Below are 56345 nucleotides of genomic sequence, written 5' to 3'. Positions count from 1 at the left end.
TGTGCAAGCCTGTGATGAGCTGATTGCAGGCAAATTACACGACGAATTTATTGTCGATATGTTCCAAGGTGGGGCAGGTACATCGACCAATATGAATGCCAATGAGGTGATTACCAATCGTGGCTTAGAGCTGATGGGTCACCAAAAAGGCGAATACCAATACCTTCACCCCAACAACCACACCAACTGTTCACAATCTACCAATGACGCTTATCCTACCGCTTTGCATGTGGCGTTGGATGGTTATTGCGAGCGGTTACTTGCCAAAATGCAAGTATTGAAAGACAGCTTTAGCAATAAAGCCAATCAATTGGGTGATAATCTCAAAATGGGACGTACCCATTTGCAAGATGCTGTACCGATGACTGCTTGGCAAGAGTTTAATTCGTTTGCCACCATGATTGAAAAAGAAATGCAACGCATTAACCGTACTCGTGAATCCTTGTATGAAATCAACATGGGAGCGACAGCGATTGGGACAGGATTAAACGCCCCTGTCGGCTATCCAGAAGCCTGTGCCAAAGCATTGGCAGAACTAACTAGCAAACCTTACCACACTGCTGAAGATTTGGTGCAAGCCACCCAAGATACCAGTGCGTATGTGGCATTGTCAGGCAATTTACGTCTATTGGCGGCTCGTTTATCAAAAATCGCCAATGATATCCGCCTTGAAGCGTCTGGCCCTCGTGCAGGGTTGGCTCAATATCGCTTACCAGAGATGCAACCTGGTAGCTCGATTATGCCCGGTAAAGTCAATCCTGTGATTCCAGAAGTAGTCAACCAAGCCTGTTTTCATGTCATGGGCATTGACCATGCCATCACCATGGCATCAGAAGCAGGACAGCTACAGCTCAATGTTTTTGAGCCTGTGATTGCGTTTAACTTATTTACAGGTTTGACCATGCTTGCTCATATCTGTGAAACCTTTGCCACACGTTGTATTGATGGCATCGAGATGAATGTTGAACACTGCCGTGAGCAAGTATTAAGCAATATTGGTTTGGTCACTGCCCTTAATCCACATATCGGCTATGAAGCCTCAAGCCATGTCGCACGCAAAGCCCTACAAACCAAAGGCAGTGTGTATGATATCGTCCTAGAAGAAGGCTTGCTAGATAAAGCCGAACTTGAGCGTATCATCTCGCCTGAAAATATGGTCTATCCATTGGGTAAACCCAAAAATCATCCATAAATCGTCTATCTTAGGATTGGTGAAAACATAGGATTTGTAGGTTGGTGGAGATAGTCTAAATTCCAACCAACCTACGATACCTTATAATTTGTCAGCCCTAAAAATAAAAATAGTGTGACTTACGCAAATTATAATTTTATTTCTCTGAATAAAGACGCTAGACCCCTGTATTCACAGGGGTGACGAGTAGTTACAATGCTTCCGTCATTCCTGCGAAGGCAGGAATCTAGTGTCTTATGCGTAAGCCTTAAAATAGGATAGGAGGAAAATATGTGGATTATTCAATTATTTGTCGTGCTACTTGCCATCTATATTGGCTCAAGACTGGGTTCAATCGCCATCGGTTATGCAGGTGGCTTGGGGGTGTTGGTACTTTGTTTATTATTGGGTATGAAACCCGGTAACATTCCCATTGACGTGATTATGATTATCATGTCGGTGATTTCTGCCATCGCTGCCATGCAAATGGCAGGCGGATTGGATTATATGGTGAAAGTTGCCGAAAAATTCTTACGCAAACACCCCAAACAAATCACCTTTCTTGCACCAATGGTCACTTACTTGATGACAATTTTGGCAGGGACAGGGCATACCGCTTATTCGACTTTGCCAGTCATCGCTGAAGTTGCCAAAGAGCAGGGTATTCGCCCCTCACGCCCATTATCGATTGCGGTGGTAGCTTCCCAAATTGCCATTACCGCTTCGCCGATTTCGGCAGCCGTGGTGTTTGTCAGTGGGGCATTAGAAAAACAAGGCGTGGGCTACCTTGAGTTATTAGCCATTGCCATTCCCACCACCTTTGTGGCGTGTATGTTGACGGCAGTATTATGTAATTTTATGGGTAAAGAACTCAAAGATGACCCCGTGTATCAACAACGTTTAAAAGATGGGCTAGTCACATTGCGTGGTGAGCAGGAAGTTGAAATCAAGCCTTTTGCCAAACAATCGGTATGGATTTTTCTTGTTACCATCGTGGCAGTGGTGATTTATGCTACCTTAATCAGTGATAAAGTGGGCATTATCAAAAACCCGACTTTGCCTCGTAATGAAGCGATTATGACCTTTATGCTGGCAGCCGCCACGCTGATTGCATGGTTTGGCAAACTTAACACCAACAATATTTTAAACGCCCCTACCTTTAAATCAGGGATGAGTGCGTGTATTTGTGTGTTGGGCGTAGCATGGTTGGGCGACACCTTTGTCAGTGGGCATTTGGATGCCATCAAAGCCTTTGCTAGCTCTTTGCTTGACCAGTACCCTTGGATGTTGGCAGTGACGTTCTTTTTTGCCAGTATGCTGTTGTATTCGCAAGCCGCCACCGCCAAAGCCTTGTTACCTGCAGCCTTGGCATTGGGCGTTAGTCCATTGACAGCGATTGCGTCATTTCCTGCGGTGAGTGCGTTGTTTGTGTTGCCGACTTATCCGACTTTGCTCGCAGCGGTCGAGATGGATGATACAGGCTCAACACGGATTGGTAATTTTGTGTTTAACCACCCATTTTTAATTCCCGGTACAGTCGCCATTGTGTTAAGTGTTATCTTTGGTTTTGTGGTGGGTAGTGTGGTGTTGTAATTCGTTAACATAGTACATTGCTATTTTTTAAATCTCCCCCAACCCCCTCTTTACAAAAGAGGGGGCTATTTTTTGCATAAACTTGTTCAGTTGCTTATGACCAAAAAAAATCCCTAATTTACATTAAGGATTTTTTATGTCTTGTAGGTTGGGTTGAGTTTGTTAAACCCAACATTATCAATATCAATCATTGGTGCTGGGTGTCATACTTCCACCCAACCTACGCAAATACAATCTGTATGATAGGTTGTATTATTTGATTTTTGCCCATTCTTTACGAACAGCAGCTTTGGTTGATTCTGGTAGTGGTACGTAGTCAAGGGCAGCGGCTTGACCGTTACCGTTGGTGTATGCCCAGTCAAAGAATTTAACAGCATCTTTGGCTTTTGCACCGCCAGTACGTGGAATCAATACAAAGGTAGCGGCTGAGATTGGCCATGCGTTAGCGGCTGGCATGTTGGTGATGGTCACTGCAAAGCCTGGGTAGCTTGCCCAGTTGATGTTACCAGCAGCAGCAAAGGTAGAATCGTCTGGTTGTACGAATTTGCCAGCACGGTTTTGTAGTTGAACGTGAGCCAATTTGTTTTGTTTGGCATACGCATATTCAACATAACCGATTGAGTTGGCAACACGTTGGACGTTGCTTGATACGCCTTCGTTACCTTTACCACCCACGCTTGATGCTGAGTTTGGCCATTTAACGGTTTTATCTGCACCAACACGACCTTTCCACTCGCCAGATACTTGGCTTAGGTAAGTGGTGAAAACGTGGGTCGTACCTGAACCGTCTGAACGGTTAACGGTGGTGATTTTACCAGCAGGTAGGTTGATGGTTGGGTTTAATGCTTTGATTTTGGCATCGTTCCACTGAGTGATTTTGCCCATGTAGATGTCAGCTAGCAATGCACCAGATAATTTTAATTGACCTGCACCAACACCAGCGATGTTTACGACTGGTACAACACCACCAATCACGGTTGGGAACTGTACTAGACCGCTTGAGTTTAGCTCGGCTGGGCTAAGTGGGGCATCCGTTGCACCGAAATCTACGGTTTTGGCTTGGATTTGTTTGATACCGCCAGAAGAACCGATACCTTGGTAGTTAACTTGGTTACCAGTGGCTTTTTGGTATTCGCTAGCCCATTTTGAGTAGATAGGCTGTGGGAAAGTTGCACCTGCCCCTGTGACATTGACGGCTAAGGCTTGTGAACCAACAATGGCGAATGCAACGCTTGCAATAAGTTGAGTAACTTTCATAACATTTCCTTGGAGTAGAAATTACGCTAGAATGGCAAAATAGCAAGCCAGCGGTGGGCGTTGTTTTTTAACTGCCCCAAATGCCAACACGCTATCTGATTGATGACGAGATAAACCCAAAAACTGTCGTATGACAAAATTTTTCCTATAATAATGTAACAAAATGTCAATATTGTGACATTTGTGTTAAATAAATATGACAAATAAAAGTTTGGTTTTGCTGATTTGCTAGCATTTCATCATTTTGTCGCAATTCAGTGATATAGTAAGATAACCAAAATTTTGGCAATTTATTTATCTCAATTGTTAGCAAATTATGAATGGAGTAGAACATGAATCTAATTGGTGAGCATTTATCAAAAAGTTATGACCAAGATTTACAAAGCTTGATGAATCATTTTTTACATATGGGTGGCATGGCGGAAGCTAATTTGGTGGGGGCGAATCAAGCCTTACAAAATAGCGATTTACAGTTGGCAGAGCGTATTATTGAAGCCGACCGTGACATCAATCTAAAAGAGCAAGAGTTGGATGATATGGTGGTCAAAGTCTTGGCACGCCGTCAGCCTGCCGCCACGGATTTGCGTCTGATTATGGCGATTAGTAAATGTGGTGTGGATATCGAGCGTATTGGGGACGAAGCCAAAAAAATTGCCAAAATGGTACGCCGTATTAGCCGTGATGGTCAGTTACCGATTGGTTATCATGAAGCCCATCAAATGGGGTTATTCGTTCAGCAGATGCTCAAAAATGCCCTTGAAGCTTTTGCAAAATTTGATACTCAGCAGGCTTATCAAGCCATCAAACAAGATGATGAAATTGATGCCATGTATAAATCATCTAGCCGTGCGGTTTTGACTTATGTGATGGAAGATGGGCGTTATGTTGCCAAAGTCATTGATGTGATGTGGGTGCTACGGTCATTGGAGCGTATTGGGGCTCATGCACGCAATATCGCTGAACAGCTAATTTTCTGTATCACTGGCGAAGACGTGCGTTATCAAAAATCGCTAAAAGCCAAAGAAGTGGTCAGTGAGTTTGAAAGCACACACCCTCAGCTTCTCGTGAATCACCCATATCACCATGAAGGTGAGCTATCTACGGACAGTCAAATTGACGATAATGTGAATCCTTAATGCTACTATAGGGCTATTGGCAAGTGTGCCAAGCTCTGCTACACTCAAAGTTTTATGACTTTGGGTGTTTTTTTATGCAAAAAATGCAAAAATCCCTGCTGATTTTTGACCTTGATGGCACATTGATTGATAGTGTGCCAGACCTTGCTCATGCGGTGAATCTGACCTTGCAAGACCTTGAGCGTCCGACCTTTGAGCTAGCCACGATTCGGCATTGGGTTGGCAACGGGGCAACGGTGCTGATTCAGAGAGCCTTGTCTGGCTCAAGTACGATACGGGCTGATTTAGCCCCAAATCTAGTCGAACAGGCATTGGCACGGTTTTTGGAGCATTATCGTGAGCATACCTGTGAGCAAACCCAAGCCTATCAAGGGGTTAGCGAGGGGCTTAGTCAGCTTAAAAATGCAGGCTATACCCTTGCTATCGTCACCAATAAACCCTATGAATTTGTTCCTACCATTGTCGCTAATATGGGCTGGCAGTCGCTATTTAGCTTGATTTTGGGTGGGGATAGTTTGGCGGTAAAAAAACCCGACCCTGCACCGTTATTGACCGTGTGTGAAAAATTGGGGTTTGCCCCCATACAGAGCTATATGATTGGTGATTCCAAAAACGATATCTTAGCAGGGCAAAACGCCCAAATGGACACCCTTGGGCTGTCGTATGGCTATAATTATGGGCAAGATATCCGAGATTTTCAGCCAACCCATACCTTTGACACCTTTACTCAATTAACCGATTTTTTGCTTGATAAATAAACCCCCAATAAGGTCAATATATGTCCGATAATCCTTTACCCAATAACCGTATGAAAATCAAAGTCATTACCCTTGATGAATTGGCAAATTTGACCAAACGTCTGCATAAAGTCACCAATTTTTATTTTATGGGAGCGGTGATGTGTATGCTGGCAGGGGTGCATTATGCCAGTTTGGGCAGTGAGCTGTTACCCAAAATTTTTGTGGGATTGGTCGTGATGACATTATGTATGACGATTTTAAGCTACCGTGCCAATAGCCGTCTGAATCAAGTGCTTGAATTGGTAAATAAAAATAAAGGCAAATCGCCGAAGCGTTGATGCAGGATTAAGCATTCAGCAACTGACTTCGATAGCTTAACGCTTCGGTCAAATGGGGTGTTTGAATGTCTTCATTACCTGCCAAATCCGCAATGGTACGAGCCACTCGAAGCACTCGATGATAGCCACGAGCCGATAGATTTAGCCGACTTTGAGCCATTGCCAAAATGCGACTTTCCGCCTCACCCAACTTGGCAAATCTATCTAACTCACTGGGCGATAGCTCATTATTGGCTTTGCCTTGGCGTGTGTGCTGACGCTCAAAGGCTTGCACCACACGCTCACGCACCACGCTTGAGGACTCGCCAAGCTGTGCCGACTGCAAATCACTGGCAGGCAACGCAGGCACAGTCACATGTAAGTCAATACGGTCAAGTAGAGGCCCTGACAGCTTTTCTTGATAGCGTTTGATTTGTTCTGGGCGACATTGGCATTTTCGTGATTTATCGACCCTACTGATATCGCCATAATACCCACACGGACACGGATTCATTGCTCCAATGAGTTGAAAATTGGCAGGAAACTCAGTTTGGGCATTGGCTCGGCTAATGACGATTTTTTTGTTTTCGATGGGCTGTCGTAATACTTCCAACACCTTTCTATCAAACTCTGGAATTTCATCGAGAAATAATACACCATGATTAGCAAGGGTAATTTCTCCGGGTTTGGGCGATGAGCCACCACCCACCAAAGCCACTGCTGATGTGGTGTGATGCACTTGACGAAAGGGGCGTGTACCGTAGTCATAGTCAGTATTGGCAATCGAATAAATACTGGCGACTTCCAATGCCTCATTGTCAGTCAATGGCGGTAAAATCGTGGGTAGGCGTGATGCCATCAAGGTTTTGCCTGTGCCGGGTGAGCCACAAAATAGCAATGAATGTCCGCCTGCTGCCGCAATTTCTAACGCACGTCTGGCTTGGTGTTGTCCTTTGACATCCGCCAAATCCACGGTATAGCCTTGCGTGCGGTATTGGGCTTTGGTAATCGCAAAATCCAACGCTTGTTCACCTTGTAAATGTTGGCAAACCGCCTTGAGGTTGTCAGCTTGTAGCACGTTGACCCCCTCGACTTTGACCGCTTCACTGGCATTATCTTTGGGGACAATCAGCGTGCGTTGGTCGGATTTTAGCGCCCTTGACACCGCCAACGCTCCTGCGATGGGTCGTAAATCGCCATTTAACGCCAATTCACCGATAAATTCATACTCACTTAACTGGCTGTCATCGACTTGACCGCTCGCCACCAAAATGCCAATGGCTATGGGCAAATCTAGTCTTGCACCGTCTTTGGGCAAGTCAGCAGGGGCGAGGTTGATGGTCAATCTGCGATTGGGAAATTGAAAGCCACTGTTGATAATCGCCGAGCGAACTCGGTCTTTGCTTTCACGCACGGCAGTTTCGGGCAATCCCACGATGGTGACGGCAGGCAAGCCTTGCGAAAGATGAACTTCGACAATCACACTGGGGGCGTTTAACCCCACCACTGAGCGAGTGTAAACTTGGGCAAATGACACGGTTAAATCCTTTTAAGGGTGTTTGTAGTTCGGTTAAATTTGGATAAATTGATGGTTGATTTTACGCATTTTTACCCATTAACCATCACTCGCTCGTTGCATTAAAATCAAGGTCAGCAATGACAATGCAATCAACTCGCTATCTCGTTGATTGACCTTTTGCGAGGCACGGATTTCATACTTACCTTCCCACAACGCAGGCAATTTTTTCATCGTGGCGACCTCATCACCGCCGATGGTCGTCACCTCATAGGTTGGGTTTAAAAAATATCCGCTGAGCATACTCAAAATATCGCCTATCACAGGAATCATACCCAATAATCCCTCGAGAAACTGAGCCATGGGGTTTTGTAATCGGATAAAAAAGCGAGTGCCAGAATCGTCAAGAATTTCAAATTCGGTTCGCCAAAGTGACTTCATACCGTGCTGTTTGGTGCGTCCAATCAGCCCATCACGTACCGAGCCAAAATGATAATTGGCACTAAAATCAATCACACGGTCAGCACTGATTTTATAGCGTAAATTGGTCTTGGTGCTATCACTATATACTTCGATGGCTTCTTTGAGTTTAAACAATTTTTGTTTGATAAAGCCGACTTCTTTACCTTGCAAATCATACAAATAAAACTGCGGTGCAAGGGCAATCAATTTCATCGTGACATTGAGATTGAGCGGTAATGACTGAAAGCCTGTTTCTTGTAAGGAGGCAGTCGGAGCGGTGTAAGGATTATGATTCATGGGGGCATCCTGTTTTTGTTTTTCTTATATAGTGAATTAAATCAGAGATGACACTTTGAAATTTTGGGCGTATGCAATACGCCCCTACAAAACTGTCTTATTTCTAGTTTAAACAACTATAATAACCCAGCCAACTCAAAAAAAGTACGGTACGCCTCAACTTTTTTATCAAATTTTAGCGGATAGGCTCGTGATGAGGATGGCAAGCGATACACGCCCAACTCACGCCCTGCGACAGTGACGCTGATGGCTTGATTGGTTTTGGGGACTTTGTGGGGTTTTTCACCTTCGTGTAACGTGGCATTGATGACTTCGATTAATACTTCGGTCGCCTTGCCTCCTGTGGTAAACAGCCATTTGACTTGTGGCACTTTGGCTAACGCTTCGGTAAGGTTCACCGTTGACACCACGGTGAGATGTTCGTCTGAGGCGTTGCCATGTTCACGAATGATTTGGGTGACACTGGGCAATTCGCCAAGACCTTTTTGGGTCAAAAATACTTTGATTTTATCAGCGTCAAAGCGTTTTTCATCACCTATTCGGAAGTGGTCAACATCGTCAAAAAATACTTTGCCATAAATCCGCCACATATCGTTATAGAAGTTGGGGTAGTGAAATGCCATGCACCATTTGTCTTGGGTGGGGGGCATTGTTCCCATCATCAGGGCGGTGGCGTTGGGGGGTAAAAATTCACCAAAGGGGTGGGTTTCAATGGGGTGGTTGTTTGACATTTTAATCCCAACTATTACCTTTGGCACTTTTTACTGCAATATGCTGTCCTGCTGGGCGTTTTTTCACCCAATTAATAAACTTTTCCATATCCGTATGACTGGCAAGCCGTTCTACCGTATGGTAATAACTCGACAACTCTTGATTACTAAACACCTCATGCACTTGAGCATGGCACGCCGTACACAACATTGCAATCTCATTTTTCATCTCATCACGGCTAAATTCTTTCTTGGTACGAGCCTTATTATGGCGTGACTGCGGAATCAAATGATGACGAGTCAACTCAACCTCCGTCCGTCCGCACAACTCACATGGTACGGCTGGCTCACCTTCCGCTTCTGCTAAAATAGCGTCCCAAAATGCGTCTTCTTCGGCTTTGTTTTTTTTGGCTTTTGGCATGGTCATATCGCTTGTTAATTGAAAGTCATTATCATACAAGAAATCGCCAATTTTGCCAATTTTGCCCTACCGTGTGGGCGTGGCGAGTATGCTATACTAAGGCGATTCAAATTATGATTTATTTTTAGGACTTACGCAAAAGACACTGGATTCCTGCATTCGCAGGAATGACGAAGAAATTTTTGATTACTCGTCACCCCTGCGTAGGCAGTGGTCTAGCGTCTTTATAAAAAATAGAAGCTTAAAAACTGCGTCAGTCCTAATCTTTAGGAAAAGCAATTGGTAGGGGCGTATTGCATACGCCCAATAACTGATTGATTTCAATGTGAATAATGGTGGGTTACGCCCCAAAAAGACTGGGCTAACCATACCCTACAACGTAAATTTCTCCGATTTTTTGATATAAATTTGTTAAATTAAGAAGGCACACCCATGAGCCAACAACCCCAATCCAATCAAACCCTTACCGATAGCGAACAGCCATTTTTTAGCCGTCCAGTTGAGTTTGTCGAAAATCCGTATGCTCGATTTGACACCACGTTCAAGCCAGAAACCCACCTGTTTAACGAAGATTTAATCAATAAATACAATCGCTCGGGCCCAAGATACACCTCGTATCCAACGGCATTGGAATTTGTGCCGATTGAGGCAGGTGTGGAGCAAACCCTGTTACAAAACCGAGATGAACGCACGCCATTGTCGCTGTATTTACACATTCCGTTTTGCCGTCACCTTTGCTATTACTGCGGTTGCAATAAAATTATTACCAAAAAAAATAGCGATAGTGGCGATTATCTTGAATATCTATTTAAAGAAATTCGCCAAAAACGTGCCTTGCTAAAAGGCAATCCTGTGGTGGAACAACTACATTTGGGCGGTGGTACACCCACGTTTTTGACGGATGATGAATTGGTAAAATTGTGGCAATTTTTGCAAAGCCAGTTTACTTTTAGCGATAAGCCGACTGCCGATTTTAGTATCGAAATCGACCCTCGTGAATTACGCCCCAATACCCTTGAGGTGTTGCGTGGCTTAGGGTTTAATCGTGTCAGTTTTGGCGTGCAAGACCTTGAGGAAAAAGTCCAAATTGCGGTGAACCGTGTACAGTCGGAAGAACTGATTCGCAACGTAATGACCGAGGCGAGAGCGTTGGGCTTTCGTTCGATTAATATTGATTTGATTTATGGCTTGCCTCATCAGACGGTTGCCAGTATGCAGACCACGGTAGAGCGGATTATTGATATCAGCCCAGACCGCCTGTCGGTGTTTAATTACGCCCATTTGCCAGAGCGGTTTAAGGGGCAACGCCAAATCAAAGAAGAGGATTTGCCAAGCCCAAGCAACAAGCTGACCATGCTCGGCAATACCATTAATGCCTTGAGTGAGGCGGGCTATCAGTATATTGGTATTGACCATTTTGCCAAGCCAGATGATGAGCTTGCCATCGCCCAACGTGAGGGCAAATTGCACCGTAATTTTCAGGGCTATACCACGCATGGTAACTGTGATTTGCTCGGTTTTGGCGTGTCTTCGATTAGTCAAATTGGTGATGATTATTTGCAAAATTCGACCGATTTGGCGGATTATCAAGCCAGTATTAACCAAAACCAACTGCCTGCGGTGAAGGTGATACGCTCTCGCCTGCCTGATGTGCTACGCCGTTATGTGATTATGAATTTGCTGTGCCATGATTATGTGGATTTTAGGGATTTGAATGCACGTTTTAGCATTGACCCGATGACATATTTTATCAGTGAAATTCAGCAACTTGGCGAGATGCAGGCGGATAAATTGGTGGATATGGATGCCAAAGGGATTCGGATTTTGTCAAAAGGGCGATTGCTAGGGCGGAATGTGGCAATGGTGTTTGATACTTATCTCAATCAAAAACATCAAAATCGTTTTAGTAAGGTGATTTGATAAATACTTTGGTTAAAAGATGGGTTAATTTTCCCTATTTCCACGAATAGAACGCCCCAGCTGTCTATTCGTGGTTTTTTTTGCTTACAAAGCTAACCCCAAAGCAGTATATCAATTTCGCCCATGAACCTAAATAATAAGTCAAATTGACAAAAAATAGGGATTACCCATGAGCGTTGCTACCTTTAACCCCCAAAACTCAACCAACCAAACCCATTTAGACACCCAACCACCCAAAACAGGCGGATGTGGCAGTGGCACTTGTGGCTGTGCAGGCGGTGATAAACAGGCTCACGAACATCATCACGAACACCAACATCCACATGAACATAACCATAACCACGAGTCTCATCAATCTACGGACGACATCGCCCGCCTAATGCCCACCACCGATGACCTCAAACGCCCCCATAGCGAAAAAGAACTCATTGACGAAGCGATGGCAGAACTGAACCGCCCTAGCAATCTTATCGCCAGTAGTCGCCAACAAATCCCCAATATCAGCGTCAATGGCGTGGTCATCGACCCCACCGCCATCGCCCAAGAAGTGCAATACCACCCTGCCAATAGCCAAGACGAGGCGTTATTTTTATCCGCCCAAGCCCTTGTCATCCGAGAACTGCTCAAACAAGCTGTATATGCCGACCCCACATTGGGCGAATCCGCTTGGCAAGCCGATGAAGAAACTGCCATCAGCGATTTGATTGATAAAAACGTCCACCCAACCACGCCCCATGCGGACACCTGTCGCCAGTTATATGAACAAAACCGTGACAAATTCGTCACGCCACCCTTGATGACGGTGCGTCATATCTTGCTTGCCAGTCCGCCAGACGCAGGGGACGAACGCATTACCCTTAAACAAAAAGCCAGTCAATTAATTGAACAATTACAAAATAGCCCCAACCGTGATGCCGAGTTTATCGAATTGGCACGCCAATATTCAGCCTGTCCGTCCAAAGAAGAGGGCGGTGAATTGGGCGAAATCGTCAAAGGTCAGACCGTGCCAGAGTTTGAACAAGCGGTGTTTGGCTTGCCTGTCGGTTTGTCGGTCAATCCCATCGAAACTCGCTATGGCGTGCATATTGTCGAGGTGTTAAGCCGTGAAGACGGTCAAGCCTTGAGTTTTGAGCAAGCCATGCCGATGATTGCCAATGAATTGACCCAACAATCGTTTCATCATGGTTTGACGGACTTTTTGTTCAAACTTAGCCATAATGCTGATATTCAAGGCATTAATTTGCAAATGAATGAAGAAAATGTGTATAGGGGTTAGTATCGATATCAAGTCAATAACGCTCAAGGGTAAGGCTTTATTTTACCTTTGGGCGAATCATGCTAGAATGCTGATAAATTTGTGACTATAGGCAAAAATACCATGACAAGCCAAATTAAAAGCGTTGAAATCACTAAGCTATTTGGGGATAAAAATGTGCGGTGGCAGTTGAACCATACCAATGTTTTGGTCGGCAAAAATGGTATGGGGAAATCGACTATTTTGCAGTTGATTTTAGGTTGCATCACACATAATCCAAATGATATTGAAATCACACTATGCCAAAAGGTTTTAATAACTCTAAACAGTGGAAATCAAATTACATTATCAAAAGAAATTGGTAAAAACAGTTTTAGAGAAATGCTTGATGCTATTGGTAAAGAAAAAATTAAAAACCAATTAATAAAATCCATTGAAGCAAATGAAGATATTCCTACTGACGTGAAGAATCAATTTTTAAAAGATTTAGATAATGAAGATTTTTTTGCTGAAGTTGAGAAAGAAGCGGTACATTTTTCTGCAACTAAACAAGAAGAAGTCACTAGAGTTGAGTTTATATCGACAATTAATTTAAATGCTAATTCGATTCGTGATATTGATTTTAGCGATGGTAAAACCGCCAATTTATTAGATTTTGAAATCCAAACCCAACTCAATCGGTTGTTAAAAATCAATGACCAAGCAATCAACGCTAACTTGCTGACTTCACTCAATGAAATGTTTGGTGAAAGCAACAAAAAGGTAGGATTAAACAGTAATTTTGAATTAGAGTTTTCTTATAAAGATGAGTTGTTGTATTTCCCACAATTATCATCAGGCGAACGCCAAGTGATTTATATTTTACTCAAAGTCGCTATTGCCAGTCATAACAACGCCCTAATCTTAATGGACGAACCCGAAATCTCACTACACCTATCATGGCAAGAAAAACTACTCAACGAAATCCGCCGTATTAACTCGGGCAGTCAAGTTATCATCGTGACCCATAGCCCTGCTATCGTGATGAATGGCTGGTTAGACAGCTTTGTGGATATTAACGATATTTTGGTTGAGTCTTGATAATGGCAGAGTTTAAGGATTACTTTACCAATCCCAACTATATCGGTGGCTACAACGCCATGCTATCGGGTGATGTCCGTGACCGCACACAAGGTATCGTGTATGTCGAAGATGATAGTGATATTTGGTTTTGGGAAAAATTATTTGACGTACACCATCCCAAACAATATACCTTTAAGCCTGCCAGTCGCACGGTGCGTGGCAAAACAGCATTACGCCAGTTTTATGCTGGGTTAAACGCCAAAGCTATTATAGCTAGAGATGCGGATTATGATTGGATTTTGCCCAATGGTATAGATGATTTAGACAATCCCTTTATCATTCATACCTATGCTTATAGTAAAGAAAGTGTGTTACTCAATAAAGATAATTTACAGCAATTTTTTAGCCAAATTTATCATACCATTCGCTATCATGTTGATTTATTAGGGTTTATCAACAAATATTCTCAAGCGGTGTTTTTATGGTTATGTTTGATAGTGCATAAAAAAGCCATTTTGTTACAACAGATTGATTTTAATACGTTAAATAAATATTTAAATCTGCTTACTTGCCAATTTGTACAAAATGATTTGACCTTTGATACAACGCCCATTGCCAGTATTCATCACAACATTAATCAATTACTGCAACAAGATAATATCACGCAACAAGACCTTGCACGTGCTAAAAGTTACCTTGAAGAATTTGATATTGATGAAGCGAATGCCTATCGTTTTATTTCGGGTCATGCCTTGGAGTCATTGATAAATGAGTTACAATCACAGCTTATCAACAAACTAAAAGAAAAAGAAATTGTTGAAATTAAACAAAACTTCGTTGGGACAGAAATCAGCGATAGAACCAAGCAGTTAAAAGCTATTTTTAGCACCTCATTTGCTCTTAATACCCACACTCGTCATTATTTATGCTGTGAAAACGATGAAATTCATCAAAAAATTCTAGCAAAAATCAGCCAAATTCAACCATTAAAAACCGAGTAAATCCATGATTACCGTATCCGAACTCAAATCCGCCATTACCGAGCGTTGCCAACGCTATTTAGCCGAACATCCGCTCAATCAGCGAGCCACCCAAACGCTACCGCTACTACAAGCCAAAAACCATATTTTGGCACAAGACATCACCGCCAGTTTTGACATTCCACGCCAAAACCTCTCCGCCATGGACGGTTATGCCTTTGCTAAAGGGTGCGAGCTTGCCGAACACACCGCTCTGACTATCGTTGGCGAATCGGTCGCAGGCAAGGCGTTTGACGGTGCATTGCAAGCAGGGCAAGGCGTGCGGATTTTTACAGGAGCGGTCGTGCCAAGCGATTGCGACACCGTGGTGATGCAGGAAAACACCAATTTTAACGATATTAAAGATAGTATTGATAAATCACAGCCCTACGCCATTACCCTAACTAAAACCGCCACAGTCGGCTCAAATATCCGCTACCAAGGCGAAGAAGTGCAAACAGGCGAAACCGTCCTAACTGTCGGCAAACGCCTAAACCCCACCGATATCAGCTTATTGGCAAATCTAGGCGTGGCTCAAGTGTCGGTATTCGCCCCTTTGACCGTGGGTATCATCGCCACAGGGGATGAATTGGTGCAAATCGGCGAGCCACTCACCCATTTGGCACAGATTTATAATTCCAATACCCCAACGCTGAAATCTTTGCTCAACGAACTCCCCATTATTATCAAAGATTATGGCATTGTTGCCGATACGCTTGAGGCGACTCGAAACACGGTACAGCAAGCGATTGGCGAATGTGATGTGATTATCTCAAGTGCAGGGGTATCAGTGGGCGATTATGACTTTTTGACTACCGTGATTGATGATTTGGGGCAAATTAACCATTATAAAGTGGCGATGAAACCCGGAAAGCCGTTTGTATTTGGTGAGTTTATTCAAAATGACAAAACCGTTTTGTATTTTGGTTTACCTGGTAATCCGCTTTCAACCGTGGTGGGTTGTTTGCAGTTTGTCAAACCTGCATTATGGCGACTGTCAGCGGTCAATGAAATGGATGTACCAAAGCCATTACGGTTGCAAGCCAAAACCACCCATAACATCAAAAAAGCGGTCGGCAGACAGGATTATCAACGGGCGATTTTTGCTCAAGACGATGAGGGGAATTTGAGCGTTACGCCGTTATCCGCTCAAGATTCACACCGTATCAAGCAGTTAAGCCAAGCCAACTGTTTGTTGGTATTACCGCAAGATAATGCAGGGGTACAGGCAGGTGAATGGGTGAAGATTGAGCCGTTTAGTTGGAATTTTTGTTAAATTCATGTACCACCAAAGTATTAATTTGGCGGAAAAAAGTTACTTTGGGCTAATACTTTTTTCCGCCAACCTTTGCTAAAGTAATCTGACACCCATTACCGAGGCAACGCCTAAAGTACATCATGAAAACCATCACCACCCACCCAATGCCCGTAGGCTCAAGCCCTACCGCTCATCGTTATGCCCCAAAATCAACGCTGGTGGACGGTTTTCATAGACAACTCAATTACTTACGCCTGTCAGTCACCGATTTTTGCAACTTTCGCTGTGACTATTGTTTGCCAAACGGCTATACCGCCAACGGTGGCAAACGCCCCGATAATGAACTTTCCCTGAATGAAATCAACACCTTAGTACAAGGTTTTGCCGAATTAGGTACAAGCAAAATCCGCTTAACAGGTGGTGAGCCGTCCATTCGCTCTGACCTTACCGATATCATCGCTTTGACCAAAAGCCACGGCATTGACACAGTGGCGGTGAGTTCTAACGGTTATAAACTCGGCAAACACCTATCCGCTTGGCACACCGCAGGGCTAAATCAGCTTAACCTTAGCATTGATAGCTTTGACCCCATGCTGTTTAAACAAATCACAGGCTTTGATATGTTGCCGACTTTATTGGGCGATATTGATACGCTACTCGACAGCACCGATATTCGCCTAAAAATCAATGGGATACTCAAAGCCGACACCGCTTTTGACAATTTATTATCCGCTTTAGATTATGTCAAAAATCGTCCTGTGACTTACCGTTTTATTGAATTTATGCAGACTTCGGACAATGGCAAGCTGTTTTTTGCCGAGCATACCAATGTCAGCCGAATCCGTGATTATCTACTAGAGCGTGGCTGGGTGGCACAGGTGCGAGCCAGTGATGCAGGGCCTGCGACCGAGTATCGCCATGATGATTATGTCGGCAAAATCGGCATTATCGAGCCGTATGCCACGCATTTTTGCGATTCGTGCAATCGCTTGCGAGTGAGCAGTCAAGGCAAGGTGCATTTGTGTTTGTTCGACAAGGCAAGCTATGATGTGCGTGAGTTTTTGGCGAGTGGTGATGTGATTGGGCTAAAAGGGGCGGTGCAGAATTTGATGCCGATTAAGCCAGAACATCATCATTTACATGAGCAAAATAGTGGGTTGATGAATAATCTGTCGATGATTGGTGGTTGATTTTGAAAACGCTACGCACGGATTGGGGGGATTTTCCAGACACCATTATTGATAGAAAACTGGGTGAAGCAACCACGCATCCCCTTTATCAGCAAGCCAAAGCTGGCGATGTGGCAAGTGCTTATCAGTTGGCGAAAGATTTGGTCAGTGAACAAGCGATTGATAAACTTAAACTATTGATTGGTAATAAGTCGGTGGTATTAGCCCCAGTTCATGCTGAAGAACAGACAGGTCGCAATATGATACCTATTGCCGTGGCGACTGTGTTGGCAAAAAAATTACACACCGCCGTTGATATAAATATTGTCCAAGCCACCAAAGTGTCAAGAACAGGCAGTGATGGTTGGCACCGCTTGGCGAACTCACCGAGCTTTAGCGGTCGTATTGAAGGTGACTATGTTATAATGATTGACGATACCCAAACGCAAGGTGGCACATTTGCCTCGTTTAAAGGGCATATTGAAAGTCAAGGAAGCCAAGTCATTGGCAGTTATGCCTTGACAGGTAAGCAGTATTCGGTTCAACTTCGTTTAAACCCCCAAACTTTACAAACATTGAGAAAAAGCTATGGTAATCTCGAAACATGGTGGCAAGAAACTTTCGGCTACGACTTCTCAAAACTCACCGAATGGGAAGCAAAATTCATCATTAATTCAGGTAAAACACCTGAGCAAGTCCGAGATAGAATCCTTACGGCAAAGCAAAGCTGATGCGTATTATCAAATGATGAAAATGTCTTAACCAAGTCTAAACACTGTATGAAAAATCTTACCCTACCCCAACATATCGGCACACTCACCGAAGTCCGAGCAGGCAAAGCCGACTTATTTACTCGTGAAAAATTGAGTGCGATTAACAAATATCCGATTAAAGAACCTGTCGCTGTCAATTACATGGGATTGCTGACGGACGAGCAAGCCGACCGCAAACATCACGGCGGACACCTGAAAGCCGTGCATCAAATGTCCACCGTCACTTATGACAAAATCAATGCCCAATTTGACCTAAACGTCAGCATTGGGGCATTGGGCGAAAACTTGACCGTGACGATAGACGGTGAGCCAATGTCTGAGGCTAATGTTTGTATTGGTGACGTTTATCGCTATGGAGACGATGATGAAAATAGCGTTAAGCTAAAAATCGTACAACCTCGCCGACCTTGCTACAAAATTGATGACCAAGTTCAGCAGTATGGCGTTGCCTCATTTTTGACGGATATCGGTGGTTCTGGCTGGTATTTTAAAGTCGTGCAAGACGGTGAGCTGATACAAGGCTTGCCTGTGTATTTGGTCGAACGCCCCTACCCATTTGCCGACCTTGCTACGCTGTGGCAACTGGCTAACCAAAAAGGCAATCTTGATAGCGACATAGTCGATAAATGGCTTGCGATTGATTGTTTAGAAGACAGTTGGAAAAAAGTGCTTGCCAAAAAACGCTTGTCGAGCGACTAACACCAAATCCAAAACACATACAGGGCATCAGCATTACGCCCCTACAAATGACAACAAGGAAATCAAAATGACCAAACCTGCCAAACCTTTTATCCCCCTAAATATCGCTGTACTCACCGTATCCGACACACGCACGCTAGACGAAGATACCTCTGGCAAATACCTAGCCGATAGCCTTGTCGAGGCAGGTCATACCCTTGCCGAACGTGCCTTGACGACTGACTGTATTTACCAAATCCGTGCCATGGTCAGCAAATGGATAGCCGACCCCAATATCCATGCGGTCATCACCACAGGCGGTACGGGTTTTTATATCCGTGACAGTATGCCAGAGGCGGTGTCGCCTTTGTTTGATAAAGAAGTGCAGGGCTTTGGCGAAATGTTCCGTGCCTTGTCAAAAGACGAAATTGGTATGTCCACACTCCAATCTCGTGCGGTGGCAGGCATGGCGAATAATACGGCGATTTTCTGTTTACCTGGTTCGACTGGGGCGTGTCGTACTGGTTGGGAAGGGATTTTAAAAGAGCAACTGGACAACCGTACTCGTCCTTGTAATTTTGTACCGCATTTGATGCGTGTGAATCCAACGCATGACCACTAAGACCCTCCCCCAACCCCTCCCTATGGGAGGGGAGTTCCTCCCCCTTGGGGGGAGGTTAGGTGGGGGCTTAAGTGGCATTGTCATTCTAGCAGGGGGTGAGTCCAGTCGTATGGGTTCGCCCAAGGCGTTATTAACTTTGCCGAATGGTGAAACCTTGCTAGATTTTCATATTCGCCATGCCAAAAGTCTAAACGTGCCTGTCATGGTGGCGGATAATGGTAAAGGTTTTTGCCAAGATAATCATGTGATGTTGGTGAAAGATTATTTGTCAAATGATAATACGGGCAAAGGGGCTGGGGCGTTATCAGCGATAGTAGGGGCAATGCAAGAGCTTTCACAAGAGCAAGATTATCTATTGGTGATAAGTTGTGATAGTTTGATTAGTACCAATCTGTTATTTGAGAAATTGGTTGCCCTGTTTAATCCAAAATCTTGCAATCAACAAGTCGATGTGATTTATGTCAAAGGTGAAAAAGATTATCCGTTACTTGGGTTGTATGCGATTGATTTAAAAGATAAATTGCAAAGTTATTTGGATAATGGCGGTCGCTCGGTGATGAGGTTCTTGAGTAAGGTAACTGTAAAAACCGTTGAATTGCCAAACGAGTGGAAAAGTTTGGCGAATTTTAATAATAAAAATGAATTTGAATTGGCTAAAAAATATTTAGAGGATGAAAAATGAGTGATTTTATTGTTGGAGAAAAATATAAAAGAGCGAATGTATGGGATAAGATAAATTTACCTGATGAATTAAGAGGTGGCGTTTACTTTAATGGTTATTTCAAATATAACAATGCTTATTATATTTTTACTAATATAGGAAGTTCAGGAAGAACAGGGCATAACTACAATAATGAATTTATTAGCCCAGATGAGTTGTCTTGGTATGCAAAAACTGGTTCAAAAGCCACACATATACAAATTATTGAGTTATTAGATAACAATACTAAAATACATATTTTTTATCGAACAGAAGATAGAGACCCATTTATATATGCTGGATTAGGTGTTGCAACTTCACATAAAGATGAAACACCAGTTCAAATTACTTGGAAAATTATAAATCCCAGTATTTCCTACGAAAATTTAAAACAAACAAGACCAATTCAAACATTATCAGAAGGCAAAACAAAATATATCATCACAAAACAATTTGAAAGAAACCCTCAAGCCAGAAAAGCTTGTGTTAAGCACTATGGTTATAAATGTGTTGTTTGTGGTTTTGACTTTGAAAAAGCTTATGGCGAAATAGGAAAAGAATTTATCCATGTTCATCATATCAATCCTCTAGCAACAATCAAAGATGAGTATATTATTGACCCCATCCAAGATTTACGTCCTGTTTGCCCTAACTGTCATGCAATGATACATCGTTCAAATGAAACACTTAGCATAGAAAACTTGCAAAATATTTTAAAAAATCAAGCTCAAATCAAGTAGATTATTAAATGACCCAAAATCAAACTTTAACCCACCTAGACACCAACGGCGATATTTCAATGGTCGATGTATCCACCAAAACCGCCACCACACGCACCGCCACCGCCACAGGGCAAGTCATCTTCCCTGCCGACATCTACACCGCCATCAAAAATGCAGACGGCATGACCAAAAAAGGCTCAATTACCCAAACCGCCCATATCGCAGGTGTCATGGGAGCAAAACGCACCTCAGACCTGATTCCCTTATGTCACCCACTGCCACTCGATAGCGTGAAAATGAGCTTTGATTATGACGACAGCCAACACGCTATCACAGTGACTGCCACCGCCAAAGTCACCCACAAAACAGGCGTGGAAATGGAGGCTTTAACCGCCGTGTCAGTCGCTTGCCTCACCATTTACGACATGAGCAAAGCCATTTCGCACGACATTATTATCAGCGATATCAAACTATTAACCAAAACTGGGGGGAAATCCGACTATGTCAATCCATGATACGCCAACCAATAAGCAAATTGAGGTTTTATATTTCGCCAGCCTTGCCGAACAAGCAGGTAAGGACGAAGAACGCCTAAGTTTTGACGGTGATAGCTTGGTCGCCTTGTATCAGCAATTAACCGAGCGTTACGGCTTTCGCCTTGCTCAGCACAAAATTGCGGTGGCGATTAACCATGAAATGACCGATTGGGATACCCCCATCCAACAGGGCGATATTGTCGCCTTTATTCCGCCTGTGGCGGGGGGTTAATTTAAATCCCCCTAAATCCCCCTTTTTTAAAGGGGGACTTGTTCCTCATATTAGATTGATGTGCAGGATAAAGCCCCCTCTTTTACAAAGAGGGGGTTGGGGGAGATTTATAGAAAATTAAATAATGCTTAATTTTTACATTATCTAATTTAACAGGCTAAGGATATATTGACACACCCAGCATAACAATAACCTAGAGAACACCATGAATTCATTACATAAAGGCTCATCCATTATCAGTATTAGCGAAAATGAAGCCTACGACCTCGCTATCCAACAAGGCTTTGCCCTACTTGATAAACCCATTGACGACAGAAGGCTAAAACTCGCCCTACTCAACGACCAAAGCGGTGCATTAGCCACTTTTGAGGGTTGGGTGCGTAACCATAACAACGCTCGCCCAGTCACCAAGCTGACCTATTACGGCTATGAAAAGCTGGCAATCAACCAAGGCAAAAAACTCATCGCACAAGCCAAACAGCAGTTTGACATCGTCAATGCGGTGGCGATTCATCGGATTGGCGATTTGGCAATCGGTGATATGGCGGTATGGATTGGCGTGACGGCTCACCACCGCTACCCTGCGTTTGATGCGTGCCGTTGGCTACTCGATGCCATCAAGGCAGATATCCCTGTGTGGAAGCAAGAGTTCTATGCCGATAGCGAAGAAAGCTTGTGGCTGTCGAATAACGGTTAACTATGTTATTTATCAATACACGTCCAACCAAGCGAGCCAAATCGCTAACGGCATATTTGCAACATCAACTCATTGATGTGATTGACTTACCGCTACTCGAACTGGTTGCCAAACCGCTCACTGCCAAAGAACAGCACATGCTACAGCATATTTTTCATGTCAAAGCGATTGTGTTGGTGAGTGAAGAGGCGGTGAATTATGGTTTATCAACCTTATCAACAATGGCTGATTTAGCGGATATCTCCAAACTACCGATTGTTTGGCTGGCAGTGGGTGAAAAGACAGCGGATTGTTTTCGCCAAACGTGGCAGACTTTCAACGATACCCAACCGCCAAACGTAACTTTTCCCCTCGATAAACATCAGCAAAACAACGAGGGGTTGCTAAATTTAGCCGATATTCAAGCCTTGAAGCAAGGCGATATGCTACAGATTTGGCGTGGTGAGGGCGGGCGAGAGCTGTTATCCAATCAGTTATTGGCAAAAGGTATTAAGGTGCAACTGATAAATTTTTATCAGCGAATATTGCCAACTGACACTATCAAGAAGTTTGATGATTTGCAAAACCAATGGCGAGAGCCAACGCCAAAAACTGTGCTGATTTCAAGTTTGACTGCTTGGCAACATTGGCAAACTTTATTAAATCAGCATCACCTTTCTCCACAGGATTTTCATTACCTTGTCTTACAACAACGCATTGCTAATTTGATGCCATTTGATTTAAATGTTAAAGTTATCAATGATTTACATGGTGAAACGATTTTGCAAATTTTAAATGATAATGCTTTGTAATTAGGATTTACGCAAAATGTCATTTGTAGGTTGGGTGTAAGCATGACACCCAACATAAAAAATTGAAAATGTTGGGTTTCGCATACTCAACCCAACCTACAAATCTTAAATTACATATTTAACAATGTCTGCATGGCTTTCGGCTGTGCCAATATTTTACTTTCATCGAATTTTTTCCAACTAAAAACTTGCTCTGCTTTGATTAGTTTTTTCTCAAGATTATCAATTTGGGTTTTGGATAATTGAATATCAAAAGCCGTCAAAAACCAATGAAAATGCGTAAGGCTATGTTTAATGGTCGTATGGTTTTCCAAGGTGATGTTGTCAAAATCTAATAATTTTTCCGCTTGTAAAAATTCAAAAATAATCTGTTCAGCCGTGGTGTATTCGTTGTCAAACACCTCATCTTTTTGCCAATTTTCAATCGTTTTTCCTGCTTTTTCCTTGCGGATAAACGCCAATGGTAAGCACCACAGCCCGCCCCAAATGCCATTGTCAGGGCGTTGTAGCCAAAGATTCGTTTCGCCATTGCTAAGTTTTAATGCCAATGAAAATTTGGATGGATTGGGGGCTTTTTTGGATTTCACAGGATAAAAAGATTGTTTGCCCTCACGATTGGCAATGCAATCCTCCTGTACAGGGCATAGCAAACAGCTAGGTTTTGATTTGGTGCAAAGCGTTGCTCCCATGTCCATCATGGCTTGAGCATATTCACCGCTATTTTGGTTAGGCGTTAGGCGGTCGGCAAGTTGCCAAAGCTGTTTGGTGGTGGCTGTTTTCGCAATATCACCGTCAATCCCTGCCCAACGAGTCAGCACCCGTTTGACATTACCATCACAAATCACGCCTTTTTCTTGGGTGGAACGCACGCCCATCGCCACAATCGCCCCTGCGGTGGACAGCCCAACCCCTGCGATACTTTCCCAGTCAGCAACGGTTTGGGGGAAGTCGCCAGTTTGCTCAATGATTTCAACCAGTTGCTTCGCCCCTTTGTGCAAATTTCTAGCACGAGCGTAGTAGCCCAGTCCTGCCCAATGCTCCGCAACCTTTTCCCAGTCTGCATTTGCCAAATCCTGCACGGTGGGAAAACTTGCCATAAACCGCTCAAAATAGGGGATAACGGTGGCGACTTGGGTTTGTTGAAGCATGACTTCAGATAGCCAAACAGGGTAGGGATTGGGTGTGGTTTGTTTGTGCTGTTGCCACGGTAAATCATGCCGACCGCTATGCTCAAACCATGTCAAAATTCGAGGGGCAAAACTGCCCAGTGACTTAGGGCAGTGAGGGTAATGTTCATCGGAAGCGGTGTTCAAAGTACCTTACTCAACGGTGACGGATTTTGCTAAGTTACGTGGTTTATCCACGTCTGTACCTTTTGCCAAGGCGGCGTGATAAGACAATAATTGCACAGGAATGGTATGCACGATGGGTGATAATACACCGATATGGCGTGGCGTACGAATCAGATGCACGTTGTCGTCTTCTTCAAATTGCGTATCCAAATCGGTAAACACAAATAGCTCACCACCACGAGCAGAGACTTCCTGCATATTGGCTTTGACTTTATCGAGTAGACTGTCGTTTGGTGCAATCACCACCACAGGCATGTTTTCATCAACCAATGCCAATGGACCATGTTTTAGCTCACCTGCTGGATAGCTTTCGGCATGGATATAGGTGATTTCTTTAAGTTTTAATGCACCCTCTAACGCAATCGGATAATGAATGCCACGCCCTAAGAATAACGCACTTGGCTTGTTGGCAAATTTACTTGCCCAAGCAGCAATTTGTGGCTCAAGGTTTAATGCGTGTTGGATGTCGTTTGGTAAGTTGCGTAATTGAGCGGTGTAGTCAGCGATTTGTTTTTCATCAACAAAACCACGGACTTTGCCCAATGTCACGGCTAAACCAAATAACACCACCAATTGAGTGGTAAAGGCTTTGGTTGATGCCACACCAATTTCCGCTCCTGCACGAGTATATAGCACCAATTCGCTATTGCGAGGCAAGGCAGATTCCATCACGTTACAAATGGATAGGCTATGCTTGTGACCCAATGATTGTGCATATTTTAATGCTTCCATGGTGTCTAGCGTTTCACCTGATTGCGAAATGGTGATAATCAACTGTTTTGGATTGGCAATCACATCACGGTAGCGATATTCACTGGCGATTTCGACATCGGTAGAGATTTTGGCAATGCTTTCAAGCCAATATTTTGCCGTTAATGCTGAGTAATATGACGTACCACAAGCCAAGATTTTAATACTGTCAATGTCTTTAAATACTTGTTCGGCATTGTCACCAAAGTTTTTGGGTTCAAATCCACCGTCCAAAAATACTTCAGCGGTATCCGCCACGGCTTTGGGTTGCTCATAAATTTCTTTTTGCATAAAATGGCTATAAGGCCCTAATTCTAATGATGCTAAAGATAATTCAGAGGTTTGGACTGGGCGTTCTGCATTTTGACCTGTTTTGTCAATCAGTTTAACCACGCCTTCGGCATTAAGTAGCGCGATGTCACCATCTTCTAAGTAGCTGATTTTACGTGTAAAGGCAATCACTGCCGATACGTCAGAGGCGATAAATACTTCGTCTTCACCAAAAGCCACAAGCAATGGACAGCCCATACGAGCCACGACCATTTCACTTGGATTGTCTTGGGCAATCACGGCAATCGCATACGCACCATGGAAGTTTTTGGTCGCTGATTGTACGGCATCAAATAAATTGCCACCGTTGTTTTGGTATTCGTGTTTGACACTATGAGCGATGACTTCGGTGTCGGTTTGTGATTCAAATTCATAACCAAGGGCTTGTAAACGGCTACGCTCGCTTTCAAAGTTTTCGATAATGCCGTTATGCACGACTGCAATCAAACCACCCGAAATGTGTGGGTGAGCGTTTGGTTCGGTTACGCCACCGTGGGTTGCCCAGCGAGTGTGACCAATACCGAGATGTCCGTGCAAGCCTTTTTCTTTGGCTGCGTCTTCCATCATCTGTACACGTCCGACACGGCGGACACGTTGAATTTTATTTTGGGTGTGGACAGCGATGCCTGATGAATCATAACCACGATATTCAAGGCGTTTTAAGCCATCTGTCAAAAAATCTACCACATTTGCATTCGTACGAATGCTACCGACGATACCGCACATAATTGTTCCTTAGTATCAAGTTTTGAAAATAATAATATTCTACTAATGTAAGGTTGCTTTGGTATATCTAAAACGATGAATATACCATTCTCATTGCAAAGCGATCCCCCTGTTTAAACAGTCGTTAGATTGCTTTGGAATGATTTATTTATTATAACCATGATATACTCGACAAGTATATAACTGAATTATAGGATATTTGAAATGTCAAAATATGTGTATCTGAATCAAGATTTGGTGAATGATAATAATTTGCATCAATTTGATGTCGGTATTATTCAGTCAGAGCTAGATAATACTGCCATTGTTCATTTTTTGAGGATTAATCAATATATTGAACTTGCTAACTCAGATTTAAGTCACTTTGACATTGCAGAAACGGGTGATAGATTCCAAAATAAAGTCTGTGATAGATGTTATAAATATCTTGATACCGAGACTTGTTTTGAGAATAACCGTCTAAAAAAAGGTGATGTCATCACAAAAAGACCATCGTGTAGGGAATGTCGCAAAATCAAGAATGGAAAAAGTATTTTAACGGCTCATAGAAAAATTTGGGAAGAAGCAAAGCCAAAAATGGGAGAATTATTTACTTGTCCAATTTGTCAAAAAACAACCGTTGTGGGTATTGTTAAAATTGTGTTAGATCATAACCACCACACTGGTGAAGTACGTGGGTGGTTATGTGAAAGTTGCAATACAGGTATTGGACGTTTTGATGATAATCCAGCGTTAGTAGAGCGTGCTAAGTTATGGCTTACTGGTGAGCTTTAATGCTTCATCTAAATGGTTTTGTAAGGCTCTCGCCATAACCCAACCTAATACAGGTGGTACAGCATTGCCGATTACTTTGTAAGCACCAACTAACGTTTTAGTGGGAAACGTAAAATCATCAGGGAATGATTGTATCCTAGCAATCTCTCTAATAGTCATACGGCGATTTTCAAAAGGATGTGTAATACCACAATTTTCAGGTTGTGCAGAAGCTGTAATTGTACCTGCAATTTCACCTAAGGCAAATCTTCTATAAAAATTAGGTGCATGATATTTTTTTGGATCATCATAAATTTTTTTAAATCTAGCAGGAAGTTCATTGGGGTTGATGTTTTTCCATGATTTTCCTTTGGTGATAGTTGCAGGCATTTGTTCGATGGGTACTTGTTGCTGAAACAATGGCAACATTTCCTTTCCATCCTCACACACGCCAATCATATCAACCATTTTTTGACCTTGTGGTGAGTATTTCCAATAGAGATCATATTGTGGTGCATCTTTAGGAATATCGCAAAGGATTGAACCTAATAATAATGGATAGGTATTACTTGAAAGGCTTGGTAGATTATAATCTAAAACAACTTTGTTTAAATCTTTAAAATCAAAGGCTTCTAAGTCATCTCTTATGCCAATAATAATATATCTATAGCGATTTTGAGGTACGCCATAATCGCTTGCTTTTATGAGTTGCATGGAAACTTTATAACCTAGACTTTCCATGCGAAGCCTAATTTCCTCAGGAACAGTAATGCCATTATTTGTTTTTGAAGACATAATACCACGTACGTTTTCAAACAAAAAAGCTTTGGGTTTTTCTGAAAAATTATCTATTGCATAATTAATAATACGCTCACATTCATACCAAAGCGTACCACGACCATTATCATCATTTACCCCTTTCCTATTGCCAGCATTAGAAAAAGGTTGGCATGGAAATCCTGCTAATAAGATATCAAATGGCGGAATATCGTTTGATGCAATATTACGAATATCACTTTCTAAAATTGAGTGACCTTGAAAATATTGGTTATTTGATTGGTAAGTATGTACAGCATCTTTATCAATATCATTTGCAAAGATTATATCGAAGTTATTTCTCTCAAAAAAATTGTCTTTAAATTGAAAACCACCTGTAAAACCTAGATCCAAACCACCACAGCCTGAAAATAATGAAGCAACTTTATATTTTTTCATAAATTAATTTTCCTGTGGCAATAAGATCTTATTTTTAGCTATCGTGGTAATAAAACTTTTTTCTGCTAACCAAGCTAAGACAATATTTCTTACTACCTCAGCATCTGTATCCCCAAACTCACCTTTCAAATATTCTAAAGTAGCTATTTGAGCATCAGAAAATGAAACTTGTATTTTTTTAGACATAGTATTAATTTAATCCCAAAAGATTGTTTTAGGATTATATTTGGAATTTAAAAAGATGTCAATTGCTAAGGCTTTTTAACAGGTCTTATCCACCCATCAATCACCACTTGTTTACCACGAGCGACCACCAATTTATCCGCCTCACAATCCTTGGTAATGGTACTGCCTGCCCCCACCGTCACTTTATCACCAATCGTCACAGGGGCGACTAGCACCGCATTTGAGCCAATTCGCACATCATCGCCAATCACGGTTTTGAATTTATTCACCCCATCATAATTAGCAGTAATCGTGCCAGCCCCAATATTGGTACGCTCACCGATTGTGCTATCGCCTAAATACGTCAAATGATTGGCTTTTGCCCCTTGTGCCATTTGGGTGTTTTTGAGTTCGACAAAGTTGCCGATATGCACGTCATCAGCAGTCACGGCATTGGGTCGCAGACGTGAGAAAGGTCCAATTTGGTTGCTTTCACCCACCACGGCATTGTCAAACAAGCTATACGGCTGAACCACCGTATGACTTGCGATTTTAGTGTTTTTGATGATACAACCTGCCCCAATTTTGACGTTATCGCCAAGTTCACAATCGCCCTCAATAATCACGTTGATATCAATCTCGACATCTTTACCAACGGTGAGCGAGCCACGTAAATCAAAACGGCTAGGGTCAATGAGATGCACGCCTTGTTTCATCAACTCATTGGCTTGGTGGGTTTGCCAAGTGCGTTCCAAATTGGCTAGCTGAATACGGTCGTTTACGCCCTCGATTTCAAACTGAAATTGCGGTGATACGGTGGCGATTTCAATGCCGTCATCGACCGCCATTTTGACGATATCGGTCAGGTAATACTCGCCTTGAGCGTTGTCGTTGGTTAAATTATTAAGATATTTATGCAAAATTTCATTGGCAACGCAGTACACACCGCTGTTGATTTCGCTGATTTGTTTTTGGGTATCGGTGGCATCTTTTTCTTCGACAATCGCTACCACTTTACCATCTGTACGGATAATACGACCCAGCCCAAATGGATTAGCAAGGTTCATGGTCAGCATGGCAAATGGGCTGTCGGCAGTGGTGAGTTTTTCGAGCGTATCCGCTCCAATCAAAGGGACATCGCCTGATAAAATCAAGCTTTTACCTGTTGTAGGTAACACAGGCAATGCCATCTGCACGGCATGACCTGTGCCAAGTTGTTCGGCTTGCTCGACCCAGTCAATGTCTTCTTGCGAAAAGGCATTCTTGACTTGCTCACCCTCAAAGCCATACACGATGATGTTTTTTTGGCTGTTGATTTTTTTGGCGGTGGCTAAAACGTGCTGTAGCAATGGCTTACCTGCCAAAGGTTGTAATACCTTAGGCTTGGTGGATTTCATGCGTGTGCCTTTGCCTGCTGCCATGATGATGGTGGTGAGTGTCATAAGAGTGCCTTTTTTAATTATTTATCCTAGATATTTTAACATAAATTTTGTTTAGGACTTACGCAAATTTTGAATGTATCTTGCTAAATAAAGACGCTAGACCCCTGCATTCGCAGGGGTGACGAAATATAAAAAGAGCCGTCATTCCCACGAATGTGGGAATCCAGTGTCTTTTGCGTAAGTCCTATTGTTGAAAAATTAGTTTGTCATTATTAGCTATCTAATAACGCCTGTGCTTTAGCAATATCCAGCGTTGCCTCATAAATCGCACGCCCTGTAATAATGCCCTCAAGATACTCGCTATAAGGTTTTAAGTTTTCAATATCTCGCAAATCGGTCACGCCACCAGATGCAATCACAGGAATACCGCCCTCTTTGGCAAGATTCACGGTTTGTTCGACATTCACGCCTTGCATCATGCCATCACGAGCGATATCGGTATAAACAATCGAGGACACCCCTGCATCAGCGAAGCGTTTGGCTAAATCCACCGCTTTGACATCGGTGACATTCGCCCAACCGTGGGTCGCTACCATACCGTCTTTGGCATCAATACCAACAATGATATGCCCTGCAAATTTTTGGCAAGCTTCTTCGACAAACTCTGGGTTTTCTACCGCCTTTGTGCCGATGATGATATAGGTCAGCCCTGCGTCCAGATAATGCTCAATGGTGCTAAGGCTACGCACACCGCCACCTAGCTGAATCGGTAGGGTAGGGTGGGCTTTAGCGATAGCGGTGACCACGTCTTTATGCACAGGTACGCCATCAAATGCCCCATTTAAATCCACCAAATGCAAGCGTCTTGCTCCTTCATTGACCCAACGGCTTGCCATAGCGACAGGGTCGTCACTAAAGACGGTGTCATCTTCCATACGTCCTTGTTTTAGGCGGACGCATTTGCCGTCTTTAAGGTCGATGGCAGGCAGAATTAAGGTGGATTTTGCGTTAGGCGTTGTTGAGTTCACATTGGAAGTGGGCTGAGTCATGGGATTTCCTTGGACGTTCCTTGAAGTTGGGCGGTAAAGTGGTTTTTTACAACGAATGGTTAATTTTACCGTATAATAATCGGTTTGGTGAATTTTTTTAACTAGGATTTACGCAAAAGACGCTGGATTCCTGCATTCGCAGGAATGACGAAGTTATTAAGATTAATGTCACCCCTGCGTAGGCAGGGGTCTAGTGCCTTTATTGAGCAAGATAAATTAAAATTTGCGTAAACCCTATTAACATGAATACCAGCAGTTGCGGATTCACAGCAATATCCGTGCGGTTTTGGCGAGTAAGGAAAAGATGATGTCTTGGTATGTGATGATTGCGTTGGTGTTTGTGGTGGGGTATTTGGCGATTGCCTTTGAACACCAAATTCATGTAAATAAGGCTGCCAGTGCGTTGTTGACAGCGATTGTGCTGTGGGTGCTGTTGACGTTTGGTATTGACCAGTTGGGCGTGCATGGTTTGGCGACTGGGCATGGCGAGGGCGTGCATTTTGTGGGTGAGCAGTTGCGTGAGCATTTGGCAGAAATTGCCGAAATCCTGTTCTTTTTGATGGGGGCGATGACGATTGTGGAATTGGTCGATGCCCATGATGGCTTTCGTGTGATTACTGACCGCATTACCACCCAAAATGCCACGAAGTTGCTGTGGATTATCACTTTGTTGACGTTTTTCTTGTCGGCATTATTGGATAATTTGACCACCACCATTGTGATGGTGTCGTTGGTGTCGAAGCTGATTGCGGATCAAAAAATGCGGTGGTATTTCGCAGGGTTGATTGTGATTAGTGCCAATGCAGGTGGGGCATGGTCGCCTGTGGGCGATGTGACCACCACCATGCTGTGGATTGGCGAACAGATTACGGCGACAGGGATTATATTGAATGTATTTTTGCCAAGTATCGTATGTACGCTTGTACCGTTGGTGTTGGTGAGTATGCAGTTAAAAGGGCAAACCGTGACCACCCCCAGTTTGATGCAGTCGATGGCGACCAGTGAGCGTGAGGATTTGGCATTGCCATTGGCGGAACGTATCGACCAGCTTCGAGCCACCGTCAAAGCCACCGCACAGCAAGAAATCAGCTCTCGTAAGCGTATTACGGTGTTGGCGTTGGGGCTTGGGGCGTTGGCATTTGTGCCGATTTTTAAGACGCTGACGCATTTACCGCCGTATATTGGGGTGTTGTTTGGCGTGGCGGTGTTGTGGATGGTGACGGAGCTGATGCACCGTCATCAAGACGATTATATTCGTGAGCGTATTGGTGTTGAAGGGGTGTTAAGTCGTATTGATATGCCGAGCATTTTGTTTTTCTTGGGGATTTTGTTGGCGGTGTCGGCATTGGCGACTGGCGGTGTGTTGAACGATGTGGCTCATTGGTTGGATAGCCGTTTTGGTAATGTGTATGTGATTAATGTGGTGATTGGGCTATTATCCTCTATCGTGGATAACGTGCCGTTGGTGGCAGGGGCGATGAATATGTATCCACTAGCGACCGATGCCAGTATCGCCCAAGCCACAGCAACTGAGGTAACACGCCTTGAGTTTTTCCGTCAAAATGGGCTATTTTGGGAGTTTTTGGCGTACTGTGCAGGGACTGGCGGTAGCTGTTTGATTATCGGCTCGGCGGCAGGCGTGGCGGCGATGGGCATGGAAAAAATCCCCTTTATGTGGTATGTCAAACGCATTACTTGGCTAGCGTTGTCAGGGTATTTGGCAGGGGCTGGGGTGTATGTATTGGTTGAAATATTTGTAGCATCATAATGTTACATTCAGTATCAAGGGCTGAAATAATCTAGTAGATATGTTAATCTATTGTTTAAAATTTATGTAATTCCTAATTTAAAAGATGATGGCAAAATGATACACGGATATTGGCTATGATTGAGATTAAAAAGGGCTTGGATGTGCCAATCGCAGGCAGTCCGACACGAGAGATTGGACAATTCATGCCCAAGCAAGTGGCGTTGCTCGGTGCAGACTATATTGGTATGAAGCCGAGTATGCTCGTACAAGTGGGCGATACGGTGGCAAAAGGTCAGCCGTTGTTTACCGATAAAAAACGAGAAGGCGTGATATTTACCGCCCCTGCTTCAGGTAAAGTCGTGGCAATCAATCGAGGCGAACGCCGTGTGTTTGAAAGCCTTGTCATCGAGATAGATAACGGCATTGAGCCAATCCGCTTTCGCCAGTATGCGTCACAAGATTTGCTCAATTTGCCTCGTGATACTGTGGTCAAGCAGTTGGTAGAATCGGGGGAATGGACGGCATTTCGCACTCGCCCATTTAGCCGTACCCCTGCTGTGGACAGTGAGCCAAAAGCGATTTTTGTCAATATGATGGACACCAATCCGTTGGCGTTTGACCCAATGGCATTGATTGGCGAAGACTGGCAAGGGTTTAATGATGGGTTGGCAGTGTTGTCAAAGCTTGCCCCAACTTTGTTTGTTTGCCATGATGCCAAAGCCAGTCAAGCGGTGCAAACCAACGCCTTGCAGTCCACGAATATTCGTTATCATGCGTTTGCAGGTAAGCACCCAGCAGGGCTAGCAGGTACGCATATTCACTTTTTAAACCCTGTGGGGCGTGGGGTGACGGTGTGGACGATTGGTTATCAAGATGTGATAGCGATTGGCAAATTATTTACCACAGGCGAGCTGTACAATGTGCGTCTGATTGCGTTGGCAGGGCCTCAAGTGACAAATCCTCGCTTGATGGTGACGGAGCGTGGGGCGGATTTGTTGGCATTGACCCAAGGTGAATTAAAGGCAGGCGACAACCGTGTGATCTCTGGCTCGGTGTTGTCGGGTCGTCAAGCCATTGATAATATGGGCTATTTGGGGCGGTTTCATCACCAAGTGTCGGTGCTTGCCGAGGGGCATGAACGCCCTGCAATGCACTTTTTTAGCCTAGGGGCAAATCGCTTTTCACAAATGCCGATTTATATTTCACAATTTTTTAAGGGCAAAAAATTTGCCATGACCACCAGTAATAACGGCTCACCTCGTGCGATGGTGCCGACTGGAAGCTACGAGGCGGTGATGCCGTTGGATATTTTGGCGACCCAGTTGTTACGAGCCTTGATTGTCGAAGATATTTTGGTGGCAGAAGATTTGGGTGCATTGGAGCTGGATGAAGAAGATTTGGCATTATGTACTTTTGTTTGTTCGGGTAAATATGAGTATGGTGATATTTTACGAGACAATTTACACCGCATTGAGATGGAGGGGTAAAGCGTGAAGTTTATCCATGATTTATTTGATAAGGCTGAACCGCATTTTACGCACGGTGGTAAATACCAAAAGTTTTTTGCCGTGTATGAGATGTTTGACACGTTTTTTCGTCAGCCGAATACCACCACTTATCATGCGTCCCACGTTCGTGACGGTATTGACCTCAAGCGAGTGATGATTACCGTTTGGCTGTGTGTGATGCCTGCGATGTTTTGGGGGATGTATAATGTGGGGCATCAAGCCCTGCAAGCGATTGCACTCAAAGGCTTACAGCCGACTGGTTGGCGGACGGTCATTACCGATTTGGTGGGGTATCAAGCCGATAGCTTTTGGTCGGCTTTTGTGTATGGGGCGATGCAGTTTTTGCCGATTTATATTGTGACCTTTGTGGTGGGGATTTTTTGGGAAATTTTATTTGCCATTTATCGCAAACATGAGGTCAATGAAGGCTTTTTTGTCACGTCAATTTTATTTGCCTTAACTTTGCCACCGAATATTCCGTTATGGCAAGTGGCACTCGGTATCACGTTTGGTGTGGTGGTTGCCAAAGAAGTGTTTGGCGGTACAGGTAAAAACTTCCTTAATCCTGCCTTGGCAGGGCGAGCGTTTTTATACTTTGCCTATCCTGCGTATATTTCTGGCGATACGATATGGACAGCGGTTGATGGCTTTTCTGGGGCGACCCCATTGGGGCAAGCCGCCGTTGGAGCGACCGTTGATGGCTTTAAAGACGCTTATGGTCAAGGTCTGAGTTGGTGGGATGCGTTTTTTGGCAATATGCAGGGCAGTGTGGGTGAGGTGTCAAAACTGGCGATTTTGCTAGGGGCAGTTGGTCTGTTGTGGACAAAAATCGCATCTTGGCGAATTATGCTGGGCGTGGCGATTGGGGTAGTCGTTACCAGTTTATTGTTTAATATATTTGGCAATCCTGCGAATGCGTTGCACCAAATGCCGTTTTGGTGGCATTTTGTGCTAGGTGGCTTGATGTTTGGCTTGGTATTTATGGCGACTGACCCTGTGTCTGCCGCCATGACCAATGTCGGACGCTGGTGGTATGGGATATTGATTGGGGTGATGACGGTCATCATTCGTGTGTTTAACCCTGCCTTTCCAGAGGGCATCATGCTAGCGATTTTATTTGCCAATTTATTTGCCCCCTTGTTTGATTATTTTGTCACCCAAGCCAATATCAAGCGGAGAAAACGTTATGTCAGAGGCTAAAACATCCAAGGCGAAAGACAGCAATCTACGCACGCTGACCGTGGCACTGATATTGTGTTTGGTGTGTTCGGTGATGGTGTCGGTGGCTGCCATTAGTATGCAACCCAAACAACAACAAAACATCGAGATTGACCGCAATAAAAACATCTTGATGGCTGCCAATTTGTTTGACCCTGCCAAACAAACCAACGCAGACGCACAGCAATTATTCAAAAATGTCGAAGTGCGACTGGTGGATTTAAAACAAGGCAAGTTTGCCGATGAGCAAAGCCTCAAGGCCGTGGGCATCACCGATGTCAATGCGTATGATGCCATTGAAGCGGTTAAAGACCCAAAATTGAGCGATGATGTGGGTGAGGATGACCCTGCTCGTGTCGGTGCTACCCCAAAATTTGCCAAAGTATATCTTATCAAAGACCCTACAGGAAGCATCAAAAACGTGGTGCTACCCATCAATGGCTATGGGCTATGGGGGCAAATTTATGGTTTTATCACCCTGAAAGCTGACATTAACACCGTTGAAGGGATTAGTTTTTATCAGCATAAAGAAACCCCCGGTTTGGGTGCGTTGATTGAAGAAACCAAGTGGCGAAGCCAGTGGGCAGGCAAGCAAGCCTATGATAACACAGGCAAAATCATCACAGGTGTGGTCAAGTCAGGTTCACCCAAACCCAATCCCAACTATGTGGATGGGGTGACAGGGGCGACCATCACCAGTGCAGGGGTGAATAATATGATTCAGTTTTGGCTGGGTGAGCGAGGCTACAAACCCTTTTTAGACAATCTACGCACAGCGAAGGCGGGCTAAGATGGCAACAGATATCAAAAAAATTCTATTTTCCCCCATTATCGAAAACAACCCCATTGCGGTACAAGTGTTGGGGATTTGTTCGGCATTGGCGGTGACCATTAGCATCAAAAATGCGTTGGTAATGAGCCTTGCACTGACCTTGGTGACGGCATTTTCGAGCTTTTTTATCTCGATGTTACGCAACCATATTCCGTCCAGTATTCGTATCATTGTGCAAATGGTGGTGATTGCTTCGTTGGTGATTGTGGTTGACCAAGTGCTAAAAGCCGTGGTGTATGATGTGAGTAAGTCGCTGTCGGTGTTTATCGGCTTGATTATTACCAACTGTATCGTGATGGGGCGTGCCGAAGCGTTTGCCATGAGCAATCCGCCAGTGCCGAGCTTTTTGGATGGTTTGGGCAATGGTTTGGGCTATTCGTTGATGTTGGTGTTGGTGGCGATTATCCGTGAGTTATTTGGTAATGGTTCGCTGTTTGACATTCAAATTTTGCAAAAAGTCACCGATGGCGGTTGGTATGTGCCAAATGGGTTATTGCTATTGCCACCTTCGGCATTCTTTGTGATTGCGTTGTTCATTGCTTTATTGCGGATGAAACGCCCTGAGCATATTGAGCCTGCTGAATTTGTCATCAAACCCCAATCCAAACGCATGGTGCATACCGCCCACGACCCACATCGTGACAAAACAGGCAAATAGGTAAATAAGGACACAAGCATGGAACATTATATTAACTTATTTATCACCTCTGTCTTTATCCAAAATATGGCATTGGCATACTTTTTTGGTATGTGTACCTTTATTGCGGTTTCCAAAAAAGTATCCACGGCGATGGGTTTGGGTATTGCGGTTGTGGTGGTGATGGCGATTACTGTCCCACTGAATAATTTGCTGTATCAATACTTGCTCAAAGATGGGGCATTGGCTTGGGCAGGTTTTCCCAATACTGACTTGAGCTTTTTGGGATTTTTGAGCTATATCGCTTTGATTGCCGCCGTGGTGCAGATTTTAGAGATGTTTTTGGATAAATTCGTCCCCAGTCTATACAATGCGTTGGGGATTTTCTTGCCCCTTATCACGGTCAACTGTGCCATTATGGGTGCGGTGCTGTTTATGGTCGAGCGAGATTATAATTTTAGTGAATCGTTGGTATATGGCTTTAGCTCAGGCTTGGGTTGGGCATTGGCAATCACAGCGATGGCAGGTATTCGTGAAAAATTAAAATACAGTGACGTGCCTGCACCGCTTCGAGGGTTGGCGATTACTTTTATCACCGCAGGACTGATGGCTTTAGGCTTCATGTCGTTTGGTGGTATGACGCTATAAGGAACACGCTATGCAATTTGGAACAGTATTTGGTGGCGTTGCCATGTTTACCGTCATTATTATGGGCTTGGTGGCGGTAATTTTATTGGCACGAGGACGCTTGGTCAATACAGGCAAAGTCGCCATCACCATCAACGATAACCCAGATAATAAAGTCGAAGTCGAAGCAGGGGGCAAATTATTACAAACCCTTGCCAGTGAAGGTATCTTTTTATCCTCAGCCTGTGGCGGTGGTGGCACGTGTGGTCAATGCCGTTGTAAAGTGCTATCGGGTGGTGGCGACATTCTGCCTACCGAAGAAGGGCATTTTAGCCAAGGCGAAATCCGTGACCATATGCGTCTTGCCTGTCAAGTCGCTGTCAAACAAGACATGGCAATCGAAATCGACCCAGAATTTTTTGATGTCAAAAAATGGGAATGCGAAGTCATCTCAAACGATAATGTCGCCACCTTTATCAAAGAATTGGTACTCAAAATCCCAGAAGGTGAAGAGGTCAACTTCCGTGCAGGTGGTTATGTACAGCTTGAAGCCCCACCGCATGAAGTGCATTACAAAGACTTTATCATTGACAAAGAATACCATGAAGACTGGGATAAATTTAACCTATGGCAACACGTATCCAAAGTCGATGAGCCTGTGGTGCGAGCCTATTCAATGGCAAACTACCCAGACGAAAAAGGGCTGATTAAATTTAATATTCGGATTGCCAGTCCACCACCCAGAGGGGGCGAGGGCATTCCGCCTGGTAAAATGTCGTCTTGGGTGTTTAGCCTCAAAGAGGGCGATAAAGTCACCGTTTCAGGGCCATATGGCGAATTTTTTGCCAAAGATACCCACAATGAAATGATTTTCATTGGTGGTGGTGCAGGGATGGCCCCTATGCGTTCGCATATTTTTGACCAATTAAAACGCCTTAACGCTGACCGTAAAATCAGCTTTTGGTACGGTGCAAGAAGCAAACGTGAAATGTTTTATGTCGAAGATTATGACCGTTTGCAAGAAGAGTTTGACAATTTTGAATGGCACGTTGCCCTCTCTGACCCCATGCCAGAGGACAACTGGGACGGCTATACAGGCTTTATTCATAACGTCTTATACGAAGAATACCTAAAAGACCATCCAGCCCCAGAAGATTGTGAATTTTATATGTGTGGGCCACCTGTTATGAATGATGCCGTCATCAAAATGCTCAAAAGTTTGGGTGTCGAAGATGAAAACATCATGCTCGACAATTTTGGTGGTTAATCTAAAACATGACCGTTTTTACGCATTTTCATAGCTTGTAGGTTGGGTTGAGCGTGCGAAACCCAACGTTATCAATCATGTGTGTTGGGTGTCATGCCTCCACCCAACCTACTTTGACGTAAGCCCTCATAAAGTATAATCACGGTATCTCATGCGACACTATTTCTCATTTCCGCTTCAATCACTGACCTTTGCCACCTTTTGCCTTGCCCTTACAGCGTGTCAGCAACCGCCTAACTATGGCAAAATCGAAGGCAAAACCATGGGGACAAGCTATCACATTAGCTTTGCCCTGCCCAAGGGAGCGGACACCGCCCAAATTCAACAACGCATTGATGCCCGACTGGTCGCCATCAATAAAAGTATGTCAACTTATGATGATACCAGTACCATCATGCAGTTTAACCGTGCCAACGTGGGCGAAGTTATCAACATCGACCCAGATTTTGTTCAAGTCATGGCAGATTCCAAACAAGTTTATCAAGCCTCAAAAGGAGCATTTGACCCAACGGTATTGCCCTTGGTCAAGCTATGGGGCTTTGGTGGTAAAATGACCGTGGAACGTCTTAACGCCCCACCGAGCCAAGCCGAGATTGAGCAAGCCAAAGGGTTGTTGGGCTTTGATAATGTGATTGTCAAAGACCAAACCATCCAAAAAACCAAACAAGGTGTGGCGTTGGACTTTTCGGCAGTCGCCAAAGGCTATGGGGTCGATGTGATTGCCAATGTGCTAAAAAATGACTATAAAATCAATGATTATATGGTGGAAATTGGCGGTGAAGTCGCCACCCAAGGCAAAAATCCACAAGGGCAGGGCTGGCAGTTGGGCATTGATGCCCCAGTGCTGAATAGTACGGTCACTGACCGCCAAAATATCGCCATCATCGCCCAACCCACCAATGCCAAACTGAACATCGCCACCTCAGGCAATTACCGCAATTCATTGGTATATGGCAATGAGCGAATCAGCCACACCATCGACCCTACCACAGGTAAGCCCATTGTGGGAGGAGCTCCCTCTGTCACCGTGGCACATGATACCACCTCATTGGCAGACGCATGGGCAACCGCTCTCACCGCCATGCCGTATGACAAGGCATTGCAACTTGCGACCAGTCAAAATTTGGCAGTGCTATTTGTGGTGCATAAACCCAACACAGCCACCCAAGACAGCCATCGCCTTGAGGATTGGGACGTGGTAGAAACCCCAGCGATGAAGGCATTACGAGCCAACAATGCCAAACCTTAACGCCCTGCAATAGAGAATCACCATGCTTCAGCAATTTTTACCCATCTTTCTTGTGACCTTTACCGTGTTTGTGCTGTTTTTTGTTTTTTTGGGATTGGGTTATATTTTTAAAAAACAACCGCTAAAAGGCTCTTGCGGTGGCGTTGCCAATCTGATGGGCGATGAATATTGCCAATTTTGTGGCAATGACCCCAATAAATGTGCCGAAATCACTGCCGAACAACAAGCCAATGGTATCAGCGAAAAAGCCAAAACCTTGGGGAAAGCGGTGAAATAATCCACCATTTTGACATATACAAATCCAACAGAAAAATCTAGGCTTTTTGCTAAAAATATGTTAAAATGTTGCCCTTTTTGGTGTACCTAATCAATACACAGCGTATGGGTTTAGGTCAATTAGGCTCTAACCACTGATTTTAAAGTCATAGAGAGAATAGTATGGTAGTTATCCGTTTACAACGTGGCGGCGCAAAAAAACGCCCATTTTATCAAATCGTGGTAACCGACTCACGTAATCCACGTGATGGTCGTTACATCGAAAACATCGGGTTCTTTAACCCACTAGCCAAAGGTCAAGAAGTACCTGTACGCATTGACACTGACGCTTACCAAGCATGGATTGGCAAAGGTGCACAACCTTCTGACCGTGTGGCTTTCTTGTTCAAAAACTACACCAAACAACAAGCCTCTGCCTAATTTTTAGGTCAATACTAAACTTGATAGGTCAATAGTCATGGCAAGCATTCCATCAGACAATCTCGTTAAAGTCGCAACGCTGAAAAAGCCTTACGGCATACAGGGTTGGCTGTGGATTTTTAGCGATACTGAAGACCGTGAAGCCATTTTTAGTATGAAACCTTGGGTCATCAACACCGCTATGGGTCAAAAAACCCTCACGGTAAAAAACTGGCGACCCCAAGGCAAAGGTTATGTGGTACAGCTCAATGAAGTCCCTGACCGCACCATGGCTGAAACCATGTACAATGTCAGCATTTGGTCGGACAAAGACGGTCTGCAAGCACTTGCCGAAGACGAATATTATTGGGCAGATTTGGTTGGACTGACGGTCATCAGTGAACCTGATAACGTAAGTCTAGGTCGTGTCAAAGAGTTATTTGAAACTGGCGCACACGCCATCATGGTGGTCGAACCCACCGCTGAGAGTGTGGACGCTGAAGAACGTTTGATTCCTTGGCATAAACAAACCATTGTATCGGTCGATTTAGCCAATAAAACCCTTGTGGTGGATTGGGGACGTGATTACTGATGTTTTTTGCGGTTATCAGCATTTTGCCTGAGATGTTCGCAAGTTTGACGCAGTATGGCATTACCGCTCGTGCGATTCAGCGTGAGCAAGCCGAAGTGTTGCTGATAAATCCTCGTGATTTTACCACAGATAACTATCGGCGAATTGATGAACGTCCGTTTGGGGGCGGTGCAGGCATGGTGATGATGGCAACGCCACTGGCAAGAGCCATTGACCACGCCAAAGCCCAAGCCCAAGAGCGTGGCATTGTGGTCACGCCAAACACTTGCCCTGTGGTGTATTTATCGCCCCAAGGTAAGACGTTGGATGAAGCAGGCGTGCTGAATTTTGGTCAATATGACGGATTGATTCTGTTATGCGGACGTTATGAAGGCATTGATGAGCGATTGATTGAGCAATATGTCGATATCGAGTGTTCGATTGGTGACTATGTGCTGACAGGTGGCGAATTACCTGCGATGGTATTGATGGATAGCGTGATAAGACGCTTGCCCAATGTGATGGGCGATGAGTTATCCGCACAGCAAGACTCATTTGTCGATGGGTTGCTGGATTATCCGCAATACACCAAGCCGTTAGACTTTGGCGGTATGGCAGTGCCTGACGTGTTATTGACAGGACATCATGCCAATATTGCCAAGTGGCGATTTGTCCAACAAGCCAAGCGTACCCAAGCTCGCAGACCCGATATGTGGCAGGCCTTTAGCCCAACTAAACAGCAGTTAAAATGGCTAAAAGAAGCAAATTTTTAATTTATTTTTCTAATTTGTTAAAGATGTTAAAAATTAGCTAGCCAAATAGATTTATCCACTTGACGGATTAACAGATTCGTACCTTTTTGGGTACATTTATTAATGGGAAGTATGCGATTTTGGCATGATTTGACACAACAAACAGCCGATAGCCTCTGTCCCCGATGAGGAGTTATCTCATGAGTAACAAACATCCTTTAATTCAAGATATCGAAAACGCTCAACTTAAACAAGACGTGCCAAACTTTGCCCCTGGTGATACCGTTGTGGTACAAGTAAAAGTACGTGAAGGTGACCGTGAGCGTCTACAGGCATACGAAGGCGTGGTCATTGCCAAACGTAACCGTGGCTTAAACTCAGCTTTCACCGTGCGTAAAATCTCAAGCGGTGTTGGTGTTGAACGTGCATTCCAAACCCACTCACCTTTGATTGCTAGCATCGAAGTGAAACGCCGTGGTGCAGTCCGCCGTGCCAAACTTTACTACCTACGTGACCGTTCTGGTAAATCAGCTCGTATCCGTGAAAAATTATCAGCTCGCAAAGACGAGGCATAAGCCGAAACTTTGTAAGATAGTTTTACGACATCGCCTACAGGGTGGTAATGGATTAAAAAATCGATTATCACCACACCAAAAAAGACAAAAACCCCCAAATCAAAAATTTGGGGTTTTTTGTGTTGCATAATACAACAGATATTGTAGGGGTGTATTGAATACGCCCAATTGAGTGATTGCAAATAAAGGGCGTAAGCATTACGCCCCTACAGTTTGTTTAACTACTCACAGCTTGAATAAGGGCAAATCTTGGCAAGCATTGCCCATCGACCTCAACCATTTCTTCAAACATGGCAAGCGGTCTGACCCACACATCATAGCTACCGTATAAGGTGCGATACACTACCATCGGCTCTTCGGTTTCGCTATGGGTGGCAAGGTGCAACACTTGGTAGAAATTGCCTTTATAATGCTGATAAATGCCCAGTTGTATCATAGCCTGTTACCTATATTAGGCACTCGGTGCTAAAAAATCCGCAAAACTGGCATTACGTTTTTCCAACTCTTTCATTTTCTTTTTACTCACACCGCCCAACACTTCAATGGCATGGCGTAAGCGTTGTAAGGTCATATCCGCCCCAATCAAATACATCGAATTCATCACAGGCGTGCTTGATTTTGACCCAGCAATGGCGATAAAGAACGGCGACATAAAGTCACGCAATTTAATCCCCATTTCCCCTGCCAACCCTGACAACACCGCTTGGATATTTTCCTCTGTCCATGCAGGCATGATTTCAAGTTGCCATTGGGCGAACTGCAAAATCTCCACCGTTTGCTCAGTCGAAAGCACTTTATGCTCAAAATCCGCCTCGCTAATATTTGGCAAGTTTTGGAAATAAAACCCTGACCAATTCACCACATCAGACAAGAGATTGATACGTGGCTGAATCGCCTTGGCAATGGCAGTGAGTTTGTCGCTGTCATTCGCCCAGTCGAGGATTTTGGCTTTGAGGTCTTCGGCAGTCAACGAACGAAGCCATTCACCATTGAGCCATGTGAGTTTTTCCACATCAAAAATCGGGCCGCCCAATGACACACGCTTGATGTCAAAACTGGCAATCATCTCATCTAAGGTGAATTTTTCTGCTTCATTTGGCATGGAATAACCCATACGCCCCAAGTAGTTGAGCAACGCCTCTGGCAACACACCTGCATCACGGTAATAGGTGATTGAAGTGGGGTTTTTGCGTTTTGACAATTTTGATTTGTCTGGGTTACGCAAAAGTGGCATATGGCAAAGAACAGGCATTTGCCAGCCAAAGTATTTATAAAGAAGCTGATGTTTTGGGGCTGAGTTAATCCACTCTTCGCCACGAATGACATGGGTAATTTCCATCAAATGGTCATCGACCACGTTGGCAAGGTGATAGGTCGGCAAGCCATCGGTTTTGAGAAGCACCTGCATATCCACTTGAGCATAAGGGATTTCGATTTGCCCACGGAGCATATCGTCAATCACGCACACGCCCTCATTTGGCACACGCATCCGAATCACGAATGGCTTGCCTTCTTCGGCAAGTTTATCGGATTCTTCACGGCTGACATTCGCCCAACGTCCGTCATAGCGTGGGGTTTCGCCCTTTGCCATTTGCTCGGCACGCATTTGGTCAAGCTCTTCAGGCGTGGCAAAACAGCGAAACGCATGACCTGCGTCCATCAATTGATAGGCGTAATCTTTATAAATCGACATACGTTCGCTTTGGCGGTAAGGGGCGTGTTTGCCACCAACGTCTGGGCCTTCTGACCACTCCAAGCCGACCCAACGCAATGCGTCCAAAATCATCTTTTCGGATTGGGCGGTTGAGCGAGTTTGGTCGGTGTCTTCGATACGCAGGATAAATTCACCGCCGTGGGCTTTGGCAAAGGCGAGGTTAAACAGGGCGATGTAGGCTGTACCAACGTGGGGAAAGCCTGTGGGTGAGGGGGCAATGCGGGTGCGGACTTTTTGGGATGTGGTAGGTGTGGTCATGGTTTTCTCAGTTAGACTAAAAATAAAGGATAAGTCACCAAGCAATATTATTTATCTTAAATCTTGTAGCGTGGGTTAGCGATAGCGTAACCCACGGATTTTCAGATTATTAAAATCGCTCGATTACTTATGTTAAAAATAAGTAGGATAAAATGCAAAAGTTGGGGATATTATAGCGGATTGTTAATGTTTTATGAATTTAATCTGGCGTTAAAATCAATGTTCGATTAATAAGCGATTCATTTTCACAAGTTTATTACGAATAGGATAATCGTGAAAAGTTTTCCATTGCTTTGGCACAGGTTGCACGCCACGATAATGCTCACCCCAAACCGCACTTACTCTGCTTTGTTGAATTTTCCAAAAAGCCCTATTTCGCTGAATAAAGGCTTTGGTTGGCTGAGTATGATTTGTCAAAATATCCAATGCAACTGATTGAATTTCATAGACATAACTACCAACCTCAGCCATGATAAAGGGAATAGCAATGTCAAAACCGTTATCAAAATTATCTAATGCCTTCAAATGCCTTTCACGCACGAAACCATTATAATGCTGACTAAAAATACAATGAGCAATCACTTGTTGTATGAGATTAAATTGGGTGAAATCGATAATGTCTTCAGCGTAACAACGACTAAATAGGGTATGTGGCTCGAATATTTCATCTAAATAATTGAAGTCATAAGTGTATATATATTGAAGTCATAAGTGTATATATAATGATTATTACCTGCCTCAAAATTTAATCGCTCATAAACAAAAGCAACATCTTGATGATATTGCTTTGGAAACGCATTAATAAACAATGTCTTATGTTCAAATGACCAATGCAACTGATTTAACATTCATTTTCATCCTAATATTGAATAAATCGTGGCATTGTTGGCATCACAAACATAAAAGCAATTATTTCGCCAACATCGCATCAAAATCATTGACGAATTTTTGCAAAAACTGTTTCGATTTTTGGTCATTCATCTCGCCTTTCTCATCAAAAATCTGACCCACATTGGCAAAATTCGCCATGGTCGTGCTGACTTGACTACCCAACATAAACAAAATCTTTTGCAAATCAACCGCCGACAAACTACCAGCCCAACCGCCCATTGAAGCCGTGCTAATCGCCACTTTTTTGCCCGCCCACAGATTATTGCCTGACGGACGAGTGGCAATATCAATCACATTTTTGGCACATGCAGGCAAACTGCGATTATACTCTGGAGTAAAGAAAATCACCGCATCGGCTTGTTTTATTTGCTTTCTCACACGCTCGTAGCTATCAATGGTTTGCTCATCAAAATCTTGATTGTACAATGGCAAGTCATCTAGTTTAACTTCCTCAATTTCCCAACTGGCAGGGGCAATGGCTTTGACCTGTTCAGCGACTTTGCGGTTAAACGACTCTTTGCGTAAACTACCAATAATAAAAGCGATTTTCATGGTATTTTTCCTTTATTGTGTTTTGGTTAATGATTTTTATAGCATAAAATCGCCCTCATCATAGCAAATTATTGGGCGAGAATTTGAAGTAGCAAACTTTAACCAACAATTTTACACACAATATTAAAATACCTCAAAAATCCCTATTTAGCATTACGATGTCGAATAATTTCAACAATCATCGGCACAACTGACACCACAATAATACCAATCATAATCCATGAAAAATGCTGTTTGACAAACGGCAACTGCCCAAAAAAATACCCCAACATGGTAAAACCGACCACCCACAGCACCGCACCAATGATGTTATAACGCACAAATTCGCTATATTTCATCCGACCCATCCCACCGACAAACGGGGCAAACGTGCGGACAATCGGAATAAAACGGGCAATGATAATGGTACGACCGCCATATTTTTCATAATAATCATGGGTTTTTTGTAGATAACTTTGCTTAAAAATCTTCGAGTTGGGGTTGGCAAATAACTTCTGACCGAAATTTTTACCAATTTCAAAATTGACAAAATCCCCCAACACCGCTGCCACGATAAGCAAACCCATTAACACAAAAATATTCATATCGCCAACAGCGGCAATTGTCCCAGCGGCAAACAACATCGAATCTCCGGGTAAAAACGGCAATACCACCAAGCCTGTTTCACAAAACACGATGGCGAATAAAATCGCATAAATCCAGTTGCCATAATTGTTGACCAATTCCTGCAAATGGTCGCCAATGTGCAAAATAAAATCAATCAGCCACATACAAAGTTTCCAATTTATCGTTAAGAATGAAGAACATCGCAAATTTGGGTGCAAAATGTTAGCTATTATAGCCGAAAAACCCAAAAAGTCTGTTTTTTTCTTGTTTTAGCTATTGACAGGTGGTTTAGTTTTCAATAAAATACGCCCACTCTTAGGCAAAGCAACCTAAAGACTGGGGCTATAGCTCAGTTGGTAGAGCACTTGCATGGCATGCAAGGGGTCAGCGGTTCGACTCCGCTTAGCTCCACCAGTTTTTAATTGCTTTTAGCACCTCGTGCGATTGCGTCCCCATCGTCTAGAGGCCTAGGACATCGCCCTTTCACGGCGGTAACCGGGGTTCGAATCCCCGTGGGGACGCCACTTATTCAGCCAGTTTAGCCATAAACTGGCTTTTTCTTTGTCTGTTTCTAGCTTGCACTCAAGAATTGTGTTAATTGGGTCAAGTCCTACATAGTCTGCTAACTCACCAATCAAGCTATCATCAGGTATTCTACGCCCTGCTTTGTAGTCTGCTAGTCTTACACGTTGTATTTTCATAATTTTGCCAAGTGCCACTTGGCTACCTGCTTTTGTTTCTGCTTTCTCAATTAATTTTAACAACATGGTTTATTTTCCTTGCAATGTGTACCAATTATGGTAATATATATGTACCAATTTTGGTAATTTTTTTGACTGAAAGTGTACCAAAATTGGTAACGTTACCAATCTTGGTTACAACCCACCATCTTAACACTAGTAACGGAGTGTATCAAATGACAAATTTTCGCAATGATTCAAAAGCAGTAATTTACAAAGTCACCCCTAAGCGTACCAGTCAAGTATCTGTGTTTTGCCGTACTTTTAAAGGTACTGATTACATTGATGTGTTTTTTGATACAGATGGTCGTTGTTCTTTGACTGCTGACCATTTAGACGCATTAAAGGCATTAAAAACTGTTGGGGCGATTGTCAAATATGCAAAAGCTCACCATGTTTCTGATGATGTCTTGTTCAAAATTTCCCCCACCGTTACCACTGACAACGAAATAACCGAAAGTGACGCTAATTGCGGTGATATCGGTTTGGGTGTTGTCGCTAGTGAGGGGGAAGCCCTACATGAGGTTATTAACCCTCCCCCTGTCGCTGTGTCGGATTCCACTACCAGCGACACCCCTATTTACTCATTCTGTAATCAACCAAAAGAAAAATATTGTGATATCTGTGCTGATAAGCACTATTTTGCTATTAAGCCTCCTAAATCGGAGGCAATCGTATGACGTATCAAGAATATTTTGGCTATCTATTGATAGCTGATGGTCAAATGTGGCGATTTATCACTTCTTTATGCCTATTAATGGTATTTGCTTTCTTTATTGGGAGGGCTACCGCTCAATAAACAGCTTTATAGGTGTTTTGGGGGTGGTGGGACTAAGTGACGACAGCCCAAAGCGTCTTGATTGTAGTCGGCTACTGGTGGGACTAGACAAAGCCGACAACCGTATGAGTGACCTATGTTAATTGGTTGTAGTGTGTGCCGTACGCTCTATGATGGGGAGTTTACACCCTCGGAGTGGTAGGACAGTTGCTTGACGTGTGGGGATAGACCCATAGCCAATTTGTAGGGCGTTGTGTCGGTGTCTAGGCGGTGATACAAGCCGTAAACACAACAGCAGGGGCATTGTACTGTGACCCTGTGCCGATGTGCGATGGTGCGACCCTTTGGGCGTGTCTAGCAAGGCGAAAAACTCTAGTTTAACCTGATTTTTTTAAAAATCGGTTATCTAGGGTGAGTATTTCGCCTCTTGCTCCAATGCTCTCCAATGAGCGTATGACCAGAGGCGGACACCTTGCGACTTATCCATGACCCCACATGACCCCCTAGCCGTCAAACGTTTAAACGTGGGGTAACCCAAATCCCCCTTGAGTTTAAACGTTTATGACGGCTAGAGGGGGCATAAAGTGGGGTTGTGGGTAAGTCAACACAACAGAATTTTAAAAAGAAAATTCTCTGGTCACAGTGTTTGCTAAGAACGAATGAATAGGGGATCAGATCAAACGAAAAAAAAACAGGGACTAACCCCACTGGTAATACGGGGTATAAGTTTAAGAATCAACACAAGCCTAGTAAAACCCAAATAGCCATGCAAACCCAAGACTACGCAGACTTAATCAAATTCAGCAAAGACTTTGACATTGCCAAGTCAAAAGCTATGGCTATGCTAAACAAAGACAGCTACACCCCAAAACCACAGCAACAGCACAACAGCGACTACATACCGTTTACCACAGCTGACAACACGCTACTGCTTGACATTGGAACACTGACCGCACTAAACACTCATTTGCCACAGATTAACCCATTTCGTGCCACGGCTAACACTTACAAAAACTATCCACTAAACACTCTCAATGCAACCGTGGTTGATGATGAGATACTAAATGTTTTACCTGCTCGTCCCATTGAGGGGCAAATCTGTGTGATTGACTGGCTCAACGTTACTATGTCTGACACCAGTTTTGACGATAGCGACACCCTTATCATGACTTCGGCAAGCCTCCGACAAACTCGCCTAATTCGCAACGTCTCAAAACTGCTACAAGATATTTTGGGCTTTGGCATAGAAACCCAATGCAACGCTGGCATGCACTTTTACGATAAATCCTATCGCCTGGAGCATAACGCAGGCTTTGTTAGCATTGGCGGTCAATCTGACACGATTCTGATTAGTCTGAGTGGTAAAGGTTGTACCTATGCAAAACATGGTTGGCAACTTGATTTACACGCATTTTTAATGATGTATGCCAAAAATCCCAAAATTACACGTATTGACCTTGCTGTAGATGACTTTAATGGCTCGCTACTGTCGTTTAAATACTTTCTATCTCAATATGACATCGGTGGATTCAATAACGGTGGTCGTAACCCTAACATAGAACTTCAAGGAAACTGGCGTAACCCCATTGGCAAAGGTCGCACCATGTTTGTCGGCAACCGCAAAAGCCCTGTCTGTTTTCGCCTATATGAAAAAGGTATGCAACTCGGTGACCCAAATAGCCCATGGCTTCGTGCCGAATTGGAGTTTAAAGCGAAGGGCATATTGATACCGCTTGATATTCTGCTTAATCCGTCACCGTTCTTTGTCAAAGCCTATCCCTGTTTCCATATATTTGACAATCACGACTTTGGGGAACAAAAACTAGAACGCATCGAGCGTGAAAAACTTATCAGCTTTGACAAAGCAATTGACATCACACGCAACCAATTTGGGCGTTACCTGTACGCCTTTCTCACAGAATTTAAGCAACACGGTTTAACCGCTGATGACTTGCTAAAAGTCCTCACTACTGACATTAACAAAAAATACCCTGAACGCATTGATATGTTATCAATTCCAGAGTTTTTTAAACCTAAACTAAACTAAACTAAACTAGGAGCATAACCCATGGCTTTTGACATCTCAAAACCAATTACCGTAAACAACATCACCTATGAACCGCAAGATCTTACTCAAGGTACATTGCTAGTACATGGTGTTGAACCTACTGACTTTGAACAGTGGACTTACTGTAACTTGCTAGCACAGCATAAAAACGCCAAACAATCAGACAACTATCATGCCGTTGGTACAGCTCAGGGTTCATACCTGTATTCTGAACTATCTGACATGGTGCGATTCTATGAACATCAATACCCATGCTATGTACCAGTTGTCACCACAAAAATTGCTGATAAAAAAGGGCGTATGCGTGACTTAGTACTACACGTTGACTTTGACAACATCAGAGAATTACAGCTTGTACCACGTCAAGATAGAAAACCAACAGCTAACGCACAATCAGCTGTTATCACTCAAAAATAAAGGAATTTTGTAGTTATGGCTTATGTGTGTCAAGAGTTGGAAACAATGCAAAACACTTATGGTGGCTATAATTGCAAAACGTGGGTCACATATCAACCAGTCAATGTAAATCCCAAAACCTTTGGGGCAATCACCCCAAAAGAATCATTTATAGTTGGTATGTGGTTAATTATTGCTTTTGCTATTTTTATTGCTTACATGATTATAGTAAAAGCTATCAAAATTGCTTGATAACTAAGGAGCTACTATGCCTCAAGCACAAAATCAAAAAACCATTGTCACAACACCGCTTTACACGAAGCTTGACAATTTCAAAGCCTATGCAAAGTCAGTTGCTGTTCCTGTAACTGTAGTAGGTTTTGCATTAACCTCTCAATCAGCGTTTGCGGATATTCCAGATATTGATATCCCCTTTGAAGCATTGTCTGACAAAGCTGTCGACTACATGAAAAAAGGTCTTTCGGCTGCCGTCAGTGTCTTGGGCATTGGTGTAATTGCTGTGGGTGGCTTTAAAGGTTACGGATTACTTAAACAAGGTATTCGTAAGGCTTAATCACCAAAGGTTGCAATTTTTGCAATATAGCCTTACCTTAAAAGGTAGGGCTATTTACTAATGTAAGGTTTTATAAATGGTAGATGGTCCTAGTGTTTTAAACTGGTTACCGATTGGCGTTGTACTTCTCGCTATGTGGTTAGTTATTAAATCAATTAAATGAGACTTTTACTATGCTTAAAAATTTACTTATGATTATTTTCGTTTACCTGCCAGCATTGTTCTTTTGGTGGGGTTTGTTTTTACTTGTTAAAGATTTAAATTTATTATGAAGCAAATAATTGTCAGTTTATTAGCATTAGTATTAGCCCTCGTTACACCGCTATCTTACGCTTTTGCTCCATCATCAGTTACTACAGGTGAATGGATTAAGGGGCAAGGTGTAGAATTGACAAAAAAAGGTACTACAATCATCAAATCACCGACAACGGCTAAAATAGGTAAAACCATTATTAGCCGTACGCCAGCAGGTTTATTTGTGATGTGTGCATCATCATCAACATGCCGAAAAGTCGCCAAAGAAGCCATAGACGAAATATTGGACGGTGCTGAATGGTGGTTTGACGAAAAAGACGGCAAAGTAAAATATAAGGGTGGTGAGAAATCATGTGTAGCTTGGAATGCTGATGGTGTAATTTATAGATCTGAATCTCAAGCACGTGAAGCTGGTTATAAAAAAATAAGACGTGTTTATGGATATACCAATGGGCAGGAGTATAAGTATTCAGTTAGAACTGATGCGGAGGGTAACACTTGGCTATCTGGTCATACTATTATGTATTATTGTGCTGAATGGGGCAATGAATCCACATTATCTGAGGAGCAAATAGCCGAAAAAATCAAAGAACGTTCGGATAGAGACGATAAAGACGCTCAAGATTTTTTAAAAGAAGTAGCCAAGAAACAAGCGGAAGATGGCGACTTTGATGATGATTTTAACAATGCCAAATGTGACAATCCAAACTACAAAAAAAATAGTGATGGCGAATGTGTACCTGATGACGATAAAGACGACACAGATGACAAACAATGTCCGTCTGACCATTATAAAATTGGTGATACCTGTATCAAAAAACCTGATACAGATGATGACGGCAAATGCGAATGTTGCGAAGACTTGCTACAAGCATTGAAAGCCATGAATGATGTTAATCAAAAGTTTTTTAACTCATCGCTTGAAAATGACGCAAAGCTACTAGCCGAAGTCAAAAAAACCAATGACAGACTATACAAAATTCAGGATGAACTAGAAAGCTTGGTAGAGGAAGCCCAACGCACTAACCAAAAGATTGACGACTTAGCAAAACAGCAAAAGCTTGATTTTAAGGAACTCAAAGAAAAAATTGATGATTTAAAAGATACCTTGCATCAAGATAATCAGCAAATCATGGAAAAGCTTGACACTGTTAACAAAGAACTTGATGAGATAGACGACCAATTAGAGTTAATGACAGAAAAGTTAGATGAAATCATCAGCCAGTTAAAAAAAGCCAATGACAACATAGAAAAAATGCACCTATGTACTGCGACTGAATTTAACAAAAAAATCTGTGAATTTATTGACGATATCAAATCAGTTTTTAATGACCCTTATGATGGCAGAGACAGGGATGACAAAGACGAGGATAGCAAATTACCCTCCTTGCGTGATGATGACGACAAAAAAACTAATACCGTTATTAAATTTAGGGATAGTTGCCCTGACGACTTGGTAGCTAATTTCTCTGATCCGTTTGGCAACGCTTATAGCCTTGTACTACTTGATAATGGTAAATTTTGCACATTCCTAGTTACGTTTATTAAGCCTGCTATGGTGGCTATATCATCGCTTTGGGCAATCTATATTTTAAGAGGCACAAATGTCTAGTTCAAATCTAGTCGATTTAATACGTTCCGCTAACCGATTCTTTGTTAAAGATGCTTTGATAGGTGCTGGGCTAACCCTTGGCACTGGTGGGGCAATTCTTGCAATTATTAATACCCTTATAGACAAGTTTCGTGATGACGTCACCAATTTACCGCCTATGGTATTGCAATATGCTGCGTTGGCTGGCTTTGATTATTCTATCAGCATTGTACTTGGTGCAGTGTCTGCCAAAGCTATTCAAGATTCTAGTAAATTAATTTTACTTAGGAATTGACATTAAGGGGGGCGAGTAGGAAGAATGACGACCGAAGCCCTCCGATAAGGGCAACTATGATCTATTTTATGACAGGTACACCAGGTAGCAGAAAAACCGCTTATGTTGTGTCATTGCTAGATAAAGTTGAGACTGAAAACAAAATCAACCTTGTTAAAAATGTATCAATTTATCAGCATAATCTAGAGTTGATTAACAAGCATAATCTGCAATCAGATTTAACCTATTATGTGCGTGAAACTGGCACAGGTGATACCCTAAAGCAACAAATAGAATTGCTTGATGATGATTATTATCATTTTATTTTGCAAGAATTTGACGAATTAAGACCAGAGTTTTATTTTGCTCGCACCATGCAATTTAACGAAATGTTAAATCGAATTGTTGAACGTGAGGGCGATTATGGCTTTAAGTATCTGCTACCAGTTCGCACCATTTACACCAACATCAATGCTCTAAAAATCGACTATGTTAGGGCAAATCAGTTAGATTGGCGGAAGTGTCCAGACGGCTCAATTGTTGTTATTGATGAAATACAGCTAGTTAAGCCTTTTGATGATGAAAAGTCTCGTGGTAACCCAATTATTGAGGATTTATCAGTACACCGCCATCGAGGCTTTGACTTTTATGTCATCACTCAACAGCCGATTAAACTTCATGCTACAATTCGTGGACTTGTGCATTTGCATTGGCATGCAACAACCCCATTCGGTTGGTATACACGCATATATCAGTACGGACAGTATGAACAAAGTCCCAATGCTGTTAGGGTACGTCTAGGGGCTGAACGCTCGTTTAAATTTAATCCGCCTGATCGCATTTTTAAGCTATACAAGTCAACCACTATCGATACGTCTCAAAAACGTATCCCATGGCGGTTACTATTGTTCTTAGGTGCAATTATGGCTGTGGGCTTCTCTATGCTTGCCAGTGCGTTTTTTTTAGCTACCGATGAACCTAGCGAAACAAAAGCCCCTGCTTCTGCCCCTGCGTCAACCACAGCTACGACAATTAACCCTTTTAACATGGATATCATGGGCTATAAGTCCAATGCTTCGGCAACTGACTCAACTATGTTAGCTTCTGCCCCTGCCGTTGACTATACACAGCTACAAGCCAAAGCTGACTATGAGTATCAGCAAATGCTACTTAATACGCCTGTGAACGTCATTGCGATTGGTGATAAATGCACGGCATACAATAAGGATGGTATGTACCTTGCTATCTCAAAACTTGATTGTCTAAAGTATGCTCATGGTGACAAAAAGACTTTAAAAGTTAGCCAAGTTAATCAATCTATGCAAGCGGTAACTATGCCACAACCGCCAATACAGCAACAACCAGTACCGCAACAACCGCTGACAACTGCAAACACTCAAATTGCTGTAGCATCAAATCCTTTTATGTGATTGTTTTATTGTGGCTTATAAGCTACAATAGTTTAGGAGGTATTATGTATACGTTAAAAAGAACCAGTGAATTTAACAAATGGCTTAAAAGTCTGAAAAATCCAATTGCTAAAAAGTCTGTTTTAAGTCGAATTCATCGGCTTGAAGTATTTGGGCATTTTGGCGATATTGATAATGTTGGCGATGGTATTCTTGAATTAAGAATACATAACCATGGTGGTATTCGTGTCTATTTGATGCAAAAGGGCGATACGATTATTGTACTGTTGTCGGGTGGTGATAAGTCAAGCCAAGATGATGACATTGTTAAGGCGAAAAAGATAGCAAAAGAATATGGGGTACTTGATGATGAAGAAACTAACTGAATTTAATGTCTTTGATTATTTTGAAACAGATGAAGAAATCATGGACTATCTGAATGATTGTTATAATGAAGAAGATGAACGTTTATTTATGTCTGCTATTAGTCACTTGATTAAAAAGAAAGGTGTTGCTGAGGTTGCTCGTTTGACTGGGTTAAACCGTGAAAGTTTATATAAGACTGTCAACGGTACGACATCGCCTACATGGTTCACGATGCAACGTATTTTAAAAGCATTAAACATTAATTTAACTTTTAATACAAACCCTCAATTTGCTTAATACTAATCTTGTTGTATGGCAATTTCGCCATGCAACAGGGTTTTACCTATGAATTTCCTCTATATTTTAGACTTTTATAGTCGAAATGGTCTTTATCAGTCTAACCATGACTACGCAGAAAAGTTTGACAAACTTCGGTTTTTTGCCAATCTGTCAAAAATTACCATTGATGACATTCACGACTATTGCACCCTCCGTAACATCCAAGGCGTTAAAAATAGCACAATAAATAGAGAGTTGACCATTGCACGCTCTGCTATTAACTACTATAACAAGCATACAGAAAGCAATTTAAGAAACCCTTTTAATGGTTTTAATCTCTTTGAGTCTGATTTTTTACCAAGGTATTTGGACAAAAATGAATGTGTGTTGCTTTTGGAAGCTTGTAAGCAGTATGCTAACCCTGCCTTTTATGTCTATATCAGTTTGCTACTGCATACAGGTTCACGTAGTGGCGAAATTTTAAGTTTAGAGTGGGATAATGTGAATATTGATTCTAAGTATTTAGTGATTAGAAATAGCTTATCAAAAAACAAGAAAACTATTTATAAACCTTTGAATAATCAGGCAATTTTAGCTTTTAAAGAATTGGGGGTTTATCATCATAAATATGTGTTTTATAATCCTAAGACAGATGATCGTTATAAGACATTTAGACGTGCGTGGTTGTGGGCGTTGGAACACTCAGGGTTAAGTTGTCGGATCCATGATTTGCGTCATACATTTGCAAGCCTTCTAGTATCTCAAGGAGTGCCGTTGTATCATGTGAGCCAACTATTAGGACACTCAGACACACGAATAACACAGCGTTATTCACATTTAAGCCCTGATAACTTGTCGTCTGTGGTTGATTTAATAGCATTTTAAAGCTTTGGTAAATGGATAATATAAAGATAAAAGCCCTTTCACGGCGGTAACCGGGGTTCGAATCCCCGTGGGGACGCCACTTATTCAAAAAAACCACCATATTTGGTGGTTTTTTTATGTCATAAATTCTCCTCAGCTATTACCACTTATTTTAACGATTTTTCTCTTGTACTTTTGCTAAATCCCACAATCTATCCATTTCCTCAAGCGTTGATGTTTGGGGCGTTTTGCCGATTTTTGCCAATTTATCTTCGATAAAACCAAAGCGAGAT

The 56345-nt window shown here is 43.1% G+C and carries 62 protein-coding genes and 2 tRNA genes (2 of these 64 running past the window's edge); 47 read left to right on the top strand and 17 right to left on the bottom strand.

Annotation, left to right across the window (positions count from 1 at the left end; genetic code table 11):
* Positions 1–1192, top strand: the 3' portion of a protein-coding gene (aspA, locus tag ACK1U4_RS05635) for an aspartate ammonia-lyase (RefSeq protein WP_419400997.1). It extends 224 nt beyond the left edge of the window; the window shows 1192 of its 1416 coding nt (coding positions 225–1416); its start codon lies off the left edge, out of view; it ends in the stop codon at positions 1190–1192.
* A gap of 270 nt (positions 1193–1462) precedes the next feature.
* Positions 1463–2764 carry an anaerobic C4-dicarboxylate transporter gene (locus ACK1U4_RS05630; protein WP_419400996.1) on the top strand — a complete coding sequence of 434 codons (1302 nt, stop codon included), beginning with the start codon at positions 1463–1465 and terminating at the stop codon, positions 2762–2764.
* 252 nt (positions 2765–3016) lie between these two features.
* Here ACK1U4_RS05630 and pstS read toward each other — a convergent pair whose 3' ends face one another.
* The gene (pstS, locus tag ACK1U4_RS05625; RefSeq protein ID WP_419400995.1) at positions 3017–4021 is read right to left on the bottom strand and encodes a phosphate ABC transporter substrate-binding protein PstS; all 1005 of its coding nucleotides are present in this window, start codon (positions 4019–4021) and stop codon (positions 3017–3019) included.
* A 332-nt stretch (positions 4022–4353) separates the two neighbouring features.
* On the opposite strand from pstS, the gene phoU reads away from it, so the two are divergent.
* From phoU to ACK1U4_RS05610, 3 genes are all read left to right on the top strand, one after another.
* Positions 4354–5157: a phosphate signaling complex protein PhoU gene (gene phoU, locus ACK1U4_RS05620; RefSeq protein WP_419400994.1), complete on the top strand. Its 804-nt coding sequence runs from the start codon at positions 4354–4356 to the stop codon at positions 5155–5157.
* A gap of 74 nt (positions 5158–5231) precedes the next feature.
* Positions 5232–5915, top strand: coding sequence for a phosphoglycolate phosphatase (locus tag ACK1U4_RS05615; protein WP_419400993.1), 684 nt, complete (start codon positions 5232–5234; stop codon positions 5913–5915).
* A 20-nt stretch (positions 5916–5935) separates the two neighbouring features.
* Positions 5936–6235 carry a hypothetical protein gene (locus ACK1U4_RS05610; protein WP_419400992.1) on the top strand — a complete coding sequence of 100 codons (300 nt, stop codon included), beginning with the start codon at positions 5936–5938 and terminating at the stop codon, positions 6233–6235.
* Positions 6236–6242: 7 nt separating this feature from the next.
* On the opposite strand, the gene ACK1U4_RS05605 is transcribed toward ACK1U4_RS05610, so the two are convergent.
* The 4 genes from ACK1U4_RS05605 to ACK1U4_RS05590 all read right to left on the bottom strand — a co-directional run bounded on the left by ACK1U4_RS05605 (position 6243) and on the right by ACK1U4_RS05590 (position 9620).
* Positions 6243–7751, bottom strand: coding sequence for a YifB family Mg chelatase-like AAA ATPase (locus ACK1U4_RS05605; protein WP_419400991.1), 1509 nt, complete (start codon positions 7749–7751; stop codon positions 6243–6245).
* Positions 7752–7829: 78 nt separating this feature from the next.
* Positions 7830–8489, bottom strand: coding sequence for a hypothetical protein (locus ACK1U4_RS05600; protein WP_419400990.1), 660 nt, complete (start codon positions 8487–8489; stop codon positions 7830–7832).
* Positions 8490–8605: 116 nt separating this feature from the next.
* A complete protein-coding gene (locus tag ACK1U4_RS05595; RefSeq protein ID WP_419400989.1) occupies positions 8606–9220 on the bottom strand; it encodes a DNA glycosylase in 615 nt (204 codons plus the stop codon).
* 1 nt (position 9221) lies between these two features.
* Positions 9222–9620, bottom strand: a complete 399-nt coding sequence (locus ACK1U4_RS05590) for an HNH endonuclease (RefSeq protein WP_419400988.1) — start codon at positions 9618–9620, stop codon at positions 9222–9224.
* A 432-nt stretch (positions 9621–10052) separates the two neighbouring features.
* Here ACK1U4_RS05590 and hemN point away from each other — a divergent pair, with 432 nt between their 5' ends.
* The 15 genes from hemN to ACK1U4_RS05515 all read left to right on the top strand — a co-directional run bounded on the left by hemN (position 10053) and on the right by ACK1U4_RS05515 (position 23054).
* Positions 10053–11540, top strand: coding sequence for an oxygen-independent coproporphyrinogen III oxidase (gene hemN / locus ACK1U4_RS05585; protein ID WP_419400987.1), 1488 nt, complete (start codon positions 10053–10055; stop codon positions 11538–11540).
* 169 nt (positions 11541–11709) lie between these two features.
* Positions 11710–12816 carry a peptidylprolyl isomerase gene (locus ACK1U4_RS05580; RefSeq protein ID WP_419400986.1) on the top strand — a complete coding sequence of 369 codons (1107 nt, stop codon included), beginning with the start codon at positions 11710–11712 and terminating at the stop codon, positions 12814–12816.
* 102 nt (positions 12817–12918) lie between these two features.
* Positions 12919–13875, top strand: a complete 957-nt coding sequence (locus ACK1U4_RS05575; RefSeq protein WP_419400985.1) for an AAA family ATPase — start codon at positions 12919–12921, stop codon at positions 13873–13875.
* Between the two features lie 2 nt (positions 13876–13877).
* Positions 13878–14858, top strand: a complete 981-nt coding sequence (locus ACK1U4_RS05570; RefSeq protein ID WP_419400984.1) for a DUF4435 domain-containing protein — start codon at positions 13878–13880, stop codon at positions 14856–14858.
* A 4-nt stretch (positions 14859–14862) separates the two neighbouring features.
* Positions 14863–16152: a gephyrin-like molybdotransferase Glp gene (glp, locus tag ACK1U4_RS05565; RefSeq protein WP_419400983.1), complete on the top strand. Its 1290-nt coding sequence runs from the start codon at positions 14863–14865 to the stop codon at positions 16150–16152.
* Between the two features lie 146 nt (positions 16153–16298).
* A complete protein-coding gene (gene moaA / locus ACK1U4_RS05560; RefSeq protein WP_419401006.1) occupies positions 16299–17324 on the top strand; it encodes a GTP 3',8-cyclase MoaA in 1026 nt (341 codons plus the stop codon).
* 2 nt (positions 17325–17326) lie between these two features.
* Positions 17327–18034, top strand: coding sequence for a phosphoribosyltransferase (locus ACK1U4_RS05555; RefSeq protein WP_419400982.1), 708 nt, complete (start codon positions 17327–17329; stop codon positions 18032–18034).
* A 48-nt stretch (positions 18035–18082) separates the two neighbouring features.
* Positions 18083–18775: an MOSC domain-containing protein gene (locus ACK1U4_RS05550; protein WP_419400981.1), complete on the top strand. Its 693-nt coding sequence runs from the start codon at positions 18083–18085 to the stop codon at positions 18773–18775.
* Between the two features lie 67 nt (positions 18776–18842).
* The gene (gene moaB, locus ACK1U4_RS05545) at positions 18843–19376 is read left to right on the top strand and encodes a molybdenum cofactor biosynthesis protein B (RefSeq protein WP_419400980.1); all 534 of its coding nucleotides are present in this window, start codon (positions 18843–18845) and stop codon (positions 19374–19376) included.
* Entirely contained in the window at positions 19366–20058 is a 693-nt protein-coding gene (gene mobA / locus ACK1U4_RS05540; protein ID WP_419400979.1) for a molybdenum cofactor guanylyltransferase, read from the top strand. The genes moaB and mobA overlap by 11 nt, the downstream gene beginning before the upstream one ends.
* Entirely contained in the window at positions 20055–20816 is a 762-nt protein-coding gene (locus ACK1U4_RS05535; protein WP_419400978.1) for a DUF3427 domain-containing protein, read from the top strand. Before mobA ends, ACK1U4_RS05535 begins: the two co-directional genes overlap by 4 nt.
* A gap of 8 nt (positions 20817–20824) precedes the next feature.
* The gene (gene moaC, locus ACK1U4_RS05530; protein ID WP_419400977.1) at positions 20825–21313 is read left to right on the top strand and encodes a cyclic pyranopterin monophosphate synthase MoaC; all 489 of its coding nucleotides are present in this window, start codon (positions 20825–20827) and stop codon (positions 21311–21313) included.
* Positions 21300–21566 carry a molybdopterin converting factor subunit 1 gene (gene moaD, locus ACK1U4_RS05525; RefSeq protein ID WP_419400976.1) on the top strand — a complete coding sequence of 89 codons (267 nt, stop codon included), beginning with the start codon at positions 21300–21302 and terminating at the stop codon, positions 21564–21566. The genes moaC and moaD overlap by 14 nt, the downstream gene beginning before the upstream one ends.
* Before the next feature lie 205 nt (positions 21567–21771).
* Positions 21772–22263 carry a molybdenum cofactor biosynthesis protein MoaE gene (locus ACK1U4_RS05520; protein ID WP_419400975.1) on the top strand — a complete coding sequence of 164 codons (492 nt, stop codon included), beginning with the start codon at positions 21772–21774 and terminating at the stop codon, positions 22261–22263.
* A 2-nt stretch (positions 22264–22265) separates the two neighbouring features.
* The gene (locus tag ACK1U4_RS05515) at positions 22266–23054 is read left to right on the top strand and encodes a uroporphyrinogen-III synthase (RefSeq protein WP_419400974.1); all 789 of its coding nucleotides are present in this window, start codon (positions 22266–22268) and stop codon (positions 23052–23054) included.
* A 110-nt stretch (positions 23055–23164) separates the two neighbouring features.
* Here the strand turns inward: ACK1U4_RS05515 and mutY are convergent, their stop codons facing one another.
* On the bottom strand, positions 23165–24367 hold the full coding sequence (gene mutY, locus ACK1U4_RS05510; protein ID WP_419400973.1) for an A/G-specific adenine glycosylase: 1203 nt from the start codon (positions 24365–24367) through the stop codon (positions 23165–23167).
* 6 nt (positions 24368–24373) lie between these two features.
* The gene (gene glmS / locus ACK1U4_RS05505; RefSeq protein WP_419400972.1) at positions 24374–26212 is read right to left on the bottom strand and encodes a glutamine--fructose-6-phosphate transaminase (isomerizing); all 1839 of its coding nucleotides are present in this window, start codon (positions 26210–26212) and stop codon (positions 24374–24376) included.
* Positions 26213–26416: 204 nt separating this feature from the next.
* Between glmS and ACK1U4_RS05500 the strand changes: the two genes are divergently transcribed.
* Positions 26417–26986, top strand: a complete 570-nt coding sequence (locus ACK1U4_RS05500) for an endonuclease VII domain-containing protein (RefSeq protein WP_419400971.1) — start codon at positions 26417–26419, stop codon at positions 26984–26986.
* Here ACK1U4_RS05500 and ACK1U4_RS05495 read toward each other — a convergent pair.
* The 4 genes from ACK1U4_RS05495 to hisA form a co-directional block, all read right to left on the bottom strand.
* Positions 26963–28180 carry a DNA cytosine methyltransferase gene (locus ACK1U4_RS05495; protein WP_419400970.1) on the bottom strand — a complete coding sequence of 406 codons (1218 nt, stop codon included), beginning with the start codon at positions 28178–28180 and terminating at the stop codon, positions 26963–26965. The genes ACK1U4_RS05500 and ACK1U4_RS05495 overlap by 24 nt on opposite strands.
* Positions 28181–28183: 3 nt before the next feature.
* Positions 28184–28366 carry a hypothetical protein gene (locus ACK1U4_RS05490; protein ID WP_419400969.1) on the bottom strand — a complete coding sequence of 61 codons (183 nt, stop codon included), beginning with the start codon at positions 28364–28366 and terminating at the stop codon, positions 28184–28186.
* A gap of 65 nt (positions 28367–28431) precedes the next feature.
* Entirely contained in the window at positions 28432–29787 is a 1356-nt protein-coding gene (glmU, locus tag ACK1U4_RS05485) for a bifunctional UDP-N-acetylglucosamine diphosphorylase/glucosamine-1-phosphate N-acetyltransferase GlmU (protein ID WP_419400968.1), read from the bottom strand.
* Between the two features lie 212 nt (positions 29788–29999).
* Complete coding sequence (hisA, locus tag ACK1U4_RS05480) at positions 30000–30776, bottom strand: 1-(5-phosphoribosyl)-5-[(5-phosphoribosylamino)methylideneamino]imidazole-4-carboxamide isomerase (RefSeq protein ID WP_419400967.1); 777 nt, start codon at positions 30774–30776, stop codon at positions 30000–30002.
* A gap of 307 nt (positions 30777–31083) precedes the next feature.
* Between hisA and nhaD the strand changes: the two genes are divergently transcribed.
* The 13 genes from nhaD to rplS all read left to right on the top strand — a co-directional run bounded on the left by nhaD (position 31084) and on the right by rplS (position 42437).
* Entirely contained in the window at positions 31084–32544 is a 1461-nt protein-coding gene (gene nhaD / locus ACK1U4_RS05475; protein WP_419400966.1) for a sodium:proton antiporter NhaD, read from the top strand.
* 116 nt (positions 32545–32660) lie between these two features.
* Positions 32661–34013, top strand: coding sequence for a Na(+)-translocating NADH-quinone reductase subunit A (locus ACK1U4_RS05470; RefSeq protein WP_419400965.1), 1353 nt, complete (start codon positions 32661–32663; stop codon positions 34011–34013).
* A 3-nt stretch (positions 34014–34016) separates the two neighbouring features.
* Complete coding sequence (locus ACK1U4_RS05465) at positions 34017–35234, top strand: NADH:ubiquinone reductase (Na(+)-transporting) subunit B (protein WP_419400964.1); 1218 nt, start codon at positions 34017–34019, stop codon at positions 35232–35234.
* Complete coding sequence (locus ACK1U4_RS05460) at positions 35221–36042, top strand: Na(+)-translocating NADH-quinone reductase subunit C (protein ID WP_419400963.1); 822 nt, start codon at positions 35221–35223, stop codon at positions 36040–36042. The genes ACK1U4_RS05465 and ACK1U4_RS05460 overlap by 14 nt, the downstream gene beginning before the upstream one ends.
* A 1-nt stretch (position 36043) precedes the next feature.
* Positions 36044–36742 carry an NADH:ubiquinone reductase (Na(+)-transporting) subunit D gene (locus tag ACK1U4_RS05455; RefSeq protein ID WP_419400962.1) on the top strand — a complete coding sequence of 233 codons (699 nt, stop codon included), beginning with the start codon at positions 36044–36046 and terminating at the stop codon, positions 36740–36742.
* An 18-nt stretch (positions 36743–36760) separates the two neighbouring features.
* Positions 36761–37369 (top strand): NADH:ubiquinone reductase (Na(+)-transporting) subunit E, encoded by a 609-nt coding sequence (nqrE, locus tag ACK1U4_RS05450; RefSeq protein ID WP_419400961.1) that lies wholly within the window; start codon positions 36761–36763, stop codon positions 37367–37369.
* A 10-nt stretch (positions 37370–37379) separates the two neighbouring features.
* Complete coding sequence (gene nqrF, locus ACK1U4_RS05445; protein ID WP_419400960.1) at positions 37380–38615, top strand: NADH:ubiquinone reductase (Na(+)-transporting) subunit F; 1236 nt, start codon at positions 37380–37382, stop codon at positions 38613–38615.
* A 151-nt stretch (positions 38616–38766) separates the two neighbouring features.
* Positions 38767–39864 carry an FAD:protein FMN transferase gene (locus tag ACK1U4_RS05440; protein ID WP_419400959.1) on the top strand — a complete coding sequence of 366 codons (1098 nt, stop codon included), beginning with the start codon at positions 38767–38769 and terminating at the stop codon, positions 39862–39864.
* A 22-nt stretch (positions 39865–39886) separates the two neighbouring features.
* Entirely contained in the window at positions 39887–40141 is a 255-nt protein-coding gene (gene nqrM / locus ACK1U4_RS05435; RefSeq protein WP_419400958.1) for a (Na+)-NQR maturation NqrM, read from the top strand.
* 161 nt (positions 40142–40302) lie between these two features.
* Positions 40303–40560, top strand: coding sequence for a 30S ribosomal protein S16 (gene rpsP, locus ACK1U4_RS05430; protein WP_419400957.1), 258 nt, complete (start codon positions 40303–40305; stop codon positions 40558–40560).
* Between the two features lie 37 nt (positions 40561–40597).
* Positions 40598–41131, top strand: coding sequence for a ribosome maturation factor RimM (gene rimM, locus ACK1U4_RS05425; protein WP_419400956.1), 534 nt, complete (start codon positions 40598–40600; stop codon positions 41129–41131).
* Positions 41131–41883, top strand: coding sequence for a tRNA (guanosine(37)-N1)-methyltransferase TrmD (gene trmD, locus ACK1U4_RS05420; protein WP_419400955.1), 753 nt, complete (start codon positions 41131–41133; stop codon positions 41881–41883). The genes rimM and trmD overlap by 1 nt, the downstream gene beginning before the upstream one ends.
* A 179-nt stretch (positions 41884–42062) precedes the next feature.
* Positions 42063–42437, top strand: a complete 375-nt coding sequence (rplS, locus tag ACK1U4_RS05415; RefSeq protein WP_419400954.1) for a 50S ribosomal protein L19 — start codon at positions 42063–42065, stop codon at positions 42435–42437.
* Positions 42438–42654: 217 nt separating this feature from the next.
* Here rplS and ACK1U4_RS05410 read toward each other — a convergent pair whose 3' ends face one another.
* From ACK1U4_RS05410 to ACK1U4_RS05390, 5 genes are all read right to left on the bottom strand, one after another.
* Positions 42655–42873, bottom strand: coding sequence for a DUF1653 domain-containing protein (locus ACK1U4_RS05410; RefSeq protein WP_419400953.1), 219 nt, complete (start codon positions 42871–42873; stop codon positions 42655–42657).
* Positions 42874–42888: 15 nt separating this feature from the next.
* Positions 42889–44409, bottom strand: coding sequence for a glutamate--tRNA ligase (gene gltX / locus ACK1U4_RS05405; RefSeq protein ID WP_419400952.1), 1521 nt, complete (start codon positions 44407–44409; stop codon positions 42889–42891).
* Positions 44410–44625: 216 nt separating this feature from the next.
* On the bottom strand, positions 44626–44934 hold the full coding sequence (locus ACK1U4_RS05400) for a hypothetical protein (RefSeq protein WP_419400951.1): 309 nt from the start codon (positions 44932–44934) through the stop codon (positions 44626–44628).
* A 384-nt stretch (positions 44935–45318) separates the two neighbouring features.
* The gene (locus ACK1U4_RS05395) at positions 45319–45852 is read right to left on the bottom strand and encodes an NADPH-dependent FMN reductase (protein ID WP_419400950.1); all 534 of its coding nucleotides are present in this window, start codon (positions 45850–45852) and stop codon (positions 45319–45321) included.
* 143 nt (positions 45853–45995) lie between these two features.
* Positions 45996–46622 carry a DedA family protein gene (locus tag ACK1U4_RS05390; RefSeq protein ID WP_419400949.1) on the bottom strand — a complete coding sequence of 209 codons (627 nt, stop codon included), beginning with the start codon at positions 46620–46622 and terminating at the stop codon, positions 45996–45998.
* Between the two features lie 174 nt (positions 46623–46796).
* On the opposite strand from ACK1U4_RS05390, the gene ACK1U4_RS05385 reads away from it, so the two are divergent.
* The 13 genes from ACK1U4_RS05385 to ACK1U4_RS05325 all read left to right on the top strand — a co-directional run bounded on the left by ACK1U4_RS05385 (position 46797) and on the right by ACK1U4_RS05325 (position 56073).
* A tRNA-Ala gene (locus ACK1U4_RS05385) sits at positions 46797–46872 on the top strand.
* A 34-nt stretch (positions 46873–46906) separates the two neighbouring features.
* Positions 46907–46982 (top strand) — tRNA-Glu (locus ACK1U4_RS05380).
* Positions 46983–47374: 392 nt separating this feature from the next.
* Positions 47375–47878, top strand: coding sequence for a hypothetical protein (locus ACK1U4_RS05375; protein ID WP_419400948.1), 504 nt, complete (start codon positions 47375–47377; stop codon positions 47876–47878).
* Positions 47879–48742: 864 nt separating this feature from the next.
* Positions 48743–50023 carry a replication initiation factor domain-containing protein gene (locus ACK1U4_RS05370; RefSeq protein ID WP_419400947.1) on the top strand — a complete coding sequence of 427 codons (1281 nt, stop codon included), beginning with the start codon at positions 48743–48745 and terminating at the stop codon, positions 50021–50023.
* Positions 50024–50044: 21 nt separating this feature from the next.
* On the top strand, positions 50045–50461 hold the full coding sequence (locus tag ACK1U4_RS05365; RefSeq protein ID WP_419400946.1) for a hypothetical protein: 417 nt from the start codon (positions 50045–50047) through the stop codon (positions 50459–50461).
* A 15-nt stretch (positions 50462–50476) separates the two neighbouring features.
* Positions 50477–50692 carry a hypothetical protein gene (locus tag ACK1U4_RS05360; protein WP_419400945.1) on the top strand — a complete coding sequence of 72 codons (216 nt, stop codon included), beginning with the start codon at positions 50477–50479 and terminating at the stop codon, positions 50690–50692.
* Positions 50693–50708: 16 nt separating this feature from the next.
* Positions 50709–51014 carry a hypothetical protein gene (locus ACK1U4_RS05355; protein WP_419400944.1) on the top strand — a complete coding sequence of 102 codons (306 nt, stop codon included), beginning with the start codon at positions 50709–50711 and terminating at the stop codon, positions 51012–51014.
* A gap of 268 nt (positions 51015–51282) precedes the next feature.
* The gene (locus tag ACK1U4_RS05350; protein WP_419400943.1) at positions 51283–52881 is read left to right on the top strand and encodes a hypothetical protein; all 1599 of its coding nucleotides are present in this window, start codon (positions 51283–51285) and stop codon (positions 52879–52881) included.
* On the top strand, positions 52874–53155 hold the full coding sequence (locus ACK1U4_RS05345; RefSeq protein ID WP_419400942.1) for a DUF2523 family protein: 282 nt from the start codon (positions 52874–52876) through the stop codon (positions 53153–53155). The genes ACK1U4_RS05350 and ACK1U4_RS05345 overlap by 8 nt, the downstream gene beginning before the upstream one ends.
* Before the next feature lie 68 nt (positions 53156–53223).
* Entirely contained in the window at positions 53224–54564 is a 1341-nt protein-coding gene (locus tag ACK1U4_RS05340; RefSeq protein WP_419400941.1) for a zonular occludens toxin domain-containing protein, read from the top strand.
* A 44-nt stretch (positions 54565–54608) separates the two neighbouring features.
* Positions 54609–54929: a type II toxin-antitoxin system RelE/ParE family toxin gene (locus ACK1U4_RS05335; protein WP_419400940.1), complete on the top strand. Its 321-nt coding sequence runs from the start codon at positions 54609–54611 to the stop codon at positions 54927–54929.
* Positions 54910–55206: an addiction module antidote protein gene (locus tag ACK1U4_RS05330; protein ID WP_419400939.1), complete on the top strand. Its 297-nt coding sequence runs from the start codon at positions 54910–54912 to the stop codon at positions 55204–55206. Before ACK1U4_RS05335 ends, ACK1U4_RS05330 begins: the two co-directional genes overlap by 20 nt.
* Before the next feature lie 48 nt (positions 55207–55254).
* Complete coding sequence (locus ACK1U4_RS05325; RefSeq protein ID WP_419400938.1) at positions 55255–56073, top strand: tyrosine-type recombinase/integrase; 819 nt, start codon at positions 55255–55257, stop codon at positions 56071–56073.
* Between the two features lie 151 nt (positions 56074–56224).
* Here ACK1U4_RS05325 and mazG read toward each other — a convergent pair whose 3' ends face one another.
* Positions 56225–56345, bottom strand: the end of a protein-coding gene (mazG, locus tag ACK1U4_RS05320) for a nucleoside triphosphate pyrophosphohydrolase (protein WP_419400937.1). The gene runs 689 nt beyond the window's last position; 121 of the gene's 810 nt are visible here — the last part of the coding sequence; its start codon lies beyond the right edge, outside the window; its stop codon occupies positions 56225–56227.

The sequence above is a fragment of the Moraxella sp. TY6 genome, from assembly GCF_048551375.1.
Lineage (GTDB): Bacteria > Pseudomonadota > Gammaproteobacteria > Pseudomonadales > Moraxellaceae > Faucicola.
The sequence above is the reverse complement of the archived record's forward strand: the minus strand, read 5'-3'. Positions and strand labels throughout refer to the sequence as shown.

What these genes read in the sequence shown, in the direction of transcription:
- ACK1U4_RS05355 (WP_419400944.1), top strand. Translation starts at nt 50,709, where the DNA reads ATGCCTCAAGCACAAAATCAAAAAACCATTGTCACAACACCGCTTTAC.
- pstS (WP_419400995.1), bottom strand. Translation starts at nt 4,021, where the DNA reads ATGAAAGTTACTCAACTTATTGCAAGCGTTGCATTCGCCATTGTTGGT.
- mobA (WP_419400979.1), top strand. Translation starts at nt 19,366, where the DNA reads ATGACCACTAAGACCCTCCCCCAACCCCTCCCTATGGGAGGGGAGTTC.
- ACK1U4_RS05570 (WP_419400984.1), top strand. Translation starts at nt 13,878, where the DNA reads ATGGCAGAGTTTAAGGATTACTTTACCAATCCCAACTATATCGGTGGC.
- ACK1U4_RS05440 (WP_419400959.1), top strand. Translation starts at nt 38,767, where the DNA reads ATGCGACACTATTTCTCATTTCCGCTTCAATCACTGACCTTTGCCACC.
- ACK1U4_RS05470 (WP_419400965.1), top strand. Translation starts at nt 32,661, where the DNA reads ATGATTGAGATTAAAAAGGGCTTGGATGTGCCAATCGCAGGCAGTCCG.
- phoU (WP_419400994.1), top strand. Translation starts at nt 4,354, where the DNA reads ATGAATCTAATTGGTGAGCATTTATCAAAAAGTTATGACCAAGATTTA.
- glmS (WP_419400972.1), bottom strand. Translation starts at nt 26,212, where the DNA reads ATGTGCGGTATCGTCGGTAGCATTCGTACGAATGCAAATGTGGTAGAT.
- ACK1U4_RS05370 (WP_419400947.1), top strand. Translation starts at nt 48,743, where the DNA reads ATGCAAACCCAAGACTACGCAGACTTAATCAAATTCAGCAAAGACTTT.
- ACK1U4_RS05495 (WP_419400970.1), bottom strand. Translation starts at nt 28,180, where the DNA reads ATGAAAAAATATAAAGTTGCTTCATTATTTTCAGGCTGTGGTGGTTTG.
- glmU (WP_419400968.1), bottom strand. Translation starts at nt 29,787, where the DNA reads ATGACACTCACCACCATCATCATGGCAGCAGGCAAAGGCACACGCATG.
- ACK1U4_RS05340 (WP_419400941.1), top strand. Translation starts at nt 53,224, where the DNA reads ATGACAGGTACACCAGGTAGCAGAAAAACCGCTTATGTTGTGTCATTG.
- rpsP (WP_419400957.1), top strand. Translation starts at nt 40,303, where the DNA reads ATGGTAGTTATCCGTTTACAACGTGGCGGCGCAAAAAAACGCCCATTT.
- nhaD (WP_419400966.1), top strand. Translation starts at nt 31,084, where the DNA reads ATGTCTTGGTATGTGATGATTGCGTTGGTGTTTGTGGTGGGGTATTTG.
- ACK1U4_RS05365 (WP_419400946.1), top strand. Translation starts at nt 50,045, where the DNA reads ATGGCTTTTGACATCTCAAAACCAATTACCGTAAACAACATCACCTAT.
- ACK1U4_RS05375 (WP_419400948.1), top strand. Translation starts at nt 47,375, where the DNA reads ATGACAAATTTTCGCAATGATTCAAAAGCAGTAATTTACAAAGTCACC.
- ACK1U4_RS05515 (WP_419400974.1), top strand. Translation starts at nt 22,266, where the DNA reads ATGTTATTTATCAATACACGTCCAACCAAGCGAGCCAAATCGCTAACG.
- ACK1U4_RS05580 (WP_419400986.1), top strand. Translation starts at nt 11,710, where the DNA reads ATGAGCGTTGCTACCTTTAACCCCCAAAACTCAACCAACCAAACCCAT.
- ACK1U4_RS05575 (WP_419400985.1), top strand. Translation starts at nt 12,919, where the DNA reads ATGACAAGCCAAATTAAAAGCGTTGAAATCACTAAGCTATTTGGGGAT.
- ACK1U4_RS05490 (WP_419400969.1), bottom strand. Translation starts at nt 28,366, where the DNA reads ATGTCTAAAAAAATACAAGTTTCATTTTCTGATGCTCAAATAGCTACT.
- moaB (WP_419400980.1), top strand. Translation starts at nt 18,843, where the DNA reads ATGACCAAACCTGCCAAACCTTTTATCCCCCTAAATATCGCTGTACTC.
- ACK1U4_RS05500 (WP_419400971.1), top strand. Translation starts at nt 26,417, where the DNA reads ATGTCAAAATATGTGTATCTGAATCAAGATTTGGTGAATGATAATAAT.
- ACK1U4_RS05330 (WP_419400939.1), top strand. Translation starts at nt 54,910, where the DNA reads ATGATGAAGAAACTAACTGAATTTAATGTCTTTGATTATTTTGAAACA.
- nqrM (WP_419400958.1), top strand. Translation starts at nt 39,887, where the DNA reads ATGCTTCAGCAATTTTTACCCATCTTTCTTGTGACCTTTACCGTGTTT.
- hisA (WP_419400967.1), bottom strand. Translation starts at nt 30,776, where the DNA reads ATGACTCAGCCCACTTCCAATGTGAACTCAACAACGCCTAACGCAAAA.
- ACK1U4_RS05360 (WP_419400945.1), top strand. Translation starts at nt 50,477, where the DNA reads ATGGCTTATGTGTGTCAAGAGTTGGAAACAATGCAAAACACTTATGGT.
- moaC (WP_419400977.1), top strand. Translation starts at nt 20,825, where the DNA reads ATGACCCAAAATCAAACTTTAACCCACCTAGACACCAACGGCGATATT.
- trmD (WP_419400955.1), top strand. Translation starts at nt 41,131, where the DNA reads ATGTTTTTTGCGGTTATCAGCATTTTGCCTGAGATGTTCGCAAGTTTG.
- moaD (WP_419400976.1), top strand. Translation starts at nt 21,300, where the DNA reads ATGTCAATCCATGATACGCCAACCAATAAGCAAATTGAGGTTTTATAT.
- ACK1U4_RS05590 (WP_419400988.1), bottom strand. Translation starts at nt 9,620, where the DNA reads ATGCCAAAAGCCAAAAAAAACAAAGCCGAAGAAGACGCATTTTGGGAC.
- nqrE (WP_419400961.1), top strand. Translation starts at nt 36,761, where the DNA reads ATGGAACATTATATTAACTTATTTATCACCTCTGTCTTTATCCAAAAT.
- ACK1U4_RS05520 (WP_419400975.1), top strand. Translation starts at nt 21,772, where the DNA reads ATGAATTCATTACATAAAGGCTCATCCATTATCAGTATTAGCGAAAAT.
- gltX (WP_419400952.1), bottom strand. Translation starts at nt 44,409, where the DNA reads ATGACCACACCTACCACATCCCAAAAAGTCCGCACCCGCATTGCCCCC.
- ACK1U4_RS05460 (WP_419400963.1), top strand. Translation starts at nt 35,221, where the DNA reads ATGTCAGAGGCTAAAACATCCAAGGCGAAAGACAGCAATCTACGCACG.
- rimM (WP_419400956.1), top strand. Translation starts at nt 40,598, where the DNA reads ATGGCAAGCATTCCATCAGACAATCTCGTTAAAGTCGCAACGCTGAAA.
- ACK1U4_RS05610 (WP_419400992.1), top strand. Translation starts at nt 5,936, where the DNA reads ATGTCCGATAATCCTTTACCCAATAACCGTATGAAAATCAAAGTCATT.
- ACK1U4_RS05345 (WP_419400942.1), top strand. Translation starts at nt 52,874, where the DNA reads ATGTCTAGTTCAAATCTAGTCGATTTAATACGTTCCGCTAACCGATTC.
- moaA (WP_419401006.1), top strand. Translation starts at nt 16,299, where the DNA reads ATGCCCGTAGGCTCAAGCCCTACCGCTCATCGTTATGCCCCAAAATCA.
- ACK1U4_RS05325 (WP_419400938.1), top strand. Translation starts at nt 55,255, where the DNA reads ATGAATTTCCTCTATATTTTAGACTTTTATAGTCGAAATGGTCTTTAT.
- hemN (WP_419400987.1), top strand. Translation starts at nt 10,053, where the DNA reads ATGAGCCAACAACCCCAATCCAATCAAACCCTTACCGATAGCGAACAG.
- ACK1U4_RS05335 (WP_419400940.1), top strand. Translation starts at nt 54,609, where the DNA reads ATGTATACGTTAAAAAGAACCAGTGAATTTAACAAATGGCTTAAAAGT.
- nqrF (WP_419400960.1), top strand. Translation starts at nt 37,380, where the DNA reads ATGCAATTTGGAACAGTATTTGGTGGCGTTGCCATGTTTACCGTCATT.
- ACK1U4_RS05600 (WP_419400990.1), bottom strand. Translation starts at nt 8,489, where the DNA reads ATGAATCATAATCCTTACACCGCTCCGACTGCCTCCTTACAAGAAACA.
- ACK1U4_RS05455 (WP_419400962.1), top strand. Translation starts at nt 36,044, where the DNA reads ATGGCAACAGATATCAAAAAAATTCTATTTTCCCCCATTATCGAAAAC.
- ACK1U4_RS05550 (WP_419400981.1), top strand. Translation starts at nt 18,083, where the DNA reads ATGAAAAATCTTACCCTACCCCAACATATCGGCACACTCACCGAAGTC.
- ACK1U4_RS05395 (WP_419400950.1), bottom strand. Translation starts at nt 45,852, where the DNA reads ATGAAAATCGCTTTTATTATTGGTAGTTTACGCAAAGAGTCGTTTAAC.
- ACK1U4_RS05595 (WP_419400989.1), bottom strand. Translation starts at nt 9,220, where the DNA reads ATGTCAAACAACCACCCCATTGAAACCCACCCCTTTGGTGAATTTTTA.
- ACK1U4_RS05630 (WP_419400996.1), top strand. Translation starts at nt 1,463, where the DNA reads ATGTGGATTATTCAATTATTTGTCGTGCTACTTGCCATCTATATTGGC.
- ACK1U4_RS05615 (WP_419400993.1), top strand. Translation starts at nt 5,232, where the DNA reads ATGCAAAAAATGCAAAAATCCCTGCTGATTTTTGACCTTGATGGCACA.
- ACK1U4_RS05390 (WP_419400949.1), bottom strand. Translation starts at nt 46,622, where the DNA reads ATGTGGCTGATTGATTTTATTTTGCACATTGGCGACCATTTGCAGGAA.
- ACK1U4_RS05350 (WP_419400943.1), top strand. Translation starts at nt 51,283, where the DNA reads ATGAAGCAAATAATTGTCAGTTTATTAGCATTAGTATTAGCCCTCGTT.
- ACK1U4_RS05535 (WP_419400978.1), top strand. Translation starts at nt 20,055, where the DNA reads ATGAGTGATTTTATTGTTGGAGAAAAATATAAAAGAGCGAATGTATGG.
- glp (WP_419400983.1), top strand. Translation starts at nt 14,863, where the DNA reads ATGATTACCGTATCCGAACTCAAATCCGCCATTACCGAGCGTTGCCAA.
- ACK1U4_RS05410 (WP_419400953.1), bottom strand. Translation starts at nt 42,873, where the DNA reads ATGATACAACTGGGCATTTATCAGCATTATAAAGGCAATTTCTACCAA.
- rplS (WP_419400954.1), top strand. Translation starts at nt 42,063, where the DNA reads ATGAGTAACAAACATCCTTTAATTCAAGATATCGAAAACGCTCAACTT.